General features: G+C 38.5%; 45 protein-coding genes and 2 tRNA genes. 18 read left to right on the forward strand and 29 right to left on the reverse strand.

Annotation, left to right across the window (positions count from 1 at the left end; genetic code table 11):
* Positions 1-329: 329 nt before the first annotated feature.
* Entirely contained in the window at positions 330-1,292 is a 963-nt protein-coding gene (locus Q0N70_RS08890; RefSeq protein WP_294015943.1) for an Hsp33 family molecular chaperone HslO, read from the reverse strand.
* Positions 1,293-1,394: 102 nt separating this feature from the next.
* Between Q0N70_RS08890 and Q0N70_RS08895 the strand changes: the two genes are divergently transcribed.
* The 4 genes from Q0N70_RS08895 to Q0N70_RS08910 are packed head-to-tail and all read left to right on the forward strand — an operon-like array spanning position 1,395 to position 5,005.
* The gene (locus tag Q0N70_RS08895; RefSeq protein WP_294015944.1) at positions 1,395-2,204 is read left to right on the forward strand and encodes a hypothetical protein; all 810 of its coding nucleotides are present in this window, start codon (positions 1,395-1,397) and stop codon (positions 2,202-2,204) included.
* A complete protein-coding gene (locus Q0N70_RS08900) occupies positions 2,191-3,081 on the forward strand; it encodes a hypothetical protein (protein WP_294015945.1) in 891 nt (296 codons plus the stop codon). The genes Q0N70_RS08895 and Q0N70_RS08900 overlap by 14 nt, the downstream gene beginning before the upstream one ends.
* The gene (gene rsmG, locus Q0N70_RS08905; protein ID WP_294015946.1) at positions 3,078-3,740 is read left to right on the forward strand and encodes a 16S rRNA (guanine(527)-N(7))-methyltransferase RsmG; all 663 of its coding nucleotides are present in this window, start codon (positions 3,078-3,080) and stop codon (positions 3,738-3,740) included. Before Q0N70_RS08900 ends, rsmG begins: the two co-directional genes overlap by 4 nt.
* Positions 3,737-5,005: a M48 family metallopeptidase gene (locus Q0N70_RS08910; protein WP_294015947.1), complete on the forward strand. Its 1,269-nt coding sequence runs from the start codon at positions 3,737-3,739 to the stop codon at positions 5,003-5,005. The genes rsmG and Q0N70_RS08910 overlap by 4 nt, the downstream gene beginning before the upstream one ends.
* Here Q0N70_RS08910 and Q0N70_RS08915 read toward each other — a convergent pair.
* The 10 genes from Q0N70_RS08915 to Q0N70_RS08960 all read right to left on the reverse strand — a co-directional run bounded on the left by Q0N70_RS08915 (position 5,002) and on the right by Q0N70_RS08960 (position 14,972).
* A complete protein-coding gene (locus tag Q0N70_RS08915; protein ID WP_294015948.1) occupies positions 5,002-6,906 on the reverse strand; it encodes a hypothetical protein in 1,905 nt (634 codons plus the stop codon). The two genes, Q0N70_RS08910 and Q0N70_RS08915, sit on opposite strands and share 4 nt — an antisense overlap.
* On the reverse strand, positions 6,903-7,871 hold the full coding sequence (locus Q0N70_RS08920) for a hypothetical protein (RefSeq protein ID WP_294015949.1): 969 nt from the start codon (positions 7,869-7,871) through the stop codon (positions 6,903-6,905). The genes Q0N70_RS08915 and Q0N70_RS08920 overlap by 4 nt, the downstream gene beginning before the upstream one ends.
* 57 nt (positions 7,872-7,928) lie before the next feature.
* A complete protein-coding gene (recR, locus tag Q0N70_RS08925) occupies positions 7,929-8,516 on the reverse strand; it encodes a recombination mediator RecR (RefSeq protein ID WP_013700337.1) in 588 nt (195 codons plus the stop codon).
* A 3-nt stretch (positions 8,517-8,519) separates the two neighbouring features.
* Complete coding sequence (locus Q0N70_RS08930; RefSeq protein WP_294015950.1) at positions 8,520-8,831, reverse strand: YbaB/EbfC family nucleoid-associated protein; 312 nt, start codon at positions 8,829-8,831, stop codon at positions 8,520-8,522.
* A gap of 39 nt (positions 8,832-8,870) precedes the next feature.
* Positions 8,871-8,941: transfer RNA gene (locus tag Q0N70_RS08935), tRNA-Gly, on the reverse strand.
* 52 nt (positions 8,942-8,993) lie between these two features.
* Positions 8,994-10,007 carry a LacI family DNA-binding transcriptional regulator gene (locus Q0N70_RS08940; RefSeq protein WP_294015952.1) on the reverse strand — a complete coding sequence of 338 codons (1,014 nt, stop codon included), beginning with the start codon at positions 10,005-10,007 and terminating at the stop codon, positions 8,994-8,996.
* 135 nt (positions 10,008-10,142) lie between these two features.
* On the reverse strand, positions 10,143-11,738 hold the full coding sequence (locus Q0N70_RS08945; protein WP_294015953.1) for a glycoside hydrolase family 43 protein: 1,596 nt from the start codon (positions 11,736-11,738) through the stop codon (positions 10,143-10,145).
* 24 nt (positions 11,739-11,762) lie between these two features.
* Positions 11,763-12,602, reverse strand: coding sequence for a carbohydrate ABC transporter permease (locus Q0N70_RS08950; RefSeq protein WP_294015955.1), 840 nt, complete (start codon positions 12,600-12,602; stop codon positions 11,763-11,765).
* A gap of 15 nt (positions 12,603-12,617) precedes the next feature.
* Entirely contained in the window at positions 12,618-13,577 is a 960-nt protein-coding gene (locus Q0N70_RS08955; protein WP_294015956.1) for a carbohydrate ABC transporter permease, read from the reverse strand.
* A gap of 90 nt (positions 13,578-13,667) precedes the next feature.
* Positions 13,668-14,972: an ABC transporter substrate-binding protein gene (locus Q0N70_RS08960; protein ID WP_294015957.1), complete on the reverse strand. Its 1,305-nt coding sequence runs from the start codon at positions 14,970-14,972 to the stop codon at positions 13,668-13,670.
* A 283-nt stretch (positions 14,973-15,255) separates the two neighbouring features.
* Between Q0N70_RS08960 and Q0N70_RS08965 the strand changes: the two genes are divergently transcribed.
* The 7 genes from Q0N70_RS08965 (at position 15,256) to Q0N70_RS08995 (ending at position 22,545) form a co-directional block, all read left to right on the forward strand.
* Positions 15,256-17,682, forward strand: a complete 2,427-nt coding sequence (locus Q0N70_RS08965) for a N,N'-diacetylchitobiose phosphorylase (protein WP_294015958.1) — start codon at positions 15,256-15,258, stop codon at positions 17,680-17,682.
* An 85-nt stretch (positions 17,683-17,767) separates the two neighbouring features.
* Positions 17,768-18,454 (forward strand): orotate phosphoribosyltransferase, encoded by a 687-nt coding sequence (gene pyrE / locus Q0N70_RS08970; RefSeq protein ID WP_294015959.1) that lies wholly within the window; start codon positions 17,768-17,770, stop codon positions 18,452-18,454.
* Positions 18,455-18,526: 72 nt separating this feature from the next.
* A complete protein-coding gene (locus Q0N70_RS08975; protein ID WP_294015960.1) occupies positions 18,527-19,297 on the forward strand; it encodes an ABC transporter substrate-binding protein in 771 nt (256 codons plus the stop codon).
* A gap of 8 nt (positions 19,298-19,305) precedes the next feature.
* Complete coding sequence (locus Q0N70_RS08980; RefSeq protein WP_294015961.1) at positions 19,306-20,274, forward strand: iron ABC transporter permease; 969 nt, start codon at positions 19,306-19,308, stop codon at positions 20,272-20,274.
* On the forward strand, positions 20,262-21,032 hold the full coding sequence (locus tag Q0N70_RS08985; protein ID WP_294015962.1) for an ABC transporter ATP-binding protein: 771 nt from the start codon (positions 20,262-20,264) through the stop codon (positions 21,030-21,032). The genes Q0N70_RS08980 and Q0N70_RS08985 overlap by 13 nt, the downstream gene beginning before the upstream one ends.
* Positions 21,033-21,076: 44 nt before the next feature.
* Positions 21,077-21,823: an RluA family pseudouridine synthase gene (locus Q0N70_RS08990; RefSeq protein WP_294015963.1), complete on the forward strand. Its 747-nt coding sequence runs from the start codon at positions 21,077-21,079 to the stop codon at positions 21,821-21,823.
* A gap of 71 nt (positions 21,824-21,894) precedes the next feature.
* Complete coding sequence (locus Q0N70_RS08995; RefSeq protein ID WP_294015964.1) at positions 21,895-22,545, forward strand: AAA family ATPase; 651 nt, start codon at positions 21,895-21,897, stop codon at positions 22,543-22,545.
* Here the strand turns inward: Q0N70_RS08995 and Q0N70_RS09000 are convergent.
* The 5 genes from Q0N70_RS09000 to Q0N70_RS09020 all read right to left on the reverse strand — a co-directional run bounded on the left by Q0N70_RS09000 (position 22,540) and on the right by Q0N70_RS09020 (position 30,648).
* Entirely contained in the window at positions 22,540-23,805 is a 1,266-nt protein-coding gene (locus Q0N70_RS09000) for a hemolysin family protein (protein ID WP_294015965.1), read from the reverse strand. The genes Q0N70_RS08995 and Q0N70_RS09000 overlap by 6 nt on opposite strands.
* On the reverse strand, positions 23,802-25,076 hold the full coding sequence (locus Q0N70_RS09005; protein WP_294015966.1) for a hemolysin family protein: 1,275 nt from the start codon (positions 25,074-25,076) through the stop codon (positions 23,802-23,804). Before Q0N70_RS09005 ends, Q0N70_RS09000 begins: the two co-directional genes overlap by 4 nt.
* A complete protein-coding gene (locus tag Q0N70_RS09010; RefSeq protein ID WP_294015967.1) occupies positions 25,076-26,059 on the reverse strand; it encodes a thioredoxin family protein in 984 nt (327 codons plus the stop codon). The genes Q0N70_RS09005 and Q0N70_RS09010 overlap by 1 nt, the downstream gene beginning before the upstream one ends.
* Positions 26,060-26,075: 16 nt before the next feature.
* Entirely contained in the window at positions 26,076-30,011 is a 3,936-nt protein-coding gene (locus Q0N70_RS09015) for a phosphoribosylformylglycinamidine synthase (RefSeq protein ID WP_294015968.1), read from the reverse strand.
* Between the two features lie 160 nt (positions 30,012-30,171).
* The gene (locus Q0N70_RS09020) at positions 30,172-30,648 is read right to left on the reverse strand and encodes a hypothetical protein (protein ID WP_294015970.1); all 477 of its coding nucleotides are present in this window, start codon (positions 30,646-30,648) and stop codon (positions 30,172-30,174) included.
* Positions 30,649-30,817: 169 nt separating this feature from the next.
* Between Q0N70_RS09020 and Q0N70_RS09025 the strand changes: the two genes are divergently transcribed.
* On the forward strand, positions 30,818-32,362 hold the full coding sequence (locus tag Q0N70_RS09025; RefSeq protein ID WP_294015972.1) for a phosphatidylserine/phosphatidylglycerophosphate/cardiolipin synthase family protein: 1,545 nt from the start codon (positions 30,818-30,820) through the stop codon (positions 32,360-32,362).
* A 6-nt stretch (positions 32,363-32,368) separates the two neighbouring features.
* Here Q0N70_RS09025 and pdxT read toward each other — a convergent pair whose 3' ends face one another.
* From pdxT to Q0N70_RS09055, 6 genes are all read right to left on the reverse strand, one after another.
* Complete coding sequence (gene pdxT, locus Q0N70_RS09030; protein ID WP_294015974.1) at positions 32,369-32,926, reverse strand: pyridoxal 5'-phosphate synthase glutaminase subunit PdxT; 558 nt, start codon at positions 32,924-32,926, stop codon at positions 32,369-32,371.
* Positions 32,923-33,801 (reverse strand): pyridoxal 5'-phosphate synthase lyase subunit PdxS, encoded by an 879-nt coding sequence (gene pdxS / locus Q0N70_RS09035; protein WP_294015976.1) that lies wholly within the window; start codon positions 33,799-33,801, stop codon positions 32,923-32,925. The genes pdxT and pdxS overlap by 4 nt, the downstream gene beginning before the upstream one ends.
* A gap of 165 nt (positions 33,802-33,966) precedes the next feature.
* Entirely contained in the window at positions 33,967-35,247 is a 1,281-nt protein-coding gene (locus Q0N70_RS09040; RefSeq protein ID WP_294015977.1) for an O-acetylhomoserine aminocarboxypropyltransferase/cysteine synthase family protein, read from the reverse strand.
* A gap of 108 nt (positions 35,248-35,355) precedes the next feature.
* Positions 35,356-36,273, reverse strand: a complete 918-nt coding sequence (locus Q0N70_RS09045; RefSeq protein ID WP_294015978.1) for a LysR family transcriptional regulator — start codon at positions 36,271-36,273, stop codon at positions 35,356-35,358.
* 87 nt (positions 36,274-36,360) lie between these two features.
* The gene (locus tag Q0N70_RS09050) at positions 36,361-36,831 is read right to left on the reverse strand and encodes a low molecular weight protein-tyrosine-phosphatase (protein WP_277299967.1); all 471 of its coding nucleotides are present in this window, start codon (positions 36,829-36,831) and stop codon (positions 36,361-36,363) included.
* Between the two features lie 5 nt (positions 36,832-36,836).
* On the reverse strand, positions 36,837-38,303 hold the full coding sequence (locus tag Q0N70_RS09055) for an OmpA family protein (RefSeq protein ID WP_273466106.1): 1,467 nt from the start codon (positions 38,301-38,303) through the stop codon (positions 36,837-36,839).
* A 55-nt stretch (positions 38,304-38,358) separates the two neighbouring features.
* On the opposite strand from Q0N70_RS09055, the gene Q0N70_RS09060 reads away from it, so the two are divergent.
* Positions 38,359-39,741, forward strand: coding sequence for an MATE family efflux transporter (locus Q0N70_RS09060; protein ID WP_294015983.1), 1,383 nt, complete (start codon positions 38,359-38,361; stop codon positions 39,739-39,741).
* Positions 39,742-39,743: 2 nt separating this feature from the next.
* Positions 39,744-40,565 carry a GNAT family N-acetyltransferase gene (locus Q0N70_RS09065; RefSeq protein ID WP_294015985.1) on the forward strand — a complete coding sequence of 274 codons (822 nt, stop codon included), beginning with the start codon at positions 39,744-39,746 and terminating at the stop codon, positions 40,563-40,565.
* A 2-nt stretch (positions 40,566-40,567) separates the two neighbouring features.
* Here the strand turns inward: Q0N70_RS09065 and proC are convergent, their stop codons facing one another.
* From proC to Q0N70_RS09100, 7 genes are all read right to left on the reverse strand, one after another.
* A complete protein-coding gene (proC, locus tag Q0N70_RS09070; RefSeq protein ID WP_294015987.1) occupies positions 40,568-41,347 on the reverse strand; it encodes a pyrroline-5-carboxylate reductase in 780 nt (259 codons plus the stop codon).
* Positions 41,344-42,177 carry a glutamate 5-kinase gene (gene proB / locus Q0N70_RS09075; RefSeq protein ID WP_294015989.1) on the reverse strand — a complete coding sequence of 278 codons (834 nt, stop codon included), beginning with the start codon at positions 42,175-42,177 and terminating at the stop codon, positions 41,344-41,346. The genes proC and proB overlap by 4 nt, the downstream gene beginning before the upstream one ends.
* A 424-nt stretch (positions 42,178-42,601) precedes the next feature.
* Positions 42,602-43,297: an LrgB family protein gene (locus Q0N70_RS09080; RefSeq protein ID WP_277299786.1), complete on the reverse strand. Its 696-nt coding sequence runs from the start codon at positions 43,295-43,297 to the stop codon at positions 42,602-42,604.
* Between the two features lie 2 nt (positions 43,298-43,299).
* Positions 43,300-43,668, reverse strand: coding sequence for a CidA/LrgA family protein (locus Q0N70_RS09085; protein ID WP_277299785.1), 369 nt, complete (start codon positions 43,666-43,668; stop codon positions 43,300-43,302).
* 16 nt (positions 43,669-43,684) lie between these two features.
* The gene (locus Q0N70_RS09090) at positions 43,685-45,157 is read right to left on the reverse strand and encodes an NAD(P)H-hydrate epimerase (protein ID WP_294015993.1); all 1,473 of its coding nucleotides are present in this window, start codon (positions 45,155-45,157) and stop codon (positions 43,685-43,687) included.
* Positions 45,158-45,197: 40 nt separating this feature from the next.
* Positions 45,198-46,661: an ATP-binding cassette domain-containing protein gene (locus tag Q0N70_RS09095; protein ID WP_294015995.1), complete on the reverse strand. Its 1,464-nt coding sequence runs from the start codon at positions 46,659-46,661 to the stop codon at positions 45,198-45,200.
* Positions 46,654-47,589, reverse strand: a complete 936-nt coding sequence (locus Q0N70_RS09100) for an ABC transporter substrate-binding protein (protein WP_294015997.1) — start codon at positions 47,587-47,589, stop codon at positions 46,654-46,656. Before Q0N70_RS09100 ends, Q0N70_RS09095 begins: the two co-directional genes overlap by 8 nt.
* Before the next feature lie 111 nt (positions 47,590-47,700).
* On the opposite strand from Q0N70_RS09100, the gene Q0N70_RS09105 reads away from it, so the two are divergent.
* The 4 genes from Q0N70_RS09105 to Q0N70_RS09120 all read left to right on the forward strand — a co-directional run bounded on the left by Q0N70_RS09105 (position 47,701) and on the right by Q0N70_RS09120 (position 52,550).
* A tRNA-Ala gene (locus Q0N70_RS09105) sits at positions 47,701-47,773 on the forward strand.
* Between the two features lie 55 nt (positions 47,774-47,828).
* Positions 47,829-48,350, forward strand: coding sequence for a TIGR03546 family protein (locus Q0N70_RS09110; protein WP_294015999.1), 522 nt, complete (start codon positions 47,829-47,831; stop codon positions 48,348-48,350).
* On the forward strand, positions 48,347-50,551 hold the full coding sequence (locus Q0N70_RS09115) for a TIGR03545 family protein (RefSeq protein ID WP_294016001.1): 2,205 nt from the start codon (positions 48,347-48,349) through the stop codon (positions 50,549-50,551). The genes Q0N70_RS09110 and Q0N70_RS09115 overlap by 4 nt, the downstream gene beginning before the upstream one ends.
* Before the next feature lie 103 nt (positions 50,552-50,654).
* Positions 50,655-52,550 carry a methyl-accepting chemotaxis protein gene (locus tag Q0N70_RS09120; RefSeq protein WP_294016003.1) on the forward strand — a complete coding sequence of 632 codons (1,896 nt, stop codon included), beginning with the start codon at positions 50,655-50,657 and terminating at the stop codon, positions 52,548-52,550.
* The last annotated feature ends 66 nt before the right edge of the window (positions 52,551-52,616 follow it).

Raw genomic sequence — 52,616 nt, forward strand, 5'->3', positions numbered from 1 at the left:
TGAGAACTGAGAACTGAGAACTGAGAACTGAGAACTGAGAACTGAGAACTGAGAAGATTATGGGCATTAATTCTCCTGTGTCAAGTAATTAACTACACTAGTTTATTATAGATTCATTTTACAAATAAATCCAGTCATTAATGTCATTATCGGGCTTGCACCTGCGATGTTTCTGAAGGAAGCCCGATAATGACAACCGCTGCAAGATTGCCAGAACCATGCCCAGCAATGACAATGCAATAAAAAACACGCCGAGTTTTCTAAAATTCTCGGCGTAAAATTTAAAAAGCACGGCGTATTTTTAAAAAATTCTCGCCGAGAATTTTTGATTAAATCTCGCTTACAGGGATTTTGTAGACGCTTCCGCAGTTGCGGCAGACAATTTCAAGCGGGTCAGGGTCGTTTTGTCTTATGTCGGCAAGCTCATTCTTTGGAAGAGTCTTTAAGTAGCCGATATATTTTTCCTTGCTGCACGGACAGTCAAAAATAATGTCGCGCTCAACTGCAATCGCAGGCTCAAACTCGCGGAAAAGCCCATGAACAATGTCTTCTGTCTTGCCTTTTTCAGAAAACCATTTTCCAAGCGAAGGACAGGCAGAAAAAGCGTTTTCAATTTTTTCTATAAGCTCTTCGTCAACTTTCTGGTCTGCGCCGCTTGGTGTATTCGAGCCAGCCTCTTTTGTTCCGCCAGTTTCAGGCATAACCTGCACAAACATTCCGCCCGCGCCCATCACACGTCCGTTTTTGTCCATAAAAATGCTTGTGTTGAACGCCGTGCGAATCTGGTCAGACTGCTGAAAAAACCAAGCCAAATCCTTGGTGATATTTTTATAAAGAATTTCCACAGAACTGGTTTGCGGAGCTTTGTCGCCCGGATGAATTTTTGACATTGTCATTGTTCCGTCCCCAAGAAAAGGGCTTAAATCCCAGCTTTCCAAAGGCTTTTCAACAGGAATATGGTTTTCATACAAAAATCCGCGCACATAGCCGGAAGAATCAGCTTCAACAGAAAAACCTTTTGCAGGGCCGTTTGTGTCATAATGCCAAGTAAGATGCTCTTTTCCTTTCATCGTGGGAATCATAAGAGCGGCACAGATTGAAGCCTGTCCCAAAACCATTGTCTCAAGAATTCCAAGGTTATGCTGAGCGCGAAGCTGATTTACAAAACGCGTTCCATGAAAAAGCGCGCCTCTTGCCCGTCCGTCCGCCATGACAAAAATAGAAAGTCCGTCCTTTTCAAGTGAATCAATATGGCTGTTCAGCTCGTTATCGTTTATCTGTGCTTTTATCATGCCATACATAATAGTAAGAAATAAAATTTATGTAAACTTAAATCGGCGGCAATTATTTTATGAATTGAACTGACGGCGCATTTGCATTAAAATGCAAGGTCTATGGACAACGAATCAATTAAAAATATGCTTTTGGACATTCAGCCTTCAAACCTTGAATTCACTGTAACAATGACAGGCAAGGAAAGCAGCCGGGTAAACGGACTTTACAAGCCGGAAACAAGGGAAATCCTTCTTCACAACAAAAATTTCAAGACAGAAAACGAGCTTGTCTACACGGCAATCCACGAATATACGCACCACCTTATAAACGAAGAGCAGATAGAGCTTTCAGGCGGAAAAAATCCACCTATAAAATCAAAAAGCCACACAAACTATTTCTGGGCAAAATTCCATGCGCTTTTGGACATTGCGGAAGAAAAAAATTACTACAAGCTGGACGTTTCTCTTTCCCCGGAACTTGAGCAGCTAACAAAAGAAATCCGTGAAAAATATATTGAACCAAACGGACACATAATGCATGAACTCGGAAGAAGCCTTGTAAAAGCACATGCGCTTTGCGAGCAGGCAAATATCCGCTACGAAGATTATTTGGATAGAATTCTTCAGATTCCGCGGACAACGGCAAAGAGCGCTTCAAAAGTTGGCTTGCTCCCGGACGAAGATTCGGCTCTTGGATTCGACAACATGAAAATTGTAGCGGGCTGCAAAAAGCCTGGTGAAAAAGCAAAAGCAGTAGAAGCAATCAAAAGCGGAAAAAGCCCAGACAGCGTAATTGCCATGATGAAGAAAAAGGCAAAAGAAATCGATCCAAAAGAAAAACTTGAAAAAGAACGCGACAGGCTTACAAAGACAATAAACGAGCTTACCCACCGCTTGGAATTTGTGGAGGAAAGTCTTGCAAATCTCTAAAAAAAGCATTGTTCTTGCTTTGTCCATAGCCACACTTTTCAATGCAAGCGCGCAAAGCACACCGTTCAGTTCCATTACATCTCCTTCCATGCCAACAGTTTCTTCCCCGGAAATTGGCAACGGCTTTTATTCTCCCGGCTCAGTTTTAAAGCCTGAATACAGCAAAAACGCAAGCCAAAATAATTCAAGCCAATCAGAAAAAACAAAAGCGGAAAATAAAAACGCAGAATCTTCAAATGCAAAAAGCGAAATGCAAAAGAAAATTTTATCCGCACTGAGCGCAAAAGATATTTCACTTTTAAATGAGAAGGGATTTTCCAGCGACATAAATTCCATGATATTTTCACTTTCATCATCAGATAATTCGCAGGAAACAAAAATTCTTCTAAATAAAATTCTTGCTGAAATAGAAAAAATCAAAGACAAATCCAGCCAAGACAACAGCAAAAAAACTGACGAAGTTTCAGCCGCTCCTGCAAAAGAAGAAAAACTGCCAGAAAAAGCAAAGGCAAGGCTTCTTAGGTTCAGCGTAAACGGCTACGACATTTTAAGAACCTGCCGCAAAATTTATATTTCGGAAGTGCAGCTGGACGGAACATTTTTAATTACAGGCGACAGAGTTTATTCAAGCGACGGAAAAAACAGAACAGAAACTTTCCATATTTTATTTAAAACTTCTCCAAACGAAAACGGAACTTTAAATTACAAAGCCGCAGCAAATGTAACGCAAGACTACCTGAATGAAAATTCATTTTTATATCAGCTTTCCAAATTTGAAAGTCTTCCTGCAATGCGGGTTGGAAACCTTGTTTCAATGCGCACAGAAGATCCAAACTGGAAACTGGAACTTTTAATTGATCTTGGAGAACAAGCGTGAACGAAAAACTTAATGAAGGTTTAAAAAAACTAGGATTGGAATTTTCGCAAAATCAAATCAGCCAAATTGAAACTTATATTTCATGCGTTCTTGAATTCAACAAAACTTACAATCTTATGAAAGCGGATTCGGCAGATGAGCTTACGGTAAACCACATTCTTGACAGCCTTGCGGCGGCTCCTAGCATTGCGTCTATTATCAAAAAAATTCAAGAGAAAAAAAACATTGCATCTCTTCAAATTGCGGACATAGGCTCTGGCGGCGGATGTCCTGGAATTCCTTTGGCGGTGGCGTTTCCTGAGCAAAATTTTATGCTTGTTGAGCGCATGGAAAAAAGATGCGGATTCTTGGAAAGCGCAGTTTGCAAAATGAATCTTTCAAATGTAAAAGTAAACTGCATTCAGGCTGATTTAATAAAGCCGGAATCATTTGACATTGAAGTGTTCCGCGCGTTTCATCCGTTTGACTCAAAAAATACAAAGCTGCTTTTAAGAATGCTAAAGAAAGGCGGAATTCTTGCGGCATACAAAGCAAGGACAGAAAAAATTTCTGCGGAAATGGAATCTATAAAATTCCTTGTTCCGTCGTATAAAAAAATAAAACTGGAAGTTCCTTTTCTGGAAGATCATGAAAGAAATCTTGTTGTGGTGGAAAAATGATTTTTAATTCGTCTGTTTTTTTTATTTTGTTTTTAGCGGGAACTGTTTTTGATTTTGCATTAAATCAGTTTCTTGAAACTTCGGATTTCTTTTTCAGAAAAAAGCACGGAAAACAAATTCCAGAACGGCTAAAAAATTTTGTAAATGCCCAGGAACTAGAAAAAACCTGCGCCTATGAAGACGCAAAATATTTTGTTTGGATTCCTTCAAACATCCTGAATTTTATTCTAAAGCTTGTTCTTGTTCTGTCGGGATTCTATGTTTTCCTTTATGAAGGATTCTACAGTTTTACAACAAATGTTTTTGCAACAGTGATTCTTTTTTCTATTGTTTCTGGAATTCCGTCTTTTATTTTAAATCTGCCGTTTTCACTTTACAGAGAATTCCGCATAGAAAAAAAGTTTGGATTCAGCAATATGAATTTAAAAATGTGGATTCTGGATTTTATAAAATCTACAGTTTTATCTGCAATCATAGCAATTCCAATTTTGTGCGCCGCAGTTGCCCTTATAGTCTGCTTTAACAAAATCTGGTGGCTTTTGTTTGCTATAGTTTACCTTGCATTTTCACTTGGAATAAGCTACATATATCCAGTTCTGATTGCGCCGATTTTCAACAAATTTTCTCCTCTTGAAGAAGGCGAAATAAAAGAGCGGATTGAAAAACTTTTTGCAAAAACTGGATTCAAGACTTCTGGAATTTTTACAATGGACGCTTCAAGGCGAAGCAACCACAGCAATGCGTATTTTACAGGCTTTGGGAAAAATAAAAGAATCGTTTTGTACGACACGCTATTAAAGCAGCTTGAGCCTTCAGAAATTGAAGCGGTTCTTGGACATGAACTTGGACACTGCAAAAAGCATCACATTGCAAAAAGAATGATTGTTATGATTCCACTTGTATTTGTTTCGCTGCTGGCGGCAAGTTTAATTGCAAAACTTCCTGCTCTTTATTCTGCATTCGGATATGAGCCGCTCAACAATGTCGCGCCTTACATTCAGCCTTTGGGACTTTTGTTTATCGGATTAGTCTTTGAAGGCTACGGAAATATTGTTTCGCTTGTTTCTAATTTCTTTAGCAGAAAAGACGAATTTCAGGCAGACGCTTATTCAAAAGAAATGTGCGGAACATCCCAGCCGTTAATAAGCGCGCTTATAAAGCTGAACAAAGAAAATCTTTCTGAACTTGAGCCGCCAAAGATTTATTCAATGTTCAACTACAGCCATCCGCCTTTAATGGAAAGAATAAAAGCTTTGGAAAACTAGGCTTTGCGAGAAAGGAACAAAACTGAAGCTGCAAAAAATATAAGCACATAAAAAGCCGCAGCAGCAAAAACAGCGTTTGTTCCTAAAAGTCCGACCAAAACATAGCTAAGCATATTGAAAAAATAAAGCGCAATGTTAAAGGCAACAACCATCATAAAGCCCAAAACAGGAATAAGAAGAGTCCACTTGAATTTAAAAATTTCATCTGGATTCTCGATTCTGTAGTTCCAGCCAATGCAAGCGCAAAAAACAAACATTATCAGCATTATAAAAGGAAAAGTTCCTCGCTGAACAAGATTCTGCGCAAAAACTTCCTGCGAAAAACCATATCCAGACGCTCTAGGCAAAAGCTTAAATAAAACAGGAAGAGGCATTTCCTTAGCCCCGCAAGCCGCCGCATTTATAAGATTGAAATCAGAAAACTGCATTGGCAAAACCATTGACGAAGCTTTCTTTATGTTCAAAGGAATTCTTTTTGCGGAATGTTCTTTTTTCTGCGGATTTTCAATTCCAAGATTCTGCGCGTCAAGCTCTGAAAGTCCTGTAGGCTCATAAGAATAAACTGGGCGCGAAACCAAGCCTTCCGTATTTCGGTCTACAGACTGAAGGATAACAAACGGAACATATTCCCACTTTTTTTCAATTCCCAAAAGCGCAAGATTTTCTTCGCCAAATTCAGAAACTGGCTGGGCAACAGCTTTTGCAAACGGAACAAAAAATGAATAGGCAAATTTTCCGTTTTCATTGTAATGCACAACATTGAAATTTTCCATGTAGCGGACAAGGCTGCCTTCTTTTTTTATGTCCATCGCATTCGAAATATAAAAAATATTTTTTGATCCGTCAGGATAATCAAGTGAAAAATAAACTTTATGGCTGTCGGAAAGCTCTTCTATGTATTTTGTTTCGTCAAAAAAGAAATATTGATTTTCCAAATCTTCTTCCGAAAGCGCAAGAAATTTTTTTACATCAGGATCATCAGCAGCCTGAGCATAATTGTTTTTTAAGCCAAGAAAAGTGTAATATGCCTTTAAAAAATCTCCGCGGGAAAAAGCAATGTATCCGTCTTTTTTTATTTTGTAATAATTCCGCTCAGCAGAATTGTCAAATTCAACTGGAAGGCTCAGCATTTTCCAGGCATAGTTTGATTTTTCAACTGCCGCATCAAGATTTGTATTTTTTCCGTCGCAAGCTTCAACTGCAAGACTCGCCCAATAATGAGCGTCAAACCACTGTTTTTTTTGCGCCGCAGAATCAGACTTTTCCAAGAGCTCAAGAATTGTGTGGCCTTTATCTTTTATGTGAAGCGGCTTTTGCACTTTTTCTGCAGCAGGCGCATTTTTCTTTCCATGCATTTCATTGTCAATAAGAAGATCAACAGAATCTTCTGCAAGCTTTAAAACTCTTTTTGCATCCGTGTCTTTTGGCGAAATTTCCACTGCTTTTTTTGCATATTGAAGCGCAAGAATCGGCTGGTTCTGCTCCAAAAAATGTCCGGCAATAGAAATCGCATCCGCAAAATCCGACGGAGCTTCTTTTATAAAATCAATTTTACGTTTTGCAGACGGCTTGAAAATTTCTTCATTAAGCGAAAGAAAAAGAATAAACGCAAGCGACGAAAACAAAACAAGCTTGAACCTTGAAAACATTGCAGGAGAAAACCTTGAGCGGCTGTTTCCCGTTTTTTTCTGCCAAAGAACCGCGCAAGAAACTGTAAATCCGCTTAAAAGAATTCCCGGAAGGCAAACTAAAAAAATATAAAGTCCGTAATAAAACACAAACGATTTTTCTGTGCCGGCTATCAAAGATTCAGGACGCGGAATAAAAAAAACAGAAATCAAAAGGCAAAGAGCAAAAATAATTGCCGTATATATTCCAGTAATAAAAATAACTTTTTTCATAAGTCATCTCCGTAGTAAGCAGGCTCTGGTGAATTTTCTTTTACAAGTCTTGAAATCAACCACAAAACAAATGCCGCCGCAAAAACAAAAATATTTAGAATGCAAACTAAAAGCGATTTTACCGGAACAGATTTTATCAGCGCTGGAATTTTCTGAAACAAAGAATCGTCTGCGCCCAAAATAAAAAAATTCAAAAAGAAAACAAAAATGTAGTCCATCAAAATAAAAAGCACATTTACAAGCCGCCAGGCAGAAATATTTTTTATCCAGACCACAGAACTAAAAGCCAATATAATTGAAGAAAAAATTATCCAGGAAACAAAATTTTCAGAGCATCTTGAATATGAAGCCACTGTAAACTTTTGAAAATACTTTAAAATTTCCTTTAGAAGAACCGGCATTTCAACTGTATTTTTTATAAGCGGATCTGAAAATTCATCTTGAAAAACAGCGGGCCTTTCCGAACTGAAAGTAAAAACGTTGCCATTTGATTTTGACCGGTCAATGCAAATTCCAGAAGCATTGTTTTCTGAATCAACTTCTGAATAATACAAAACATAACGGCTGTCTTGCGAAGCTCTAAAATATCCAGGCGAAAGAGAAACTGAAGTTTGCATTTCTTTATTTTTACAAACTGAAATTTCAAGTTTTTCTTTTAAAGCCGGAATAAAAAAAATCCAAAGGCACAAATGCAAAATCATGCAGACAAGAACCGAATACCAAGGAATTTCTTTATGCCGAATTAAATAGAAAGAAATGAAAACAGGACATAATGAAAGCACAGCCGGCAAAACTTCAAAAATTCCCTGTAAAAAAAATCCTGAACTAAATGCAGAAAATTTCTGCCCCGCAACAAGAACTGTGCAAAGCGAATATGTCATATAAAGAAACGCGCCAGTGCAAAGACCAAGCATAACAATAGCGATGTAGGCGGCAAAAATTTTTATGGAACAAATAAATTTCATATATATTTAGAGAATAACACGGATAACTGATAAAATCAAACCAGAAGAGCTGTTATGTTAAATTTTAACGCGTCCCTGAAAACTTCTTGCCAATGTGAGCCGGTCCGCATATTCCAAGTCGCCGCCAGCCGGAAGTCCAGAAGCAAGCCGCGTAACAACAACTTGAGTATCCTGCAAAACTCGCTGTATAAAAAGAGCCGTTGTGTCGCCTTCCACAGTGGGATTCGTTGCAATAATAACTTCTTTTATAACACCAAGTTTTACACGCTCAAGCAGCTGGGAAATTCTAAGTTTGTCCGGCGTAATTCCTTCAAGAGGAGAAATAACTCCGCCCAAAACATGAAACAATCCGTGGAATTCGTGGGAACTTTCGATTGTTGCAACATCCTGTGGCTGCTCAACAACACAAAGAATTGTTTTATCTCTTGCAATGTCGGAACAAATAGGGCAGGGATCTTCTTCTGTCCAGGCGCCGCAAATGGAGCAGGGTTTTATTCTTTCCTGCAACGACAAAATTTGATTTGAAAAACGAATATTAAAAGAGCTGTCGGTTTTTAAAAGATGGCTTGCAATTCTAGCTGCGGATTTTTTTCCGATTCCAGGAAGCCTTGAAAAACTTTCTGTCAACTCGTCAAGAGCGTTCATTTTTTACGCGCCCATTCCCGGAATATTCATTCCTGCCACCATAGGTCCAAGCTGATTTTTTATTTCATCCTGCATTTTTTCAAGGGCGGCATGATGAGCGGCTTTTATTAAATCTTGAAGCATAGGAACATCTCTGTTATCAACACAGATTGGATCAAGCTTTATATCTACAAGCTCAAATTTTCCGTTTACAGTAACTTGCACCATATTTCCGCCGGAAGAGCCTTCAGCCTCAAGCTCAGCAAGCTTTTCCTGCGCCGCCTTAAGCTGGCTCTGCATTCCCGCAAGATTTTTTACCATATCAAAAGGATTCATTGTTTTCTCCAGAAAAGTCTTTGTAATATGCTGAAAACAAGCGGTCAACGGGAGTCGAACCCGCCTATCAGGCTTGGGAAGCCTGTGTAATACCGATATACGATAACCGCAAACCATAAAAGGATAATGCTATTCCGTCATTTTTTCAACACCCGGCAAATGCTAAAGTTTTTTTACCGAATTTCTTTCTATAAATTCAGCTGGAACACGGACACATTCGCCCACAGGAATTCCAACAAGACGGTTCATAAGAATTTCTGCGGAAAGCTCGCCAATCGTTTTTATATCCTGCCTGAACGTTGTCAAAGACGGAGAATAAAATTCAGAAATCATTTCATTATCAAAACCAATAAAAGAAATGTCTTCGGGAATTCTTTTTCCAATTGATTTTACATATTCCATTGCGCCAACCGCCATATTGTCGTTTGCAACAAAAACTGCGGTAATATCGCTGTGCCGCTCAAGAAGTTCTTTCATAGCATCATGGCTTTCCGCCCGCGACCATTTATGGCAAAATTTTACATAAGATTCATCATATTTCAATCCGAAATCTTCAAAGGCATTTTTCAATCCTTCCAAGCGGTCAATTGCAGCCATATTATACTGCGAATAAGTTCCGCCGATATAGGCAATTTTTTTATGCCCGTTTTCAATAAAGTATGAAGCCGCTTTATATCCAGCCTCAACATTTGCTGTTACAACAGTTGGAACTCCAGGAATTATAAAGTTTGTTGAAACGCAAGGAATGTCGGATTTTACAAGCTCCATAATTTCATTGTCCGCGCTGATTGGATTTATAATTCCAACCGCATCTACATTTCTGTGATAGCAATGCTCAACGTAAGATTTTTTTTCTCCAATTGGAGCATGGGAAATAAAAAGCAAATCGTATCCGGCAAACTCAAAATCTTCCCTGAATTTATTCAGAATTTTTCCAAACAAAGGATGGTCGAAACCTCTTTGCATATCGGCATCTTCATAAATTATTCCTATTAGAAAGGATTTTTTTGTTGTAAGAGTGCGGGCTGTTATATTTGGACGGTAACTTAATTCTTTGGCTGCATCAAGAATTTTTTTTCTAGTTGAATCGCTTAAGCCGCCAGTTTTATTAAGAGCCTTGGAAACTGTAGGGGCAGAATAACCTGTTTTTGAAGCAATATCATAAATTGTAACCATTGAATTTTCCGCCTCCGCGTGAATTACGATTTATAATCTTAATCTAGGATAAACAAGAATTTCAATATTCTTACAAATAAATTTCTGTTAATCCTAATTCAAACAAAGGCGGAAAATAAAATCCTAAATAAAAATCTAGTCAAGCTTCTTGTAGGAAAAATATTCAAAGTCCGCAAATTTCTTATAAGAAATCAAGTCAGCGCAATACATTCCAACAAATGCTCCTGTAAATCCTTGAGTTCCATATTCATCAGAAAGTTTGCTTGCATCTATAAGCGGACGAATCTGCCTGAAATTTTTTCCATCCTGCGACCAATAGAAAAATCCAGTTTTCTTGTGAACTTCAAGTCTTATCCAAACAGGTTTTTCTTCGTCAAGCGGACATTCCATTTCACGTATAAATCCTTCCGGCATAATGGACATAACCTGAATGACTTTTCCTTTTTGCTCATCCCGCGTTACAACACAAAGATACTGGGACTTTTCATCATAACGGTAAATCATTCCTGCAAAATGCTGAAAACTTTCCGGAGTGAATTCCATTTTAGTTTCAGCAATAAAATCAAAATCAGTCTGACGGCGCGCTAAAAGGCTCTGCTCAAAACAAGAACTAGGAGATTGACCTCCGTGAATTCTTAAAAATCCCGGATGTTCTGAAATTGAAAACCGTTTATCATCAAAAGGAATTCTTAAAGTTTTAAATTCCGCTAGAAAATCCTTGTTTTTAAATTCATATTTTTCTGCAACATGGGCAACTCCGCATCCTGGAGCAATAATTCCGCGGCCTTTTACTTCTATATAATCAGGCGGACAATTCTTTAAAGTTCCGTCAGACTGCTTTACCCAAGGCCAGCCATCTTTCCACTCAAGTTCAGCAATTCCAGTTTCACGTCCAAGAACGCAGCGTTCAGTTCCTTCAAGAGGTCGTCCGCAAAGATAAACAAGATAATCTTTTTTTCCGTCTGGAGACTTGCACCAAGAGCCATGCCCAGCTCTTTTTATTTTGCAGCCGTAGCCATAAGAAGTAATAAGCGGATTTGCAGGATGAACTTCATAAGGCCCGAATAAATTCTTTGACCTTGCGCAAGTTATTGCGTGCTCATAACTAGTTCCGCCTTCCGCACAAACAAGATAATACCATCCATCACGCTTATAAAGATGCGGACCTTCCACAAGACCAATGTCTGTTCCTAGAAAAATTTTATGAACTTTTCCAACAAGTTTTTTTGCCTTGCAGTCATATTCCTGAACAAGAATTCCAGAAAACTGCCGCGGACCTTGCTGCCTATAATCCCATTCCATGTTCACAAACCATTTTTTTCCGTCATCATCATGGAATAATGAAGCATCAAATCCAGAGGCATTCATAAAAACTGGATCTGACCACGGGCCTTCAATCGATTCAGCTGTAGTTAAAAAATTCGGGCAGTCTTTCCAAGGACTATCGTTCCAGCTTCTTACATTTGTAAAAACAAGATAAAAAATTCCATCCGAATATGAAAGGCACGGCGCCCAAATTCCACACGAAGCTTTGTTTCCCGCCATATCCAAAAGACGTTTTTCAGAAAGCGGAGAAGGCACAGATTTCCAGGTCTTCATGTCTTTAGAACGGTGCAGCTCAACTCCCGGAAACCATTCAAATGTAGAATTTGCAATAAAGCATTCGCCATCCGCATTTACAATTGAAGGATCTGCATGAAATCCGGAAAGAATAGGATTATAGATTTTCATAATGAATTTACCTCTGTCTTTATTTTACTCTTTTACGCTTCCCATTGTAATTCCAGAAATAATATACCTTGACATAAACGCATAGAACACAAGAATTGGAATTAATGAAACCGCAACTCCAAGATAAATTGAACCGTATTCTGTGCGGTAAATATCGCCTCGCAAAGACTGAACGAGCATCGGCAAAGTATATTTATCCTGATCAGAAAGAAGAACAAACGGCGTCATAAAATTGTTCCAAGATGCAACAAAAGAAAAGATGCTCTGCGCCGCAATTGCCGGTGTCAAAATCGGAAGCATTATTGTGTTGAAAATTCTAAATTCACCAGCTCCGTCAATTCTTCCAGCATCAATAAGCTCAAATGAAAGAATTGATTCCATATATTGACGCAAAAACAAAACAGTTCCAGCAGAAGCAATCGAAGGAATAATCAGCGGAATAAAGCTGTTTGTAAGATGAATTTTCGCCATAAACTGATAGAATCCAATAAACGAAAGAGTTCCAGGAATCATAATCACAACAAGAATAAATCCCCAGAGCAAATTTCTTCCTTTAAATTTATAAACTTGAATTCCATAAGCTGTCAATGTAGAAAAATAAACGCCAAGCACAGTTGAAAAAATCGCAATAACCGCACTGTTTCCAAATCCACGCCAGATTTTAAAGGAACGGCTTGTAAGGTTTTTCCAGTTCTGCAAAGTATTAGTTCCCGGCAAAAGAGAAATTCCAGAGTTAATCTGCGCATTTGTTCTTGTTGCGTTTATAAGCATAAGATAAATTGGAATAACTGCAAGCAACGCAAAGAAAATCATCAGCACATATAAAATAGTTCTTTTTAATGAAAGTTCAGATTTATATTTCATACCAAGCTCCTTATATTAGTCTTCCTTGCGGGATTTTACAGGACGCTCCTTTACAAGAGCATTTATTCCAATGGATAAAATAATTGTGATAATAAATATAGCAATCGCAATTGCAGCGGCATAAGAATAATCTGTTCCGCCTTGGAATCCCATATTGTAAAGATAAACCGACATTGTTCTAATTTTAAAGTCAGGCTCACCATGCATTCCAGTAAGAAGGAAAGGAATTTCAAAAAGCTGCATTCCGCCAATCATCGAAGTAACAAGAATATAAAGCATCATCGGGCGCAAAAGCGGCAATGTTATATAGAAAGTCTGCTGACGGTTATTCGCTCCGTCAACAATCGCAGCCTCGTACAAGGAAGGAGAAATGCTTGTTATTCCAGCCATGAGCATAATCAAAGTATGGCCGCACCACATCCACCACTGAATAAAAGAAACAATCAAGCGCGAAGCATTTGGCATTCTAAAGAAATTGAATCCTTGCTTTACAACTTCACCATCAACAACTCCAGTAGACCAAATTCCCAAAGTTCCTGTCAAAAACTGATTCACAGGTCCGACTGGATAAGCAAAAAGGCTTCTAAAAAGAATCGCAATAGATGCGGTTGTCAAAAGATTCGGCATATAAAAAACCGCGCGGAACAATCCTTTTCCCTTTAAATTCAGCCTTACATCAGTGAACCAAATTGCAAAAAGCAAAGCGATTCCAAGCTGAGGGATAAAGTTGCAACCCCACATTATAAACGTATTTTTTACTGAACCCCAGAAATATTTATCATTTATAAGCTTCTGAAAATTTTTCAGCCCAACAAAACTAAAGTCAGAGCGAAGACCTTTTAAATCACTGAATCCTAAAATCAATGTATACAAAATCGGCCACAACTGAAAAGCCGCATAAACCAGTATAAAAGGCAAAACAAAAAAGTATCCGCTTCTATTTGTCTTGGTTTCTATTCCGGATTTTTTCTTCATCTTGAAACCTCCAAAAAGTTCTCCGGCAGAAACCGGGCAAACAAAGCCTGATGCAGCAAAAAACTACATCAGGCACAAATATTTATGTTATTACAAAGAAAGTGAAAGTGTTGAAGAAACCTGAGCCTTGAAGTCATCAAGAGCCTGCTGCTTTGTTTTTTCTCCGTTTACATAAGCCGCAGTTTCCTCTGCAAAAATAGACTCAATTGCCTGATCTGTTCCCTGTGAAAGCTTTCCGTTTACAGATTCAGCCATCTGCGCAAAAGCAGAGTAATGATTTTGTCCTGCAAGGTAAGGGTCTGCATAGCTGTCTTTGATTTTTTCAACAACATTTTTGTTTGAAACAACATCACCTGTATCTTTTGCCCAAGCCTCAAGGAAAGCGTCATCTGTTGCAATGTATTTTATAAGTTCTTTTGCGGCATTAGGATTTTTTGTTCCTTTCCATGCGCCAACCCAAGTTCCGCCCCAGCGATAGCCTACAGGACCTGCGCACATTGCCCAGTCTCCAGCAGATTCAGGAGCATTTGTCTTAAGAACATAATGAAGTCCCCAAGTTGGAAGGAAATAGCTGAATACTTCTTTATTCTTTCCAGCTTCGTCTTTAAAAGTTCCTTTCATTCCTGCAAACCAGCCTTCCGACCATTGATTTACACGGCCTTCATAGCCTTTATCATGCAAAGTTTTGCACATATCCATGTAGTCGTACATTTTCTGGTCAATAACAAGCTTGTCATCAACAACCCAAGGAGATGCGCGGCCTGCGCTGTAAGGCTTAAACATATCGCCAGTTGAAGAAACAACATAGCAGTCGCCATTTGATTTCTGCTTTAAAAGTTCTGCAGTTTCAAGGAATTTGTCCCAGTTAGCAAGATGTTTCTGAACTTCGGCTGGATCATCTGTTCCAAGATATTTTTTTGCAAGCGAGCGGCGGTAGAAAACTGCGCCCGGAGTAACTTGCCACGACATTCCGTAAACTTTTCCGTTGTAAGTTCCAACTTCTACAGGATAAGGATAAACTTTGTCTTTTACTTCGTTGTAAATGTCTGTAATGTCAAGCAAAAGACCTGATTCAATGTATTTGCGCACAAAAGCATCTTCAAGAGCAAAAACATCAGGGCAGCCGGAACCAGATGCCAAAACAGGGTCAAGTTTATTCGGAAACTGATCTGTCGGTGTAAGTGAATATGAAATTTCATATTTTCCTGCAAAGCGCGAATCTTTCTGGAAATAATTTTTTATCATTCCGTCCAGCTCGTCCGTAAAAGACCAGACTACAAGCTTATTGTTTGCATCTGACTTTCCCTGAGGCGCTTTATCTTTAGAGCACCCCCCCCCGATAAAAGCAAAAGCTCCGATCATTGCCGCAGAAATAACTGCAAAAGTTCTCTTCATAAGTTCCTCCATTTTAACTTTATGAAAAATATTAGCCGGAAAAAAATCCAGCTTGCCTAAATAGAAATACCGGCCGCCAAGAAGGACGTGTGAAGTTAATCACATGGCAACCGGTTTCCTAAAAATTAGGCTAACACCGTTTCTTTTATTTGTCAAACAAAAAATTCATTTTTTTTATAAATTCTTACAATTTTTCTAAAACTTTCGTTTCCACAGAAAATTCTATTCTACTAAATGCAAAAATTCATTATGATTTGAAAAAGCAAATTTTACGGAGAACAAAATGCAATACGGATATTTTGACGATGAAGCCAAAGAATACGTTGTTACACGTCCAGACACACCGACTTCCTGGAGTAACTATCTTGGCTCAACTGAATATGGAGCTGTCATAACAAACAATGCCGGTGGCTACGGATTCTACAAGTCTGGAGCGCAGGGAAGATTTATGCGCCTTAGATTCAATTCAATTCCAACGGATCAGCCTGGCCGCTATTTTTACTTGCGCGACATGGAATCCGGAGACTACTGGTCAGCTTCATGGCAGCCTGTAGGAAAACCTTTGGACAAATTTAAAAGCGAATGTCGCCACGGAACCGCATACACAAAAATCACTTCTGAATACGAAGGAATCAAGTCTGAAACGAAATACTATGTTCCGCTCGGACAAACATTTGAATACTGGCGTTTAAAAGTTACAAACACCGGCAGCAAAAAACGCAAGCTCCGCGCATTCAGCTACTGCGAATTTTCAAATCAGTGGAACACGACGCAAGACCAAGTAAATTTGCAGTATTCAATTTTCATTGTTAAGGGTGAAAAATCCGCGCCAAATATGCTGCGTTATTCAATACACGAAAATCTTTATATTCAGCATCAGAAAAATCCAGCGGTCAACGACTACATGAGCGAATGGATGGCTCTTGCCGGCGCGCCAATGACAGGATTCGACATAAGCCGTGAAGCATTTATCGGAACTTACGGAAGCTACAAAGAGCCAGCGGCAGTTTTAAAAGGCGAATGTTCAAATTCAGAAGCGTTCGGAGACAATTCTTGCGGAACAGTTCAGGCTGACCTTGAATTGAATCCGGGAGAAACAAAAGAAATCATGGTTCTCCTTGGAATCGGAGACGCAAATGTTGAAGGCAAGAAAACTGTAGAAGAATTTGGAACATTTGAACGCGCAGATAAAGAATTTAAAAAGCTTGTAAAAAACTGGCATTCAAAGCTAGACAGTTTTTCAACAGTTACGCCAGACGAAGACATAAACCACACAGTGAATATGTGGGGACTTTACAACTGCCTTATAACATTCGCCTGGTCAAGAGCAGCATCTTTGGTTTACAACGGAGAACGCGACGGACTTGGCTACAGAGATTCAGTTCAGGATATTCTTGGAGTAAGCGCGGCAATTCCACAGGAAGCAGAAGAACGTCTTGTTCGGCTTTTAAGCGGACAGTTCTCAAACGGAGGAGCATTACCTGTAATCAGCAAGGATTTTGAAGCCGGAAAACAAAAAATGATTCCAGCAGAGGAATTCCGCTCAGACGATTGCCAGTGGTTCTTTAACGCAGTGCCTTGTTTTGTCGCAGAAACTGGAAACTTTGATTTCTTTAACCGCGTAGTTCCTTATGCAGACAAAGGCGAAGCCACAGTTTACGGACATTTAAAGCAGGCTCTTTTGTTCAACCTTGAGCGCATGGGAAAAGACGGACTTCCATGCGGACTTCTTGCCGACTGGAACGACTGCCTTAAGCTTGGCTACCATGGAGAAAGCCTTTTTGTTGCATTCCAGCTTAGACTCGGACTTACAACTTATACCGATATTTCAAAACGCCTCGGAAAAAATGACGAAGCTGAATGGGCTTTGAGCGAGCGCAAAAAGCTCGATGAAAACATCCAGAAAAAATGCTGGGATGGAAAATGGTTTATCTGGGCAATCGCAGAAGACGGAACAGTTTACGGAACTCAGTCAATCGAAGAAGGACAGATTTACTTCAACACGCAAGTATGGTCAGTTCTTTCAGGAGCGGCAACTCCAGACCAAGTAAAAACCTGCCTTGAATCTGTAAAAGAAAAACTTGCAACACCTTATGGACTTATGCTTTGCGCGCCGCCATTTATCTATGCAAGCCGCGACATAATGAGCTCAGTTGTATATCTTCCGGGAATCAAAGAAAACGCCGGAATTTTCAACCACACTCAAGGCTGGGGAGTTATCGCTGAAATCATGAACGGAAACGGCGACAGAGCTTATGAATATTGCAAAGCCGCGCTTCCAGCCGCATACAACACAAAGGCAGAAATCCGCCAGAGCGAGCCTTATGTTATCGGTCAGACAACTTATTCTACATATTCAAAGCGTCCGGGCAACACAAGAGTTTCATGGCTTTCTGGAGCTGCAACTTGGAACTATTATTCAATCACGCAGTATATGCTTGGAATTCGCCCGCAGTACAACGGACTTTTGATTGATCCGTGCATTAAGCATGACTGGGACGGATTTAAAGTTGAACGTCGCTGGAGAAAAATGAATCTTCACATTGAAGTTAAAAATCCTTCGCACATTTCAAAAGGAATTGAATATATTGAAGTAGACGGAAAACGCATAAATTCTTCTACAATTCCAGCTGAAATTCTAAAAGACGGAAGCAAAATAATTGCCGTAATGGGCAAAAATGCGCTTTCTGTAGAAAACGAGCGTATGTAAAATAATTAACTAACGATAGTTGTATTAAAACTATCGTTAGTTAATGGCATTAATTTTCAAACTAACCAATTCAAGGAAATTTCTTATGGAACAATACAAAAAAGACTTTATAGATTTTATGGTTGAATGCAACGTGCTTAAATTCGGCTCATTTACACTCAAAAGCGGAAGAAAATCTCCATTTTTTATGAACGCAGGAGCATACACAACAGGAAGCCAGCTTGCACGCCTCGGAGAATTCTATGCAAAAGCAATCCACGATAATTTTGGAGACGATTTTGATGTTTTGTTTGGACCAGCATACAAAGGAATTCCTTTAGCCGTAACAACAGCAATCGCGTACCACAGCCTTTATGGAAAAGAAATCAAATACTGCTCAGACAGAAAAGAAGAAAAAGATCACGGCGCAGACAAAGGCTCTTTGCTAGGATACAAAATTCAAGACGGCGACCGGGTTGTTATAATAGAAGACGTTACAACTTCCGGAAAGTCAATTGAAGAAACTTACCCAAAAATCAAAGCACAGGAAACAGTCTCAGGCGGAATAAAAATTGTAGGCGAAATTGTAAGCTTAAACCGCATGGAAAAAGCTCCCGACAGCACAAAAGCCGCCCTCGATGTCATAACAGAAAAATACGGATTTCCTGCACGTGCAATAGTTTCAATGGCAGATGTTGTTGAATGCTTATACACAAATGGCGACAAAAAAATCATTACTGACGAAATAAAAAAAGAAATTGACGCATATTACAATGAATGGGGCGCAAAATAATTGAATTTTCAAGTTAAAAAATTAAAATTCTTTGCATTTTTCGCATTAATTTCAATCTGTACCCTTTTATCATTGGGTGCAGAAGATAAATTTTCACCGCAAAAAATAGTATGCCTTTCACCTTCAGGGGCAGAAATATTATGCGCCTTAGACAGTTTTGACAAAATAAAAGCAAGAACAGACTACTGCGACTACCCGGAAGAGTTAAAAAAATTGCCTTCAGTTGGCGGATTCGACGGAAAAACTTTAAGCATTGAAACAATACTGGCATATTCCCCGGATTTTGTTTACGGCTCGCAAGGAATGCACGATTTTTTGAAAAAGCCCCTTGAAAATCTAGGCATAAAAGTTTTTTTAAGCAACGCCGCAAACGGAATTTCCCAGACAAAGCAAGAAATCCTTTATATTGCAACTCTTCTTGAAAAACAGATTGAAGGGAAAAAAATCGTCGAACACATAGAACAGCAGATAAATTCTGTACCCAAATCTGCTCCCATAAAAACTGTTTACTACGAAGTCTGGAATGAACCTTTTATGACAGCAGGAAAATCTTCTTTTATAAATGAGCTTTTAGAAGCAGCAGGCTACAAAAATGTATTCGATTCAATAAAAGAAAGCTATCCAATGATAAGCGAAGAATCAATTATCGCAAGCCAGCCACAAATAATAATCTTGCCAGATGCAAATGACATAACCCCGCAAGATATAAAAATGCGCCGAGGCTGGAACAAAATACCGGCTGTAAAAAACAATGCAATTTTTACCATAAATGCTGATTTAATTTCAAGGCCAGGTCTTAGAATAGGAGAAGCTGTGCTTGCATTAAGCAAACTGACAAATTAAAGCATTAAATGAAAAAAGCCTCACTGTTTATAATATTAGCAGCAAGCATATTTTTCTCTTTAATTTTTGGAGCTGAGCAAATAAAGGTTACAGAACTATTCTGTAATGGTGACAGTTTTTCCAAAATAATATTTTTTAACATAAGGCTTCCACGCACAATTCTTTGTCTTATCGCAGGCATAACGCTAGCTGGAAGCGGCTCTGTATTTCAGCTGTTTTTTAGAAATCCGCTTGCAGAACCCGGAATAATGGGAGTTTCATCTGGCGCAACATTAGGCGCAGTCTTAGCTTCTTGCATAGGAATTTTCAATACAACTTTTTTTTCGTCCTTGCAGCTCGGCTCTTTTTTAGGCGCGCTTATATCTGGAATCATTGTAATAGCCATTGCCGGGAAAAAATCACCGTCAACACTGTTGCTTTGCGGAACTGCGCTTGGCACACTGTATTCCGCATTCAGCTCAATTTTACTTTCTTTAAATGACAGGCAACTTCATTCTATTTATATGTGGATGTTAGGAAGCTTTAGCGGAAGAGGCTGGGAAGAAATTTTGTTTATTCTGCCACCATTTTTGGGTGCAGTTGCAATCTTTTGCCGTTGCATATTCAAGCTGGACATTCTTTCCTGTGGAGAAATAAATGCCATTTCACTAGGGCTTTCTGTAAAAAAACTTCAGCTTATAATTTTAATTTCTGGAGCTCTTGCAGTTTCTGCGGCAGTATGCGCTGGCGGCACAATAGGATTTGTAGGCTTGATTGCGCCTCATATAACACGAAAAATTTTTGGAGCAAAGGCAAAAACTGTAGTTCCTCTTTCAATGGTTACAGGCGCTTCAATCCTGCTTATTTCTGACACCATTTGCAGAACCGTAATCGCACCGGCAGAACTTCCAGTGGGTACAGTTACAGCAATACTTGGCGCGCCATTTTTTATTTCACTTTTGTTTTCAAAAAAAAGAGGTACAGAATGGACGAACTAAAAGTGCGCAACCTCAATGCCGGCTGGAATAAAAAGCAAATTCTTTTTAACATAAATCTTTCTATAAAAAAAGGAGAATTTGTCTGCCTTTCAGGGCCAAACGGAAGCGGAAAATCAACATTGCTTTCAATAATGGCAGGGGTACAGACAGAGCCAGTTTTTGGAAACATAAAAGAATCTGTACCCATTTCTTGCCTTACCATAAGACAAAGAGCAAAAACTGTATCCTATATGCAGCAAAAAGAATTTCCTGTCTGGGATTACAGTGTAAAAGACATTGTTCTTACAGGAAGATTTCCGCATACAAACTTCACTGGATTCTATTCAAAAACTGACTTTTATGCGGCAGACAAAGCCATAGAACAGCTTAATATAGAAAATTTGACAAGCAAAAGCATTCTGGAACTTTCAGGCGGAGAATTTCAAAAGGCCAGAATTGCAAGAGCTATTGCGCAAGAAACAGATTTCATGCTTTTAGATGAGCCAGTAGCCGGACTTGATTTTACTTACCAAGAGGAGCTTTTGTCCCTTTTAAAATCAATTGTAAAAGAAAAAAATACTGGAATTCTTATTTCAATTCACGACATAAACACAGCCGCAAGGTTTGCACAAAAAATTGCGTTGCTCCCAAAATTCAAGCCTTGCATCTATGGAACTCCAGAACAAATAATGACAAAAGAAAATCTTTCCGCAGCATATAATGCAAACATAGAAATCTGTACCCATCCAGTTTACAAAACACCTTTGGCAGTCTTTTAAAAAACGCTCTTGGTAAAAAACAGAAAATCCGCTAAAATACTTTTATGAAAACAACTCCAAGCTACACAGTAATTTACAGCGACGATGAAATTGTAGTGCTGAATAAAAAAAGCGGACTTTTAGTTGCCGCAGATAGATATGATGCTGAAGCTCCACGGTTGGATCTTCTTGCTGAAAAAGAATTCGGAAGCCTTTTTGCAGTGCACAGAATTGACAAGGACACAAGCGGAATTGTAGTTTACGCAAAAACTCCAGAAGCCCACAGAAATATTTCAATGCAGTTTACAGAAAGAACTGTAAAAAAAACATATCATTGCCTTGTAAACGGGCATCCAACTTGGAACAATTTTACTGTGGATCTTCCGCTTCTTCCAGATGGAGATGACAGGCACAGAACTGTAATCAACAAGAAATTTGGAAAACCGTCTGTAACTTATCTTGAAGTTGCGGGAAACTGCGGACCTTACACTTGGATAAAGGCGTTTCCAAAAACTGGAAGAACCCATCAAATCCGCGCGCATCTTCAGTCCACGGGATTTCCAATTGTATGTGATCCGCTTTATTCAGGAAATCAAAAACCTGTCCGGCTTAGCGACATCAAGCGAAAATGGAACGGAGATGTTTATGAAGAACGTCCGCTTTTAAACAGGCTTGCGCTTCATGCTTATTCAATTGAAATTACGCATCCAAAAACAGGCGAGCAAGTTGTTTTTACAGCTCCTTATCCAAAAGACCTTGACGCAGTAAGAAATCAACTTGCAAAAATTTTCAAAGTAGATCCTCTAGCATAAAAAACTTAAAAAAAATTTATGCGATTCCTAAAAAACTATGATAAAATATAAAAAATAACAGGAGGACAAAAATGAAAAAATACATAACTATAAGCCGTGAATATGGCAGCGGCGGACATACAATCGGAAGTATCGTGGCAAAAGAACTTGGAATTCCTTTTTACGATAACGAAATAATTGACCTTGCAGCAAAAGATTCCGGACTTCATCCTGATTTTATAAAAAAGAATGAGCAAAACATTTCTTCTGGCTGGCTTTACACGCTTTTGCTTGGAGCAAGTTACGCCACACCGGGAACAGGCACAATGCATCTTGGAATGAACTCCGCAACATCAGCAGCTCCTCTTGCCGACCAAGTTTTCAATGCGCAAAGAAACGCAATTATTCAGCTTGCAAAAAAAGGACCTTGCGTTATTGTCGGACGCTGTTCAGATTATGTTTTGCGCCACTGTGAGGAAATCGACAGAAAAGATATTTTGAATATTTTTATTTATGCGCCGCTTGCTGACAAAGTTAAGTACGCAATAAAAACAAAAGGACTTGATCCTGCCACAGCGGAACGCGATGTAAAGCTCATAGACAAAAGAAGAGCAAACCATTACAACACATTTACAGAACGCACTTGGGGAAATAGAGCGCACTACGATATGCTTATAAACAGTTCTCTCCTCGGAATGGAAAAAACTGCGCAGATGATTGCACAAATTGCAAAGGAATCATAACCTGATTCTTACAGTCTGAATACGACGGGCGCTTTGATCTTCAACAATGAAAAGTGTCCCGTCTTTTTTATATACAGAGCCTACAGCCGGAAGCTCGTCAAACCGCTCAAGAAGCCAGCCGCCTAAAGTATCAAAATTTTCACTTGAAAGATTCATGTAAAGCACATTATTCAAATCGTCAAGTTTCATGTCTCCAGGAACAAGAAATTCATTCACGCCAACAAGTGTTATGCGTTTTTCAGGAGGAACATCCGCCATTCCATGCTCATCTGTAATTCTTCCAAAAACTTCGTGCAGAATATTGTCCAAAGTTACAATTCCAGTCATTTCACCATATTCATTTACAGCAACTGCAAAATTGTTTTTTTCCGCCTTGAATTTCTTTAAAAGCTCAATTGCGCTTAAAGTCTCCGGCACAAAAAGAACCGGCCGCATACACTGGCGAACAAAATCCTTGCAAGAACAAATTTTTTTATCAGCAAAAAGAACATCCTTAAAATAGAGCACGCCAACAATTTCTTCACTGTCATTCTTATAAACCAGAATTCTTGAGTAGCCGGTTTCTTCAAAAATTTTTATGACATCTTCAAAAGAATCCGCCTCATAAATATGGCGCACAAGGGAACGATGCCGCATTATATTGTGAACGCGCAAATCAGAAAATTCAAAAATCCGCTCAAGCATTTTGCGCTCGTCCTGCTCCAGCGTGCCTTCGTTTTCCCCGATTGCAATAAGCGCTTTCAGTTCTTCTTCTGTAATCAACGGACGTTTTGCCTTTATAAGTTTTTTTTCAAGAAAGTCAAGAAGCTTTGTAAACTGAAAGAAAAGCCAGATTACAGGAAAAAATATTTTCTGAATAATCAGAATCGGAACTGCGGAATTTTGCGCCACAGTTTTCTGATTAAAGCTCGCAAACGTCTTTGGAATTATTTCAGCAAAAACAATAACTAAAATTGTAATTGCGGCAGTGGCAAAAGAAACATATTCCGCCCCGAAAACTTTTATTGCAAAAGCCGTAGCAATTGAAGAGTTCAGTGTGTTTACAAAATTCGTTCCTATTAAAACTGTTGAAATAAGCTGATCAAGCTCCGATTTTATTTTGTAAACTCTTATTGAATTTTTTGCGTTTTCCTTGAGCATTTGCCTTACAGAAATTCTTGAAATGCTGGTAAACGCAGTTTCTGTCGCTGAAAAAAATGCGCCCAAAAACAAAAGAAATGCAATTGCAAAAAGATTCAAAAGAATATAAGGCACGCTCATTTTTTTTCTCCGTCTTTCTGCATTTTGATTTTTTTTACGCGGTTGTCTTCCATTTTTATTACTGTGAATTTATATCCTTCCGCAACAATGAAGTTTCCTTCCTGCGGAATAGAACCAAGTTTTTCGCAAATAAAGCCGCCTATAGTTTCGCAGTTTTCAGAAGAAAGATTTATTCCAAGTTTTTCATTTAAATCAATAAGACGCGCAAAACCGTCAAGCTCGCATTCATTAGTATTTTCAATTATAAGATTTGCTTTATGCGCGCGGATGTTTTTTCCATCTGTAACAGGACCGAAAATTTCACGGACAATGTCTTCTCTTGTTAAAATTCCGTAAGTTCCAGAATATTCATCAATTACAACCGCCATGCTCTGCCTGTTTTCCCAAAGCATTTGCTGAACACCGGACATTTTTTTTGTTTCAAGAATGAAAAGGGGAGGGCGCATTGTTTTTTGCACGCTAAATTCTGAAGTTCTGTTTTTAAACGACAGCATATCTTTTATATAGATAATTCCCACAATATCATCAATGTCTTTTTTATAAACAGGAAACCGGGAAAAACCAGAACGCTGGGCTTTTTCAATAATGTCGGAATAAGAATCATTTACACTTACGGCTTTGATTTGCTTGCGCGGAATCATAATGTCTTTTGCCTCAAGGTCAGTGAACTTAAAAACCTGCGACATCATGTTTTTTTCATTTATTTTTAAAATTCCCTGCTCGCATCCAACATCCAAAAAAGTTTTTATTTCTTCTTCAGTGTAAGAAACTTTTTTTGGATTTACATTGATTTTTAAAGCTTTAAGCACAAGCCTTGAAAAAGAAGTGAAAACAATTACAAGCGGAAAAAGAAGAGTTTCAATAATCTGAACAAAAAAACTAAAGAAAAACGCGACAGCTTCCGGGTGATGAGTTGCGATAATTTTCGGTGTAATTTCACCAAAAACCAAAAGCAAAATTGTTACTGCAAAAGTCGCAAGCCCGATTCCAGCCGAACCAAAAAGTCCGACCGCTATAAAAGTAAAAACCGCAGAAAGGGCAATGTTGACAATGTTGTTTCCAACAAGAAGCGTGTTTATAAGTCTGTCTTTATTTTTAAGAAGATTCCATACACGGATTGCGCGTTTGTCTTGCTTTCCACGCAAAAGCCGCACACGGAGCTTGTTAACTGAAAAAAATGCGCTTTCCGCGGCAGAAAAAATTGTTGAAAGAACAATAAGAACTACCGCAGTTGCCAATAGCGCAGGCAAAGGAACAGCCAGAGAATCCACTACTTTTGGTTCTCCTGACTTTCTTTTATTGCTGAAAATTTGCGCACAGTTTCCAATGCCTTTAAAATTTCCTCTGAATATCCGCCTTCAGTTTTTATGCTGTAAGCTTTTTCCAAGCACTGCTGAACACGCTCAAAATCAATATCCGGCAAATTTACAAGAACATAAGCCGCCATATACATAGCTTCCTGACGCTGCAAATCTGAAAGGGAAGTTTTTTCTGCAATCTGCTCAAAAGGCTCGGCGGGATCTTTTCCTTCTGCAAATGCTTCAAGCGATTTATTGTAAGCGTTGCGGACTTCGTAAGCACCCAAAAGTCCTGTTGAATCCTGTTTATCAAGAACAATAAATTCCTGAATCAAATCTTTTAAAAGGAAACAATGTTCTTGACTTGTATTTTCAACCAGCTCATTTATAGCCTGCGCTTTTTCTATTCCGGAAGAATTTTCAACTTTTTCAACCAAGGCTTTTGTCTTTAAAGCTTCCTGCCCGGCATCTTTCATTTTTGCAGAATACTCTTCAAAAGTACATTCAGGCTTTTCTTCAAAATCAACAGAAGCCAAAACATATCCGTCTTTTGAAACAAGATATGCGCATGGCCATTTGCGGACATTGTAATAGCGCGCAAGCAATTCCTTTTTTTCGTAGGATTCTTTAATTTCCGCAGCCGCTTTCAATTCATCTTCGGAAGCATTTTCTGGAACATTTGTCTTTGCATATTCAGTTTGAGAAAAATCCAAATTCGCAAAAACATATTTTTTTCCAAATTCGTCTGAAAAGTCTTTTGTTAAAACAATTTTTTCCTTAAAAGGCTTGCTTGTTTCCGCCCAGTCATCTCCGCTGAACAAAAGATAAATATCTTTCTTCTGCTTTTTGGCAGCTTCCTTTGCAGAATCAAAATCCGAATACCACTTTGGCGCGCCGCATGAAACAAGAAGAAATACCGCTGTAAGAACAGCAATAAAAATTCCATGTCTTTTCATTTTTCTATCCATTAAATTAGTTAAAATATCTTATTCCAGCCGCAAAAATATTTTGGCAAGAACTTTCGTTTGAATCCATTCCTGCAATATTTTTTATAAGGTCAATGCTTGAGCCGCCTTTATCTGTGCCCATTGTGCGCTCGTTATGTCCCATTTTTCCAAGAACACGACCGTCCGGACTTGTAAGACCTTCGATTGCAAAAAGGCTTCCGTTAGGATTGTCCGGCTCTATTATTGAAGGAATTCCATTTTCGTCAACATACTGAGTAAAGACCTGTCCGTTTGCAAAAAGTTTTTCCGCAAGCTCTTCAGTGATTACAATGCGTCCTTCTCCATGGCTTACAGGAATAAGGTGAATCTTTGAATTCAAAATACTGGAATCCTGCGCCCAGGGACTTTTTGCGCTGACCATTCTTGTGCGAACAACTCTGCTTATATGCCGTCCGATTCTATTGTAAGTAAGTGTAGGCATATCTGCGGAAGGTTCTTTTATTTCGCCATAAGGAACAAGCCCTGTTTTTATAAGCGCCTGGAAACCGTTGCAAATTCCAAGCACAAGGCCATCGCGTTTTTTTAGCAGCTCCATTATGCTGTCTGCAATTCTGTGCTCGCGGATTACATTGGCAATGTATTTTCCTGAACCGTCCGGCTCATCTCCTGCGCTGAATCCGCCTGCAAAAGCAAGAATCTGCGCCTCGTCAATCTCCGCCTTGAACAAATCCAAGGATTCTGCCAAGTCTTTTGGAGTTCTATTGCGGAACACAACAATTTTTGTTTCGCCGCCATTCAAGTTAAACGCACGCGCCATGTCGTATTCGCAGTTTGTTCCAGGGAAAACAGGAATCACAACTTTTGGCTTTGTTTTTCCGGCTGAATAATCAAACGTAGAAGATTTTTTTCTAGTTTCTTCAAGCGACTCATGCTCTTTCAATGCAAAAGAAGGCAATGGTGGCTGAAGCTCTGCGCCAGAAACTGGAGGAAAAACTTTTTCAAGCTTTGATTCCCAGGCAGATTCAATTTCATCAAGAGAAATTTTTACATCTTCAAGTTCAATGCTAGGCTCGCAAATAGTTTCTCCAATTTTAGAAACTGTTCCTTCAATAAAATCTTTTTCCAAGTCAAGGTCAAAATCCGACTCAACTAAAATTGAACCATAAAGTGGAGTAAACAAATCGCTAACGTCGGCTTCTTTTATTCCAGAGGCGGCTGTGCAGCTTAAAGGAATTGTGTCCAAGGAAACTCCGATTTTATTTCCAAGCGACATTTTGCTCAATCCTTCTGCAATTCCGCCGGCGCAAACCGGGTACATCGCATTTATTTTTTTCTGGCTATTAAACTTGTAAAGCGCGGCAGTGTTTTTCTTGAACACTTCAAAATCCGGAACAAGCTCAGCAGAATATGGAACGCTCACAAGGAAAACTTTGCTTCCCGCTTTTTTGAAAGAGCCGCTCACAACATTTTTTACATCGTCAACATTCACGGCAAAAGAAACCAATGTGTGCGGAACGTTAAGATTTTCAAAAGTTCCAGACATTGAGTCTTTTCCGCCGATTGAGCCAGTTCCCATTGCAAGCTGGGCATCAATAGAACCAAGCAATGCGGCTGCAGGATACCCCCAAGTTTTTTCTGTTACAGCGCGCCCAAAAAATTCCTGGAATGTAAGACGGCAAGTGTCGGTTTTTCCACCTATGCAGGCAATTTTTGCCAAGCTAGAAAGAACTGCAACCTGCGCTCCGTGCCATGCCGACCACTGGGAAACACGAGGATCAAAACCGTAGCTCATAAGGCTGACTGTAGAAGTTTCGTGCGGGGAAACAACTGGAATTTTAGCAGCCATTCCAGCTTCCGGTGTTCCCTGATATTTTCCTCCGTAAGGCATAAGAACAGAACTTGCGCCAATAGAACCGTCAAACCGCTCGCCAAGCCCACGCTGACTGCAGCAAGCCAAATCGTTCATATTGCAAAGCCATGCTTCTTTTATGTCCGGATTTTCTGAATCTTCAAGAAGAATTTTTTCAACTGATTCAAGAGGATGAACCAAAGGAGAATTTTTCTGTTCTGCAGGACTTTCTATTGAAGCAACCGCATGATGCTCAGCTCCGGCTGTATCAAGGAAAGAGCGGTCAATGTCTACAATTGTCTTTCCGCGCCACTTCATTACAAGTTTATTTGTATCTGTAACAACCGCAACTACAACCGCGTTCAAATTCTCTTTATTGCACTCCAAGATGAATTTCTGCGCGTCTTCCTTGCGGACAACAACTGCCATTCTTTCCTGGCTTTCTGAAATTGCAAGCTCTGTCCCGTCAAGACCTTCATATTTTTTTGGAACAGCATCAAGGTTTATATCAAGTCCAGAAGCAAGCTCACCAACCGCAACAGAAACTCCGCCCGCTCCAAAGTCGTTTGAACGGCGAATCATGCGGCACACATCTTTATTTCTAAAAAGACGCTGAATTTTACGCTCTTCAACGGCGTTGCCTTTTTGAACTTCAGCAGCGGCAGTTGCAACAGACTTTACATCGTGAACTTTTGAAGAGCCTGTAGCACCGCCAATTCCGTCGCGTCCAGTTCCGCCTCCAAGAAGAATTACAACATCCCCGGTTTCAGGCTCTTCGCGCATAACCTGATCACAAGGGGCAGCAGCAATAACCGCGCCAAGCTCCATGCGCTTAGCAACATATCCCGGATGATAAACTTCAGAAACCTGACCTGTTGTAAGTCCAATCTGATTTCCGTAAGAAGAAAATCCCTGGGCAGCTTCACGTGTAAGCTTCATCTGCGGAAGTTTTCCAGAAAGCGTCTGGCTTAAAGGAACTGTAGGGTCGGCGGCTCCAGTAACACGCATCGCCTGATAAACCCAGGAACGTCCGGAAAGAGGATCACGGATTGCGCCACCAATACAAGTTGCCGCTCCACCAAAAGGCTCAATCTCTGTAGGATGATTGTGAGTTTCATTTTTAAACTGCAAAAGCCAGCGTTCATCAGGTTCGCCGCTTGTATAATGAACATCTATAAAAACAGAGCAGGCATTTATTTCCGCGCTAACTTCAAGGTCGTCAAGTTTTCCGTGCTTGCGAAGATATTTTGCACCAATGCAGGCCATGTCCATCAAAGTAACAGGCTTGTCTTTGCGGTCGGCATACAAATCCGCACGAACAGCTTTATAATTATCAAACGATTTTTTCAAGGCGGAAGCATAAGGTCCGTCTTCAATTTTTACATCGTCAAGAACTGTAAGGAAGGTTGTGTGGCGGCAATGATCTGACCAGTAAGTATCCAAAACGCGGATTTCTGTAAAGGTTGGATCGCGGTTTATTGACTTAAAGTAATCCTGCATGAATTTAACATCAGCCAAATCCATGGCAAGACCAAGTTCTTTTCTATATGAATCAAGCTCGCTTTCTGACTTTGAAATAAATCCAGATACAACTGCAATATCAGCCGGTGTAATAGAAGACATTTTAAGCGTTGCAGGCTTTGAGCTGTCTGTAAGCCGGCTGTCAACTGGATTTATAAGATACTTCTGGATTTTTAAAACGTCATCCGCGCAAACACTTCCTTCAAGGAAAACAATCTTTGCGCATCTTACAGCAGGCGGCTCTGTTCCGACTTTTGTGGCAGACTTCATTCCTTCACGCAAAAGTGTAAGGCACTGCTCTGCGCTATCCGCACGCTGGTCGTACTGCCCCGGAAGATATTCCCATATAATCTGGGTAACATCAGCAGGAACTTCAAGTGAATCGTAAATAACAAAATCGCTTTGAGGCTCAGAAAAAATTCTTACAGCAGAAGCCTTTGCAACTTCATCCGCGACATTTTCTATGTCATACCGGTTGAAATAACGGACGCCGGTAACTCCACCAATTCCTAAAAAACCTGTAATCTCGGAAAAAATCCGCGCCGCTTCATTCTGAAAACCGGCCTTTCTTTCAACATAGATACGAAACATTCGCATATTTTATAGCAAAACCGCTGTTTGTTCAACGCAACTAAATTTTGAAATGCAGTTTTAACTTTTTTAGAAGCAGATTCCTTTAACAAAAAAAGAGCTCCAGATATTTTACCTGGAGCCTGATAATGACAATAAAATTTAAAACTCGAAATTGAAACTACTTTCTATATGGTTCTGTTGGCTTTTTAGTAACTTTTGTATACTTAGTTGTATCAGTTCCAGATTCGCCTTTCTTTGTGCACTTAAATACCTCAGTCAATTCCGAGCCAGAAATTGTGTAAGTCAATGACCAGTCTGTGCCTTCATCAACAATATCTTCAATCTTGTCATAAGGCCAATCACCTTTTTCATAGTAATAAAATTTGCCGTCTGTTACAGTCAATGTATTTCCGTTAGTTTTAAAATTAACTTCAGTATCTAAGAAATATCCAACAGAAGGAGCAGCTTCATCATCAACATCTTCCTGGTCAAAATATTCGTAGCATTTTGCAGTTGTGTCGCTAGTAAATTCGATGTAAGACTCAGCATATTTTACAGAACCATCATCGTCATCACTGCTAGAATTGCAACCTGCAAATGCAAGCGCAAGAACCATAGCTGCCAATACAGCTGAAATTTTAGCAAACTTTCTCATAAGTTCACTCCTTAAAAAATAGATTCCGCTGAAAAAAAATTCAGCAACGCCTATTGTACCCCCCTCGGGATTTGTCAAGTACTTTGAGGAATTTTTATGAGTTTTTTTCAAAAAATAATTTCCATTAAATTCTGTTGAAAATAAAATGCGGTTTGAATAAATTTATTATATGAAGAAAAAACTAAAGCTTTTTAAGCGTTTTATTTACAGCCGCGTAGTTTTCTGCTTTTTGCTGCTTGCAATGCAGATTTGCATGTATCTGTTTTTCATAATAAAATTTTCTCCTTACTTCTTTTATTTTGCCGGAGTAAACTTGGCGTTAGGCTTTCTTTTTATGGCTTATCTTTCAAACTGCGATGGAAAGAACGAGTTCAAAATCGCATGGCTTTTTCCTACAATGATTTTTCCGTTGTTCGGAATTTCACTTTATGTCTATACAAAAATGGCAACACGGAACTCAAGGCTCAAAAATAAAATTGAACAAAGCGAAATTCAAACTTGGAAATTTGTTCCAAAGTCTGCGGAAACAAAATCAGCATTTCCTGAAATTTCCGACCTTGCATTTTATCTTTACGAGAGCGGCAAATTTCCTGCATACACAGATTCTGATGTTGAATATTTTTCATGCGGGGAAGATTTTTTTCCGGATTTTATGCAGGAACTTAAAAATGCGAAAGAATTTATTTTTCTGGAATTTTTTATAATAACGCCTGATGATTCGTGGCAGAAGATACTTGAAGTCCTAAAGCAAAAAGTCAGTGAAGGCGTAGAAGCCAGAGTTCTTTACGACGGAATAGGCTCTGTGCTTGCGTCCACAAAAGTTTACCATAAATATTTGACAAGCCTTGGAATAAAGTCAAAAATTTATATGCCGCTGACTCCAGTTTTTAACTTGCAGCAAAACAACCGCGACCACAGAAAAATTGCAGTGATTGACGGAAAAATTTCCTACACAGGCGGATTAAATCTTGCAAACGAGTATTTTAACTTTGGGCAGAACAAATTTTCGTACTGGAAAGATTCAGCAGTAAAAATCAGAGGAAACGCGACAAAAACTTATACCGCGCTTTTTCTGCAAATGTGGAATCTTGCAAAATTTCCAGAAAAGAAACTGAATAAAAATTACGAAAAGTTTTTTCCGACAGCACAAGAAAATTCTTGCATCGAAGGTCTTTTAATTCCTTATGCCGACAACGCTTACAACGAAAAAGACATTGCGGAAAATATCTGCCTCTACATTCTGTCAAAGGCAACAAAAAATGTCTGCATAACAACTCCGTACATTATAATCGACAACCAGCTTAAAAGCGCGCTGATTTTTGCGGCAAGCAGAGGAATAAATGTTTCGCTTATTGTTCCTTCCAAGCCTGACCATTTTTTGACATTCTGCATTGGAAAAACTTTTTTAAAGACGCTTGTTGAAAATGGAGTTCATGTTTATCTTTATTTGCCGGGATTTATACATTCAAAGCTTTTTACAAGCGACGGAAAAATAGCGACTGTAGGATCAATAAATCTTGACTACAGAAGCCTTTTCCATCACTTTGAAGACGGACTTCTTATTTACAATAAATCCGTTATAGAAAAAATTCAGCGCGACATTGAGCTTACAAAACTTTCGTGCAAAGAAATGACTTTGGACGACTACAAAAAACTTCCGCTGATTGTAAAAATGCTTGGAAGAATTTTCAGAATATTCGCGCCGCTAGTTTAAAAATTTTCAGCTTTGAATCCACCACTCGTAAAGCCTTTTATCGCTGTTAAGCTCTGGATGAAAGCTAAGCGCAGTTTGGTTTTTAAATTTTGCGGCAACAATTTTTCCATCGACTTTTGAAAGAATTTCAACATCTTCCCGAGCAGTTTCGATATAAGGCGCACGGATAAAAGTCATCGGAATTTTTCCAAGATTTCCAAATGTTTCTTCTGTAAAAAAACTTCCAAGCTGGCGGCCGTAAGCATTTCTTTTTACACAAACCGGCATTGTTCCAAAATGGACACGCGGATCATTTTCAATTTTTTCGGCAAGCAGAATAAGGCCTGCGCAAGTTGCAAGAACTTTTATTCCGGACTCAATGCGCTGCTTTAAAGGCTCAAACATTTCAAGCTCACGCAAAAGTTTTCCCTGCACAGTGCTTTCTCCGCCCGGAAGAACAAGAGCATCAAAATCTTTTTCCAAGTCTGATTTTTTTCTAAGCTCAAAGCAAGGCACGCCTAAAGACTCAAGAATTTTCTCGTGCTCTAAAAACGCGCCTTGAAGCGCAAGAACTGCCGCTCTCATTTTCCGCGCTCTGCCATAAGAATGGCGATTTCACTTTCATTGATTCCAACCATAGCTTCACCCAAATCTTCTGAAAGCTGGGCAATCAGTTTTGCATCATTGAAATTTGTAACAGCTTTTACAATTGAAGCCGCTCTTTTCTTTGGATTCCCTGATTTGAAAATTCCAGAGCCTACAAAAACTCCTTCCGCGCCAAGCTGCATCATAAGAGCCGCATCAGCAGGAGTTGCAACACCGCCAGCCGCAAAATTCACAACAGGTAGCTTTTTGTTTTCATGCACAAACTTTACAAGCTCATAGGAAACCTGAAGGCTTTTTGCTTCTTCATAAAGCTCATCCTCACGCATAGAAACAATTCTTGAAATTTCTGAATTCATTTTTCTCATGTGGCGGACAGCCTGAATTATATCTCCTGTTCCCGGTTCGCCTTTTGTTCTAATCATTGACGCGCCTTCACTGATTCTTCTTAATGCTTCGCCCAAATCTTTTGCGCCGCATACAAACGGAACTTTAAAATTCTTTTTGTTGATATGATAAACATCATCAGCTGGAGAAAGAACTTCACTTTCATCTATATAGTCAATTTCAATTGCTTCCAAAATCTGTGCTTCCACAAAATGCCCGATGCGGCACTTTGCCATTACAGGAATTGAAACCGCTTCCTGAATTCCTTTTATCATTTTTGGATCGCTCATTCTGGAAACGCCGCCAGCAGCTCTTATGTCCGCCGGAATCCGCTCAAGAGCCATTACCGCGCACGCTCCTGCTTCTTCTGCAATCTTTGCCTGTTCTGGAGTTGTAACATCCATAATTACGCCGCCCTTAAGCATCTGGGCAAGATTTTTATTCAATTCATACTGTTTTCCTGATTCCATATTTTTCCTCGCATAATTTATTTATAAAAAAAATTAGCAAAAATCTGGTATGATATAAATATTCAGTTTTATTAAATTTTAATAATACCAGCTAAATTGCATTTTTCGCAAAAAAATCCCCGGAAATCTACATAAAGAAAACCGGGGAACTTTAATCAAAGAAAATTATTTTAATGCATTGAACCCATTTTCCAAGTCAGCAATTATGTCATCAATATGTTCTGTTCCAATGGAAAGACGGATTGTATTCTGGGCGATTCCTTGGTCTGCAAGTTCCGCATCAGAAAGCTGGCTATGAGTTGTTGAAGCCGGATGAATGACAAGCGATTTTACATCCGCAACATTGGCAAGCAAACTGAAAATCTTTAAGCTGTCAATAAATTTCCAAGCTTCTTCTTTTCCGCCTTTAATATTGAAAGTAAAAATGCTGGCACCGCCATTCGGAAAATACTTTTCATAAAGCGCGTGGTCAGGGTGATCCGGCAATGAAGGATGATTCACTTTTTCAACAAGCGGATTGTTTCTCAAATACTCAACAACTTTCTTTGTGTTTTCAACATGGCGTTCAATTCTAAGCGACAAAGTTTCCACGCCCTGAAGAAGAAGGAAAGCGTTGAACGGAGAAATCGCAGCTCCTGTATCACGCAGCAAGATCGCGCGGATATAAGTTGCGAATGCGGCTTTTCCGGCAGCTTTGGTAAATGAAACTCCATGATAGCTTGGGTTTGGTTCTGAAATCCACGGATAGCGGCCGGATTTTTCCCAGTCAAAATTTCCAGAATCAACTATAATTCCGCCGAGAGTTGTTCCGTGTCCGCCTATAAATTTTGTCGCAGAATGCACAACAATGTCAGCGCCATGTTCAATCGGACGAATCAAATACGGAGTTCCAAACGTGTTGTCAATCACAAGCGGAAGTCCGTGCTTGTGCGCAATTTCTGCAATAGCGTCAATGTCTGGAATGTCAGAATTCGGATTTCCCAAAGTTTCAATATAAACAGCCTTTGTGTTAGGCTGAATCGCATTTTCAAGCTCAGAAAGATTGTGGGCATCAACAAAAGTTGTTGTTATTCCGTAAAGCGGCAAAGTGTGCGCAAGCAAATTGTAGCTTCCACCGTAAATTGTTTTTTGCGCAACGATATGCTCGCCTTGTTTTGCCAAAGCCTGAATCGCATAAGTTATAGAAGTCGCGCCGGAAGAAACCGCAAGAGAAGCAACTCCGCCTTCAAGAGCCGCAATTCTTTTTTCAAGAACATCTTGCGTTGAATTCGTCAAGCGTCCGTAAATATTTCCTGCGTCTTTTAAACCAAAGCGATCCGCCGCATGCTGTGAATTATGAAATACATAGCTCGTTGTCTGATAAATTGGAACAGCCCTAGAATCTGTAGCCGGGTCAGCGTTTTCCTGTCCTACGTGAAGTTGAAGCGTTTCGAATTTGTAACTCATATTTTCCTCCAAGCAAAGTTTTATTTTCTGAGAAAAGAATAGCAAATTTCAAAAGGCATGAATAATATTAAATTTTTATTCGGAGATATAGATTTTTTTTATAACAACTTACGCCTTCAAATAAGACTTTAGCTGCTCAATATATTCTTCGCCCGTTTTTGAAAGAATTATATTTTTCTTTAGAATATATCCGATTTCCATTACACTGTTTGGATTTTCCTTGTCAGATTTAAAAGGAACTGCAACAAAATCAGAGCTGTTCAGCTCTTCGCAAATTATTCCAGAGCAAAGAGTATAACCGTTCAAGCCAACCATAAGATTTAAATTTGTGGCGCGGTCGCTTGTCTTGATTGTTTTTGGATATTCATTTTCCGTGAGAATTTCCTCTGCAAAATAAAACGAACTGTTTCCGCCCTGATCAAAAGAAAGGCACGGATAATCTTTTAGCTCATCAAGAGAAATTGAAGTTTTTTTTGCCAGCGGATGATTTTTCCAAAGATAAACATAAGCCTTGCAGTCAATAAGCTTTTCAAAAACAAGATCGTTTGCATTTAAAATCTTCTTGATTGCCTTTCTGTTGAAATCGCTCATATAAAGAATTCCGATTTCACTTTTTTGAGTTGCAACATTTTCAATTACATCAAGCGTTTTTGTTTCAAAAATTGAAAACTCATATTCTGAAGTTCCGAATTTTTTTACAAGCTCAACAAAAGATTTTGTGGCAAAAGAATAATGCTGGCATGACACGCTGAATTTTTTCTTGCGCTGAAATCCTTCCCCGAACTTTTCCAAAAGATTTTCATACTGCGCATAAATCTGACGGGCATACTGAATAAATTCCTTTCCGTCTTGAGTCAAAGAAATTCCTTTGCTTGAACGGTTGAAAATTGAAATGCTGAATTCCTTTTCGACTTCTTTTATTGCCGATGTAAGAGAAGGCTGAGAAACATAAAGATTTTCCGCCGCCTTGTTAAAAGAGCCAGATTCTGAAACGCCTATAATGTAATGAAGCTGTTGCAATGTCATAAAAATATCCTAATATAAATTTTAAAATCGATACAAAAAATGACTATCGTTATTTTAATTAACTAATGATAGTTTTAAGACGGAATTTCATTCAGTTTCCAAACTTCCGTTAGTTAACTTCTGTAAAAAACAACTGCATCCTTCCCAAATATCGTTAAAAGTTGCATCAAAATTTCCTGTATACCAAGGATCGGCAATATTTCCGGGACGCAAAGTAAAATCAAGCAAAAGAAAAATATTTTTATTAAAACTGCTTCCCAAAATACGCTGAATATTTTTTAAGTTAAAACTGTCCATTCCAATTATAAAGTCGTATTTTTCAGCATCAGACTTTTTCATTTGAACAGCTTTATGCGGAAAAACCGGAATTCCCTGCTGCGCAAGTTTTTTCAAAGTTCCAGGATGCGGCGGATTTCCAATTTCTTCCGTGCTTGTAGCTTTTGATTCAATTAAAAAATTGTTTTCAAGCCCGGCTTTTTTTACAAGAAATTTCATTATAAATTCAGCCATTGGAGAACGGCAGATATTTCCGTGGCAAACAAAAAGGATTTTTATCATAGCTTCTATTCCAAAATCGTAATTTCTACACGGCGGTTTTTAGCTTTTCCTTCCTGCGTTGAATTGTCCGCAATCGGTTTTGTTCCGCCCGAGCCTTTGCAGATAAATTTTTCACGCGGAATTCCTCTTTGAATCAAAGCGTTTGCAACAGAATTTGCGCGCTCAACAGAAAGCTTCATTTCGCCCTTTTCATAGCCAACGCTTGCCGTATGTCCTTCCACAAGGAACATCTGATCGGGAACTTCTTTTAGAACCTGCGCAATTTGATCCAGCCGCTCGTTTTCTCCAGGCAAAAGTTCCGCGCTGTCCGGCTTAAAATTCAAATTCTGCATTGTAAGACGGATTCCTGCCGCAGTGTTTTCTACAATGACTTTTTTTTCTGACTTTGAATTTGAAGAAGAATTTTTTCCTGCTGAAATTTTCGACTGAATCTCATCCGCAGAATCCTTTTTTTTCTGAGGATGATTTTTTGCTCCATAAGTTTGATTTTCATTTTTTGCAATTTTCTTTTCAGCATAAGAATTATTTCTTCTTGAATTCGCGCCAGATTCAAAATCATTTTTTTCAATTGAACCGCTAGATTTTTTTTCATTTTCAATCCAGCTGCTTTCATTAACAGGTTTTTCAAGAATTTCTTTAATCTCTTTTTCCGAAACAGAAGCTACACGCTGCAACGCCGGAATAAGCTTGTTTTTGTCGTAAGCCGGCGGATATTCCGTGAACATTGAAATCGAGCCTTTAAACGAATAGATGTTGCCGTCATTGTAAATAAAAGTTTCGTCAACCATATCGCGGACAACAAGAGCATTCCCGCTTTTTTTGCTCACATACATTGTCGCCTTGTGGCTTCCTTGCGCTGATTTTAAATCCTTGTCGCCTGCAAAATCCCAGTAGGAAATTCCATAGCGAGTTGCCCATTGCGCGCTAAAAACATAAACTTCCTCTCCGTGAAAAAGTTCATCCTTAAGATAAGTGTATTCAACTAAAATCGGAAGCTTTGTAAAAATTCCTTTGTTAAGCGGATCAACAACACGCTCAGCTTTTGCCTGCCATTTGTCTCCAATGCTTATGCGCTGATTTGTAAAAGCCGGAAAACTTCTAAAAGACGGATAGCCGTTGTCAACAAGCATTGTCAGAATTCCATCCGAAGAAATTTTAAAGCTTGAAGGAACAGCACCATTTATGCCAAGATTCACTTCTCGTGAATTCCGCTTTGTGGCTTCGTCTATAAAAAAACTTCCGTCATAATATCTGTCTGAAATTTTTCCGCCGGAAGGAACAGAAGTCGGAGCAATAAAAGAGCGGACTTCCCGGCTAACCAGTCCTGTATATTTTCCATTGTCGTAGCGTCTTACATCGGTGCGCTCAATATAAACATAGCTTCCGCTTCCATTGTATTTTAAAAGCACATTCTGACAAAAAACATTCTGAAAAAACAAAAAAAATATTGCTGACAAAAAAATTTTCTTCATGTTTAAATTATCGGCAGTAATGACACAATCTTTTATTTTTTATAGAATAGAATTTATGTCAGAAAAAAATACAGCTTTAATAAGAACACATCTTCCTGGATTTTATAAAACACTTTTTTCACTTGCGCTTCCAATCACTCTTCAAAACCTAATGCAAGTTTTTGTAAATATGCTGGACACAATCATGGTTGGACAGCTTGGAGCCGCAGAAATCGCATCAGTAGGACTTGGAAATCAAATTTACTTTATACTGAATATGATTCTTTTTGGAACATCTTCAGGCGGCGCAATTTTTATTTCGCAGTTCTGGGGAAAAAACGACATAAAAGGAATTCAAAAAACGCTCGGAATAATGCTCGGATTTTCAATTTTTGTTTCCATTGTTTTTACAATAGCGGCTTTGTTTATTCCGGAATTTTTAATCAGCCTTTATTCAAAAGATCCGGTTGTAATTTTGTATGGCGCAAAATATTTAAGATATGTTGCAATAAGCTATATTTTTCTTGCAATAAGTTTTCCGTTTGAATTCGCATTTAAAAGCACAAACCATGCGTATCTTCCGATGATATGCACAACAATTTCAATTATCCTGAATGCAGTTTTCAATTACATTTTTATATTCGGATTAAAAACTGAATTTTTCACAATCGCGCCAATGGGAGTTGCCGGAGCCGCAATCGGAACAGTAATTTCAAGAGCAGCAGGAACTTCTGTTCTTTTGATATATTCTTCTGCAAAAAAATTTGAAATTCTGGGACCTTTTAAAAACTACTTTTCTTTCAACAAGAAATTTGTTTTAAAATATATTTCAGTAGCGTTGCCTGTGCTTCTAAATGAAACCGCCTGGGGAATGGGAATAACATTTCAGAATTCAATTTTCGCGCATACGGGAACGGACGCAATCGCCGCATTCAATATAACCGGAACAATCTCTCAGCTGACCTGGGTCTTCTTTATAGGAACAGGAAACGCAGCCGGAATAATCCTTGGAAAAAAAATCGGTGCTGGAAATTTTGAAGAAGCAAAACTTTACACTTACAGATTCGCGTGGTTTCTTCCTTCTTGCGCAGCTTTAATCGGACTTTTCCTTTATCCTCTTTCATCAATGCTTCCGTACATTTTTAATGTAGACTCTTCAATTCTTTTGCAGGCAAAAAAAATGCTCACAGAACTGATTTGCTTTTATCCGTTCAATGCGTTCTGTATGTTTTTTATTGTAGGATTTTGCCGCGCCGGAGGAGACACAAAATATGCCGCATTCCACGACATTTTCTGGATGTGGTGCGTTGCAATTCCAGCAGGCTACATTGCAGCTTTTGTTTTCCATCTGCCGCCAAACTTTATTTACTTATGCTTGCTTTCAGAAGGATTTCTTAAAACATTCGCAGGACTTTTACGCCTTAAATCTGGAAAATGGCTCAAGGACATTACAAATTAAAAATGCTGAAAATTATCCAAGCCGCAGAAAACGAAGAGCTCTTTCTTAAAGCAGAAAATTTTCTTTTGCCGCATGAAAAAATATGCATTCAGCTTATGCAAATGGCAATGCAAAAAAGCAAAGAGCTTTATGTCATTTTTGAAACTGAAATTTTGGGCGTTTTTAATTTTTCAGAAGGCGGAACTCTTACAAGTTTTATTCCAAGGCTCACAAAAGAAATTGAAAAAGAACTTTGCAACTTTTTTTGTGAAAAGAAAATTTCCTGCATAATGGGAGAAAAAAACGAAACAGAAAAAATCAGAAAACTGCTTTTCAAGCTGAAAAAAATTCAGCCGGACGACATAAGGCAAATGTTCTTTATGGAATACAAACAAAGCAAAGAAAATTCCGTGCAAAATTTGGAAATTGCAGAATGCTCTTTGCAAGACGCCGAAAAACTTTTTCCTCTGCACATTTCTTACACGCAGGAAGAAGTTCTACCTGAATGGAAAAAAATAAATCTTGCGCTAGAAAGGCTTAAGCTTGAGAAAATTCTCCGCACACAGAAAGTTCTTGCAGTCAAACAAAAAAACTCATTTTGCGCAAAAGCCCAGACAAACGCAATTTCAAAAAACTTTATTCAGATTGGTGGAGTCTTTACAAAAAAAGAATTCCGCTCAAAAGGCTTAGCTTCTTGCCTTGTAAAAAAACTTGCTGAAGAATTTCAAACTGAAAATAAAAAATCAGTCTTATTCGTAAACAAAAAAAACAAACCGGCAATCTGCGCATACAAGAAAGCCGGCTTTTCAGCGTTTGCAAAATACGAAATGCTTTACTACAAATAAATTTATTTTTTCATTATAGCGTCAATGCTAGAAATGCAAATTCCACGCAGACCGTTTTTTTCAAGAGAATCCACGCCACGGATTGTAGTTCCGCCCGGAGAACAAACCGCATCTTTTAAAATTCCAGGGTGAGCTTCTGTTTTTAGCTGAAGCTTCGCGCTGCCAAGCATTGTCTGTGAAACAATTTTATAAGCCGTCTGCCTTGAGATTCCGTATTTAACAGCGGCATCTGCATAGGATTCAATTATCAAATCCATAAACGCCGGACCGCATCCGCTTATTGCGCCTCCAATTCCCATAAGGCTTGCAGGAAGCTCTTCTATAATTCCAAGCGAAGAAAACAAGTCTTTTATTTCCTTAAGCTCACCTGCATTTAAAGAATTTTCCTTTTCAAAAAGCATTACGCCTTCTCCAACCATCGCAGGAGTATTCGGCATTATGCACTGAACACGCACATCGTCCCCAAGGATTCCATGGAATTTTTCATAGCTCCAGCCAGCCGCAATAGAAACCAAAACTTTTCCAAAAAGCCTTTCCTTGATTTCTGAAAGAACGCCTTCTATCTGGTAAGGCTTGCACGCCATTATAAAAACATCGCAGGAATCCGACAAAGCAAAAAGACTTTCGCACGGAACAAATCCAATTTCATCAGCGTTTTTTTTAAGCTTTTCCTGATTCGGAGCAAAGGCAAAAATATTTTCTTTTTGAATTTTTTTTGAAGATATAAAGCCGGACGCAATCGCCTTCGCCATGTTTCCCATTCCAATGAATCCGATTTTCATTTGCTGCCTCCCATTATCGCATTGAACAAAGCGTTTTCATCAGCTGTAAAAACAGTCGCCTTCAGTTCTCCGCTGCAAAGCTTTTCCAAAGCCTTTTCTTTTTTTCCGTTCGCAAGTATAAGCGGAATTCCAGAAGCCGTAGTTTTTTTTGCCGCTTCAATTTTTGTGGAAATGCCGCCTGTTCCAAAAGAGCTTTTTCCGCTGATTGTAATCTGATTTTTAAGCTCATTGATATTTTCAACAGTTTCAACAAGAACAGCGTTTTCATTCGTCTTAGGATTGTCCGTGTAGATTCCGTCGATGTCGCTAAAAAGAATCAGCAAGTCCGCGCTCCAAAGAACAGCAGTAAGCGCGCTAAGATTGTCGTTGTCTCCAATGCAAAACTCGTCAGTGGCAACAGAGTCATTTTCATTTATAACCGGAACAACGCCCTCGTCAACAAGCGTGAACAAAGTATTCCTTATATTCAAAGTGCGGTGGGAATCCATAAAGTCCTCTTTTGTAAGAAGAAGCTGAGCCGCATGAAGATTCTGCTTGCCGAACGCTTCACGCCACTTGTCCATAAGCTCAACCTGGCCAATCGCGCACAAAGCCTGCCTGTAGTGAATGTCTCCCTTATGCGCCCAGCCGCTTATCGTGGAAAGACCTGCAACCTGCGCTCCAGAAGAAACCACAATGACTTGCTTTCCTCTTGAAATCAAAGACGCGCACTCCGAGGCAAAAGTTTGCATAAAGTCCACGTTGATTGTTCCGTCGTTCTTTGCAAGCGTGTTGCTTCCGATTTTTATTACGATTTTTCTAGCCTTGTCGATAACTTCCTGCGGTGTCATAAAACTTCCTTAAAGCCATTTATTTGTCATTGCCGTGCTTGACACGGCAATCTACTGAAATTTTTCAACGGATTATCGGGTCAAGGCCCGATAATGACATCAAAATTCAATATTCAATCTTACAGAATTTATATCACATCAAAGAATTTTATAAAAGCAGAAAAGGAATTCTTCTAAAATATTTAATTTTCATCTGGAATTCTTTAAAAACTTCAGGAATATTGTATTTTCCAGATGGAATTCGTCAAAAAACTCAAGAATATGGAATTTTCCTGAAGAATATGCATAAAAAGTCTGGAACACCTTATATTCTTCAATATTTATACAAATTCTTCAGGAATATACAATATTCTTGGAAAATACAGTTTATTCCTGTATATTTATGCAAATTCCAGAAGAATTTGTTCCGTATCATTGCAAAACTTCAAGGAATAAGGCCTGCAAAGACCGGGGCAAGAATTACGGTTAGAATTCCTGCAATTCCTATGGAAAGTCCGCTCATTGCTCCTTCAACTTCGCCAATTTCAATCGCCTTGGAAGTTCCAAGAGCATGGGAAGCAGTTCCTATTGCAACTCCTTTCGCCACAGGCTCCGTTATCTTGAAAATCTTGCAGACTTGGACAGCAAAAAGATTTCCGAGGTTTCCTGTAAGAACAACCATCACAACAATTACAGGAATAATTCCGTTCAGTTCTTCTGTTATTCCAAGCGCAATCGCAGTTGTAATCGACTTGCCCAGAATCGAAACATATTCCGTGTGCTCCATTTTAAACAGAAGGCAGAAAAGAAAAATCAGAACCAAATTGACCACAACTCCGCAGAAAATTCCGCACAGAACGGCAAGCCAGTTTTCCTTGAGCTTTTCAACTTGCTCGTACAAGGGAATCGCAAGGCAGACTGTCGCAGGAGTAAGAAGGCAGGCAATAAAGTCCGCGCCGGCAGCATAAGACTCGTAAGGAATTTTTGCGGCTACAAGAAAAACAATGCAAAGGACAATCGAAACAATAAGCGGACTGAACAAAAAGAATTTTGTCTTCTTGCTGATTACAATTCCAAGCGCATAGGAAACCAAAGTCAAAAATATCCCAAAATAAACAGAGTTCATAAAAAAATCTTTCATTGCTATTTTTCCTTTAAAGCCTTTTTGTTTTTTGCGCGGATTATAAGCTGAACGATATGTCCTGTAATAACCATGACGCAAAAAGTTGTAACAACTGCAATCACCACAAAGCATAAGCCGTATTTTTTCATAACCGGAAACGCCGTCATAAAACCAACGCTGGACGGAACAAACATCACGGGCATCATAACAAGAAGAAAATCTCCAGCTTCCTTTACCTGATGAAGCTTTATGATTTTTAGCTCCAGACATAAAAACAAAATAACAAGTCCGTAAATGCTGGCGGGAACGGGCAGGGGAATAAGCTTGTTGAGAATTTCCCCGATAAAAGAAATTGAAATTATAAGTGCAAACTGAAACGCGTATTTCATTTTTACCTCTAAAAAATTAAAGCTCTGAAATTTTTTCGATTAAAAGCTGCGGTGTAAGGGCAAAGCTGTTCTTCACTTTTTCCGAAGCAAAACTGTGCGCCAAAGATGCTGTTACAGCCGCATTCGCACAATCATATCCTTGCGCAAGAAGTGAAGCAATAAGGCCAGCAAGAACATCTCCAGTTCCGCCTTTTGCAAGGGAATTTTTCCCATAAGGATTTAGATAAATTTTTGCGCGTCCTTCATTCTTTGACCACATTCCAATTGCAACAACCGCGCCTTTTAAAACAAGAACTGAATCCTTGAATTTTCCGCAGAAAAGTTTTATAAGCTCAATTCTTTTTTCAACAGTTTCCTGAACTGAAAATTTTCCAAGAGAGCAGTTTTCAAGCAGAACAGAAAATTCTTTTGGATGCGGAGTTAAAACAAAATTTCCTCGCTCCGTTAAAAGATTTAAAATTTCCTTGTAGTAAAAAATGTCAGCGTCAAGAACACACGGAATGTTTTTGTTTTCTTTTAAAAAGTCAAAATATTTTTGAAAGCTGGAATTTTCTCTTCCGAATCCGCAGCCGAGCACAAGAGCCGTTGTGTTTTCAGGAAGCTCCAAGGAAGCCATAATATTCATAAAGCCGGAATCTTCTGTTCCAACAAGAGTAGCTAATCCAGCTCCAAAAGAAAAAGCGGCATTTGCGGCAATTTTTGCAGCTCCAGTTTTTTCACCAGCAGCAACCGCAACGTGCCCAAATGTTCCTTTGTGGACATTTTGCATTTTTCTAAACGGAAGTTTCATTTCTTCTTTTTCAAGCAAAAAAGCGTCAGGAGAATCAAGGAACTCAAAATTATTTCTGCTTATTCCAAGATTGCAAACTTTTATTTTTCCGCAGAAATCTTTTGCCTTGTCGCTGAACAAACTTAGCTTCAAAGCTCCCATCGCAACAGTTTCGTCAGCACAAAAAACAGTTTTTCCATTTCCTGCTGAATCAAGTCCGCTTGGAACATCGCACGAAATTTTAAAGGCTTCTATTTTATTTGCACTCTGGATAACTGCTTCTGACTCCGCGTCCAACGGCAAGTGAAATCCGCTGCCATAAATGCAGTCAACGACAACGCTAATGTCAAAGCTTTTTTCTTCCGCAAAAGAATCCAAATCATAAGGCGAAATAAAAGAAACTCCAAGAAGCTCAGCGCGTTTTTTTTGAACCTTTGCAATTTCAGAGGAAGGCTCGCCAATGCAGCAAACCGCCACACAAAAATCATGGCAAGAAAGCCTGCGTGCAAGAGCGTATCCGTCAGCTCCGTTATTTCCACGGCCTGCAAGAATCAAAACGCAAGGACGGTTTATGTAGCGCGCGCTTTCATGGAAAACATGAGGCATAACGCAAGATTCAAGTCCCTGCGCCGCATTTTCTATCATAATCTCTTCTGTCAAAGAAAATTTTTCACGTGATTTTTTATCAAGAATTCTAGTATCAAAAAAAATATTTTGCATATCAAAATTATATCATTCAGAAAAAATAAAAGGAATATTTTTAAAAACTTAAAAGCAATGCAAGAATTTCTTTTTCAAGCACAGCCGGATTTTTTTTGTCTTCCGCAGAAACTAAAAAAGATTTTAAAGGAAGCATTGGAGATGAAGAATAAAAAATTATTTTATCTGAAAGCGAAACTGCTTCTTTTATTTCGTTTGCGGCAAAGATTACAGTCCGAGGATTTTCTTTTTGACGCTCTAAAATAAATTCAATGCACTTCTTTTTTACTGAAAAATCCAAAAACTGAAACGATTCATCAAGCAAAAGAATTCCGCTTGGAAAAACAACTGCGCGCGCAAGAGAAACACGCTGCCTTTCTCCGCCTGAAATTTTTTCAACGGAAGATTCTTCTTTTCCATTCAACCCAAAACTGTTTAAAATATTCTGCGTTATTTCAAATGATTTTTTTCTTCCAAAAATATTTAAAAGCGGAAGCTGCACATTTTGAAAAACACTAAGGCACAAAAATAAATTCGGAGTCTGCATTGAATACGAAACAGAAGAAAAATTTGCAGACACAAAATCAAGCAATGTTGTTTTTCCGCTTCCGCTTGGCGCGACAATTGAAGTTATTTTTTTCTGCTCAAAAGTTTCTGAATAATTCTTAAAAACAAATTTTCCGTCGTATTCAACGCAAAAATTCTTTAGTTCCACGGAAAATTCTTTTTCTAAGGAAAGATGAGGCAGTTTAAAAAAATCAGACTGAAAATAAAAATTTATAAAATTCTTATAAAATTTTTTTAAGGTAAAAAAGAAAAGCAAAAGAATTTTTTCACTTAAAAATCCAAGCAAAACAATAAAAATTGTAACGGCAAAAACTTTTGAAATTTCAAGAACAACCTGAAAATTCTGAAGCTGGCTTCCAAGCGCGAATTTTGGAACAGAAAGAACTTCCGCGGCGGCAACTGCTTTCCAAATCATTCCGCAGGAATTTTTCATTGCATCTTTTAAAAATTTCTGAGCGTAAGGAATTTTCAAAAATAAAAATTTCTGCATTTCTGTAATTTTAAAAATTTTACAGACGCTTTCCATTTTTTTATTTTCAAACGAAAACCCCGAAAAAGCCGATGTAAAAACAATAGGAAAAGACAAAAGCACCGCAGCAAAAACCGGCACAGAATCAGAGCCAAGCCAAAAAAGAACAATCAAAATTACAGAAACAAGCGGAACCGAGCGGACAAACGCAAGCGGAATTTCAAAAAGAATTTTCAAGACGGAAAATTTCGTGCATAAAAAGCCAAATAAAATTCCTAGAAAAGACGAAATAAAAAATGCGCAGAAAACTCTAAAAAAAGTAAAAGCTAAAGATTTAAGAAAAACTTTTTCTGAAGCGAGAGAAAAAAAATCCGCAGCGACAGATTCAGGAGAAGGAAGAATCAAAGGTGAATCTATCGCCAGTGAAAAAAATTTCCAAACTAAAAAGAGAAACGCAACAGAAAAAGCAAAAACTTTTTTTTTATTCAAAGTAAAATTCGCCGTCAGGAAGTTTTCCGCCAACAGAAGCCGGCTCAAATTCCATAAACACAGAAAGCAGTTTTTCAATTCCGTTTTTTGCCTGATTTCCTGTTTCAAAAACAAAGGCGCATTTTGGAATTGCCTTTTCTACAATTTGCGCATTTAATCCAAGCTGAAATTTTTCTACAAGCAAACCTGCTTCCTTTGGATTTTTTAAAGTCCATTCTGAAGCGTTTTTATATTCTTCAAGAAACTTTTTTACTTTTTCAGGATTTGATTTTGCAAACTTCGCATTCACGGCAATAACCGTCATAGGAAAATTTTCAATTCCAGAAAGCTCAAAAAATTCCTTCTGAAAATCAACCGCTCTTAAAATATTTTTATCTTTTTCACAGGCAACAGTTGCAAACGGCTCAGGAACAACCGCATACTGAATTTTTCCAAGAATCAAAGAAGGCGCAAGCTCAGCATTTGGAACTGAATAAGAAAGCTGAACGCTGTTTTTTGTTCCGTCAAATTTTATTTTGTTCTGCTTTAAAATGTAGCGGAACATAAAATCTGGAGTCGCTCCCTGGCCCGCAACAAAAATTTCCTTTCCTTTTAAATCTTTGAGCTTCTTAATAGAAGAATCTTTTGTTACAAGACTTACCATTCCATTTCCGCAGACAGCCGCCATTACAACCGCGCCTTTATTTACGTTGTAAACTTTCGCAGCGACATTCGGCGGAAGAAATCCAATTTCAACTTCGCCTTTTATAAGTTTTGGCAAAAGAAAATTCGCGCCGGAAAAAACTTCATATTCCGCATTATCAGAAAAATTTTCCATTAAATACGCTGAAGGAATTCCGCTTGGACCTTTTAAAACTCCAATTTTCTGCGGAAAGCAAAAAAACACGCAAACAAACAGACTAAAAAACAAACAAGCAATTTTTTTCATACAAGACATTTTAATATTTTTTTAGATTTTATAGAAGTTAAAACAAAAATTTCCACTTGAAACAAAAGATAAACTTAGATAAAATACAAAACAAGCAGTTTTTCTGCATTCGGGGTATTAGCTCATCTGGTAGAGCGATTGGTTCGCAATCAATAGGTGGTCGGTTCGAGTCCGATATACTCCATATCTGAACAGCAACCCTTTCAGGATTTATAAAACTTTTCAATCTAGGAGAGGAAATGCTTAAAAAAATCATAAAATTCTTTAAAGCACTCAATTCAAATTCAAAGCCATCAGAACTTGCAAACGCGCTCTGCCTTGGAATCATGCTTGGATTTATTCCCAAAAACAACGCATTGTGGTTTTTAATTTTTATTTTTTTCTGCTTTGTGCGAATAAACAAAGGACTTTATTTTGTAGCAATGATTGTGGCTTCCCAGTTTGCCTGGCTGTTGGATTCCAAATTCGATTCAATCGGATTTTATATCTTGAACTACGCGCCTTTAACTAAAACTTTTTCCACGCTGATTGACATTCCGTTCGTCGGATTCACAAAATTCAACAACACAATTGTAATGGGTTCTTTTGTATTTTCTCTTCTTATTTATATTCCATGTTTTATATTCGGAATCGCATTTGTAAAACTTTGGCGCAAATATGTTTCTTCAATTTTCGCACGCACACCACTTGCAAAAGCCATCGCAAAACTTCCATTTGCTGAAAAAATCACAAGCCTTATTACACAGGATGACGCTTTATGAAAAAAAACAAAGTCAAAAAAGAAAAACTTGTTTCAGCAAGAAAACTTCCTGGAATATTTAAGAAAACTTATTCGCCAAAAAAAATTGAAAATAAAATTTACAAGAAAATTTTTATTCCTGCTGACCTTGAGCTGATAAAATCAATTTTTGCGCCGCATCCAAAAAAGCAAGGAAAACTTTTTGTTCCACGCGACAAGCAAATTTCAAAACGGCAGCTGAAAAAATTCAAGGCAATTGCAAAAGAAATCAAAAGACAAAAAGCTTCATTTAAACTTGTTCCTTTTGCCGCAACAATCGGAATAATCGCAGCCGCAGTTCTTCTCTTCATCACGTTCAAAAACGTAATTGCAAAAAAAGCTATAACCGGCGCAATGCAAACTGCTTTTGGCGCAAAAACCGAAATTTCTTCTGTAAATGTTGAACTGATCGGAGCAAGCGTAACTATAAAAAATCTTCAGCAGACAAACAAAAATTCACCAATGAAAAATTTGTTTCAAGCTGACAAAATCGAAATCAAATTTAATTTGACACAAGCCTTGCGCGGAAAATTCGACGCTGAAAATATTGAGCTTTCAGGATTCGCAGTAAACACAGAAAGAAAAACTTCCGGCGAGCTTCCTAAAAAAGAAAAAAAGCAGAAAGAGCAAAAACAAAAGTCCGAAAATTCATTTGATTTTTCAGAAAAAAAGAATGAGGCTCTTAACGCCGTAAAGAATTCAATACAAGAAGTTTTTGCAGAATACAATCCGCAGAACATAATAAATGAGCTTGAAGGAAATTTAAAATCTCCAGAAACCGCAAAACAAGTTCAGGCAGAAGCTGAAGCCCTTGTTTCAAAGTGGAAAAACAAGCCGGAAGAACTTGAATCTCAAGTAAAAGACCTTGACCAAAGCGTCCGTTCAGTTCTTGATACAAACTGGGGAAACATTGACGACGTTGCAAAGCTAAAACAGGCAATCGAAAATGTAACCAGCGCAATGGAAAAAAGCAAATCGCTTACAAAAAATATTCAGTCAACAGCAAATGATGTAAAATCTGATTCAAAAAAAATAAACGCGCTTTCTTCACAAGTAAAAGACGCAATCGCTTCGGACAATGCGCTCATAAACAAGCAGCTTTCAAAAATCACTTCGTTTAAAATTTCAGACGGAAAAAAGATTTTGGGCAACACATTGGACAGCGTTTTCTATTCAATGGCAGGCGATTATTATCCATATATAAAGCAAGCCGCAGATTACGCTCTTCAGGCAAAAGCATCTTCTTCAAAATCAGAAAAACCTAAAAAAGAAAAGAAAGAAAAAAAGCAGACGATTGCAAGAACAAAAGGAACTGATGTTTACTGGAAGCAGGACAGAATCCCAAAATTCTTAATTGAAAAAATAAGTTTCAGCGGACTGAATCTTGACGCAAAAGGAACTGACATCACAAACGATATGGACAAACGTGGTTCTCCCGCTTTACTCAACGGAAGCTATTCCACAAAAAAGCAGACTCACAAGGCGAATGTAATTGTAGACACAAGAACGGAAACAAAAAATCCTTTGGTCAGCGCAGATTATTCCGGGGACAATTTCCCAATCAAATTTTCAACGCCTTACCTTGGACTAAATTCAAGCACTGATGTAACTGCAAAAGGAACGATGGGCGATGACGGAAGCATAACACTCAAGGCAAAATTCAACTTGGAAAACATTTCATTTTCTTCTGAAAGTTTTGAGCCGAAATTCGCATACAATCTTTACAAAACCGCGCTTTCAAACATAAAAGATCTTGATATGGAAGCAACTGCAATTTTCAACGGCGAAAAGAAATTCAGCATTTCAGTTGATTCCGACCTTGATAAAAAATTCATAAAAGCATTAAAGAAAACCGCAGACGCAGAAATTTCAAATCTTGTTTCAGAAGCCAAAAAAGAAATTGCCGCAAAGCTGAACGAAAAAACTGGCGGAGTAACAGAAAAAATTTCAGAGTTCGTGAACATTGAAAACGGAATAAACCGCCAAAGCGTAAATATGGACAAGTTGAATTCGCTTCTTGAAAAAAAGAAAGCCGAACTTCAAAAGCAGCTTGAAGACAAAACAAAAGCCACAGCAGAAAAAGCTTTAAAAGACGCAGGAATTTCAATTCCAGAAAACGAAAAAATTAACAACGCACTTGAAAAAGGAGCAAGTTCTTTAAAGGGATTTTTAAATAAGAACTAATAAAACAAAAAAAACAGAATATATTGAATTCCTAGCCGAAAAACTGTACAAATAGGGAGGGAGTTAGAACTTTACAGTTTTTCAAAATAGGAGGAAAAACAACATGAGTTCTGAAGATTCTGTTCAAAAAATCGTTATTCCAGAGGACAGCAGCCCGGCAACGCTGATATGTCTTCTCTGCGTTTCTACCGTGCCTTTTATAATCGGTCCAATCTACATGATTATGACTGGTATTCTCACACCTCACGAAGTTTTTATTGCTTTAACTTATCCATTTTGCATTTTCAGCCATCTTTTAGCTATTATACTTCCAATTGCTTATACAAATATTCTTGAAAAAAAATTAAGATCTTATGACGGAACTGAGCAATCAAAAAAATCCTGCAATAATTATATTTCCTTATCAAGAAAAATAATCGTTGGCTACAACATTTTTCTTTCTATATTTGTTCCTTCTACAATCGCAAATTCTATCAGTGCGCGCGGACTTAGTTTTTCAGCATTTGAAAATCAGGAATCATATCTTTCTTTAACGCTGATTTACCTTGGATTAATCTGCCTTTACAGCATTGCTTTCTATACAATGTACAATTCTTTCCTTGAAAGAAAAATGCATTATCTTCCTTTTGACAAGACAAATATGACATCTTCAAACAAAGAGCGTCTTATTTTAATGACAACTTTGAATTTAATCGGTTCATTCCTTCTTTTGAACGGCTCAATGTCTGTTCCTAAGCTTATGGAGCAAGACAAGTTAATGGAATTTCTTTCGGTTCTTATTCCTATTGAAGTTCTTTCACTTATAGCAATTGCGATTACAACTGTTACAAACACAAAAGATATTGCAAAAAATCTTGACGCTGTAAACGAAGTCATTTATTCTCTTGCGCACAAAAATTATCAAATGCAGCCGATTCCAGTTATTACAAGAAATGAATTTGGACTTCTTACAAACAACTTGAACAGAGCATTTAAAGCTGTAAAAGAAATTTTCTCTGAAATAAAAACAAATGTTTCTTCAACGCTGACTGTTTCAAAAGAACTTGCAGAAAACATTGACAATTCCGTAACTGAACTTTTGGATGCAAAAGACATTGCAAATTCTGTAAAAACAGAAATGACAAATCAGGTTGCCGGAGTAGAAGAAGCAAACGCAACTGCAAATGAAATTATTCAGCACATCCGCCATTTGAATAATGAAATTGAAAACCAGACTTCTGCAATTACCCAGTCTTCAGCCGCAATTGAAGAAATGGTTGCAAACGTTGACGGCGTAACAAACATTCTTAAAAAGAACAATCAAACTACGCAGGATCTTGAAGCCGCAGCAGACAGCGGAATGAAAAAAGTTCAGGAAGCTTCCGACTTGTCAAAAGATGTTCTTTCAAAATCAACGCTTCTTCTTGACGCCAGCAAAATCATTCAGGATATTGCAAGCCAGACAAGCCTCCTTTCAATGAACGCAACAATTGAAGCCGCTCACGCAGGAGATGCAGGAAAAGGATTCGCTGTTGTTGCTGAAGAAATCAGAAAACTTGCGGAACAAACAGACACTCAGTCAAAGTCAATTGAAAAAGACCTCAAGGCGCTTTCTGAATCAATTGCCGCAGTTGCAGACAACACAGAAAATGTTCTAAAGCAGTTCAATGTAATCTATCAGCTTTCACAAAAAGTAAAGCACGAGGAAACTGTTATTTCCAACGCAATGACAGAGCAGACAGAAGGAAACAAGCAGATTCTTGAAGGAATCGGACTTATTACTGACTCAACAAACTCTGTAAAAGACGGAGCAAGCGAAATGCTTCACGGTGGCGAGCAGATTGTAATTGAAATGGAAAACTTGAACAAGGCAACTCTTGAAACAAACGAAAAAATGGACAACATCAACGAAAGCCTTAACAACATAAACAACACAATTTCAACTGCAAAAGACCACGTTTCAAAGAACACAGAAGGCGTTGAAAAACTTAGCGGTGAAATGAGCAGCTTTAAATTCTAACACAAATTCTGTAAATCACAAACCACCCGTCAAACGGGTGGTTTGCACTTAGCCTATAAGGCTAGG

It is taken from the genome of uncultured Treponema sp. (assembly GCF_945873775.1).
Classification (GTDB): Bacteria; Spirochaetota; Spirochaetia; order Treponematales; family Treponemataceae; genus Treponema_D.

Coding starts and splice junctions, on each gene's coding strand:
- Q0N70_RS09065 (WP_294015985.1), top strand. CDS start 39,744: ATGCTGAAAATTATCCAAGCCGCAGAAAACGAAGAGCTCTTTCTTAAA.
- Q0N70_RS08895 (WP_294015944.1), top strand. CDS start 1,395: ATGGACAACGAATCAATTAAAAATATGCTTTTGGACATTCAGCCTTCA.
- Q0N70_RS08915 (WP_294015948.1), bottom strand. CDS start 6,906: ATGAAAAAAGTTATTTTTATTACTGGAATATATACGGCAATTATTTTT.
- Q0N70_RS08955 (WP_294015956.1), bottom strand. CDS start 13,577: ATGAAGAAAAAATCCGGAATAGAAACCAAGACAAATAGAAGCGGATAC.
- Q0N70_RS08990 (WP_294015963.1), top strand. CDS start 21,077: ATGAAAACAACTCCAAGCTACACAGTAATTTACAGCGACGATGAAATT.
- Q0N70_RS08890 (WP_294015943.1), bottom strand. CDS start 1,292: ATGATAAAAGCACAGATAAACGATAACGAGCTGAACAGCCATATTGAT.
- proC (WP_294015987.1), bottom strand. CDS start 41,347: ATGAAAATCGGATTCATTGGAATGGGAAACATGGCGAAGGCGATTGCG.
- Q0N70_RS09090 (WP_294015993.1), bottom strand. CDS start 45,157: ATGCAAAATATTTTTTTTGATACTAGAATTCTTGATAAAAAATCACGT.
- recR (WP_013700337.1), bottom strand. CDS start 8,516: ATGAACGCTCTTGACGAGTTGACAGAAAGTTTTTCAAGGCTTCCTGGA.
- pdxT (WP_294015974.1), bottom strand. CDS start 32,926: ATGAGAGCGGCAGTTCTTGCGCTTCAAGGCGCGTTTTTAGAGCACGAG.
- Q0N70_RS09050 (WP_277299967.1), bottom strand. CDS start 36,831: ATGATAAAAATCCTTTTTGTTTGCCACGGAAATATCTGCCGTTCTCCA.
- pyrE (WP_294015959.1), top strand. CDS start 17,768: ATGGAACAATACAAAAAAGACTTTATAGATTTTATGGTTGAATGCAAC.
- Q0N70_RS09060 (WP_294015983.1), top strand. CDS start 38,359: ATGTCAGAAAAAAATACAGCTTTAATAAGAACACATCTTCCTGGATTT.
- Q0N70_RS08950 (WP_294015955.1), bottom strand. CDS start 12,602: ATGAAATATAAATCTGAACTTTCATTAAAAAGAACTATTTTATATGTG.
- Q0N70_RS08940 (WP_294015952.1), bottom strand. CDS start 10,007: ATGGTTACAATTTATGATATTGCTTCAAAAACAGGTTATTCTGCCCCT.
- pdxS (WP_294015976.1), bottom strand. CDS start 33,801: ATGGAATCAGGAAAACAGTATGAATTGAATAAAAATCTTGCCCAGATG.
- Q0N70_RS08930 (WP_294015950.1), bottom strand. CDS start 8,831: ATGAATCCTTTTGATATGGTAAAAAATCTTGCGGGAATGCAGAGCCAG.
- Q0N70_RS09115 (WP_294016001.1), top strand. CDS start 48,347: ATGAAAAAAAACAAAGTCAAAAAAGAAAAACTTGTTTCAGCAAGAAAA.
- Q0N70_RS08960 (WP_294015957.1), bottom strand. CDS start 14,972: ATGAAGAGAACTTTTGCAGTTATTTCTGCGGCAATGATCGGAGCTTTT.
- Q0N70_RS08920 (WP_294015949.1), bottom strand. CDS start 7,871: ATGAAATTTATTTGTTCCATAAAAATTTTTGCCGCCTACATCGCTATT.
- Q0N70_RS08980 (WP_294015961.1), top strand. CDS start 19,306: ATGAAAAAAGCCTCACTGTTTATAATATTAGCAGCAAGCATATTTTTC.
- Q0N70_RS08910 (WP_294015947.1), top strand. CDS start 3,737: ATGATTTTTAATTCGTCTGTTTTTTTTATTTTGTTTTTAGCGGGAACT.
- Q0N70_RS09025 (WP_294015972.1), top strand. CDS start 30,818: ATGAAGAAAAAACTAAAGCTTTTTAAGCGTTTTATTTACAGCCGCGTA.
- Q0N70_RS08965 (WP_294015958.1), top strand. CDS start 15,256: ATGCAATACGGATATTTTGACGATGAAGCCAAAGAATACGTTGTTACA.
- Q0N70_RS09000 (WP_294015965.1), bottom strand. CDS start 23,805: ATGAGCGTGCCTTATATTCTTTTGAATCTTTTTGCAATTGCATTTCTT.
- proB (WP_294015989.1), bottom strand. CDS start 42,177: ATGACACCGCAGGAAGTTATCGACAAGGCTAGAAAAATCGTAATAAAA.
- Q0N70_RS09010 (WP_294015967.1), bottom strand. CDS start 26,059: ATGAAAAGACATGGAATTTTTATTGCTGTTCTTACAGCGGTATTTCTT.
- Q0N70_RS09015 (WP_294015968.1), bottom strand. CDS start 30,011: ATGTTTCGTATCTATGTTGAAAGAAAGGCCGGTTTTCAGAATGAAGCG.
- Q0N70_RS08995 (WP_294015964.1), top strand. CDS start 21,895: ATGAAAAAATACATAACTATAAGCCGTGAATATGGCAGCGGCGGACAT.
- Q0N70_RS08985 (WP_294015962.1), top strand. CDS start 20,262: ATGGACGAACTAAAAGTGCGCAACCTCAATGCCGGCTGGAATAAAAAG.
- Q0N70_RS09055 (WP_273466106.1), bottom strand. CDS start 38,303: ATGAAGAAAATTTTTTTGTCAGCAATATTTTTTTTGTTTTTTCAGAAT.
- Q0N70_RS09120 (WP_294016003.1), top strand. CDS start 50,655: ATGAGTTCTGAAGATTCTGTTCAAAAAATCGTTATTCCAGAGGACAGC.
- Q0N70_RS09085 (WP_277299785.1), bottom strand. CDS start 43,668: ATGAAATACGCGTTTCAGTTTGCACTTATAATTTCAATTTCTTTTATC.
- Q0N70_RS09100 (WP_294015997.1), bottom strand. CDS start 47,589: ATGAAAAAAATTGCTTGTTTGTTTTTTAGTCTGTTTGTTTGCGTGTTT.
- Q0N70_RS09045 (WP_294015978.1), bottom strand. CDS start 36,273: ATGACATTGCAACAGCTTCATTACATTATAGGCGTTTCAGAATCTGGC.
- Q0N70_RS08945 (WP_294015953.1), bottom strand. CDS start 11,738: ATGAAAATCTATAATCCTATTCTTTCCGGATTTCATGCAGATCCTTCA.
- Q0N70_RS09020 (WP_294015970.1), bottom strand. CDS start 30,648: ATGAGAAAGTTTGCTAAAATTTCAGCTGTATTGGCAGCTATGGTTCTT.
- Q0N70_RS09080 (WP_277299786.1), bottom strand. CDS start 43,297: ATGAAAGATTTTTTTATGAACTCTGTTTATTTTGGGATATTTTTGACT.
- Q0N70_RS09040 (WP_294015977.1), bottom strand. CDS start 35,247: ATGAGTTACAAATTCGAAACGCTTCAACTTCACGTAGGACAGGAAAAC.
- Q0N70_RS09110 (WP_294015999.1), top strand. CDS start 47,829: ATGCTTAAAAAAATCATAAAATTCTTTAAAGCACTCAATTCAAATTCA.